Origin of the sequence: Denitromonas iodatirespirans, from assembly GCF_018524365.1 — a bacterium.
In the GTDB taxonomy this organism is placed as follows: domain Bacteria; phylum Pseudomonadota; class Gammaproteobacteria; order Burkholderiales; family Rhodocyclaceae; genus Nitrogeniibacter; species Nitrogeniibacter iodatirespirans.
Genome location: NZ_JAEKFT010000002.1, coordinates 57,672 through 113,884, shown reverse-complemented (window position 1 = coordinate 113,884; position 56,213 = coordinate 57,672). Strand labels below are relative to the sequence as shown.

The following is a 56,213-nucleotide window of genomic DNA, read 5'->3' as shown; positions in this document are numbered from 1 at the left end:
CCTTCGTCTTCGGCCACGGTGAGGCGCGGGTAGTCGGCCGCCGGCAGGGTCTGCAGCTGGAAACGGCTGCGACCGGCCTTGACGGTCATGCGGCTGTCGTCGAGCGAGAGGGCGATGTCGGTTTCGCCGGGCAGGGCGCGCAGGATGTCCTGCAGCTTGCGCGCGGCCACGGTGATGTTGAGGTCGTCCGGCCCGCCGGAGACGATGGCGGTGGTGCGGATCTGGATCTCGATGTCGGTGGCCAGCAGGGTGAGGCGGTCACCGTGCTTTTCGATCAGCACGTTGGACAGGATCGGCAAGGTGTGGCGCTTCTCCACAATGCCGGACACCGACTGGAGTGGGCCAAGCAGAGCGTCCCGGGTGGTGGTCAGCAGTTGCATCGTCGTTCAATCTCCGTGAATCGGGTTCTTTTGTATTGCATCGGCATTCTAGAGCCAGTGGCTGAATCGGGCGTTAACCGCGCAAGACCTGCGTGAGCACATGCAGGTCGTGGTTGAGCTGGGTGTCGTTGCGGCGCAGCTCGGCGATGGTGCGGCAAGCATGCAACACCGTGGTGTGGTCGCGCCCGCCGAAGGCGTCGCCGATGGCCGGCAGGCTCATCGGGGTGAGGTCCTTGGCCAGGGCCATGGCCACCTGGCGCGGCCGGGCGATGACCCGGGTGCGCTTCTTCGAGTGCATGTCGGCCACCTTGATCTTGAAGTAGTCGGCCACGGTCTTCTGGATGTGCTCGATGGTCAGCTGCCGGTTGTGGGCGTTGAGCAGGTCCTTGAGCGCTTCCTTGGCCACGTCGAGGGTGATCTCGCGGCTGTGGAAGCGGGCGAAGGCCACCACCTTGGTGAGCGCACCTTCGAGCTCGCGCACGTTGGCGCGCAGGTTCTTGGCGATCAGGAAGGCCACGTCGTCGCACAGCGCCACGGCGTGGCTCTCGGCCTTCTTTTTGAGAATGGCCACGCGCATTTCGAGCTCGGGCGGCTCGATCTGCACGGTGAGGCCCCAGTCGAAGCGCGAGATGAGCCGGTCTTCCAGGCCCTGGATATCCTTGGGGTAGGTGTCGCAGGTGATGATGATCTGCTTCTTGGCCTCGGTGAGGGCGTTGAAGGCATGGAAGAACTCTTCCTGCGTCCGGTTCTTGTTGTTGAAGAACTGGATGTCGTCGATCATCAGCACGTCGAGCGAGCGGTAGTAGCGCTTGAAGACGTCGAAGCTCTTCTGCTGATAGGCGCGCACCACGTCGGCGTAGTAGTCCTCGGCGTGCACATAGCGGATCACCGCCTTGGGATTGCGCCGGAACACCTCGTTGCCGAGGGCGTGGATCAGGTGGGTCTTGCCGAGGCCGACGCCGCCATAGACGAACAGCGGGTTGTAGGACACGCCGGGGTTGTCGGCCACCTGCATGGCGGCGGCGCGGGCCAGGTCGTTGGCGCGGCCGGTGACCAGGGTGTCGAAGGTGAAGTCGGGGTTCAGCCGGGTCTTGTCGTAGGCGCTGGTCGCCGCGGCGGGCGCGGCACGCCGGGAGGCTTCCGCCTTGGGCGGCTCGGTCACCGGCGCTGGCGCCACGGCCGCGCTGACGGCGGCCACCGGCGCGGGTTTTGACGTCGGCGTCGGCATCGGGCTGGCGGCGCGCACCGGCCGGCGCACGGCTTCGCCATTGACCGGCAGCGTCAACGCCACCTCGGTGGGTGCACCGAAGAATTCTTCGCCCAGCTCGCCGATGCGGCGCACATAGCGCTCGCGCACCCATTGCAGCACGAAGCGGTTCGGCGCCACCAGACGCACGGCCGGCGACGCGGCATCGGCGTCGTCGTGGTCATCGGTGCGCAGGGCCTTGATCCAGGTGGTGAATTGCTGAGGCGGCAACTCGCCCTGAAGGCGGGTCAGGCAGAAGGTCCAGAAATCTTGCGTCACGAGCTTTGGCGGGTCACATCGAAGTGGAAGCAGGGTGGCGATCAGGCACCGGCAATGCCGCGTGGCCACGACCGCTCTCTGTCTCACGGAAATGCCGCCTCCGGTTTCTCATGAACCGGTCGCGCTGAAGGCTCGGCGGGCAAAGGGGGATTCTACCCCGCCATGCCCGACTTATCCACAAGCCCGTCTAAAAAGAATCGTTGACAAAACAAGGTGATTAGGTTGAAATCCCCGGTTTGACTTAACACTTGGCTAGTCAACATGAAACGTACCTACCAACCCTCCGTTATCAAGCGCAAGCGCACCCATGGTTTTCTCGTCCGCATGCGTTCCCGCGGTGGTCGCGCCGTGATCCGTGCCCGTCGGGCCAAAGGCCGTCACCGCCTCGCCGTCTGAGGTGGACGACCGGTCGCCGGATGCCGATCAGCCCGATCTGCATTTCCGCGACGCTTACCGATTGCGAAAAACGGATGAGTACTCATCCGTTTTTGCATTTAAGCGGGCGATAAAAGGGCGCTACCTGATCGTGCATTTTCGCCCCAACGGCAGCGATACCGCCCGCCTGGGGGTCGTGGTCGCGAAGAAGCTGGCGCGTCGCGCCGTCGAGCGCAATCGCATCAAACGCGTCGTCCGCGAAGGTTTTCGGCTGCAACGTGGCACACTACCGGCGCTGGACATGATCGTCCGGCTACATCGGCCACTGACAGGGGCCACGCGCACCAGCCTGCGTGAGGACTTGTCGGGCCTGCTGAGGCGACTACCGGGATGAAATCACTCTTGCTTGCCCTGCTCAAGGTCTATCGCTACGCGATCAGCCCGATGCTGGGCAGCAATTGCCGGTTCGTCCCCAGTTGCTCGGAATACGCGGTCGAAGCCATTCACCGTTACGGCGCGCTGCGCGGTAGCTGGCTGGCGACCAAGCGGGTTTCTCGCTGTCACCCCTGGTGTGACGGCGGCCACGACCCGGTTCCCTAACCTGCTAACTACGGTCTCGTTTCGATGGACAATCGTCGCCTCATCCTGCTTACGATCTTCGCCTTTTCCATCTTCATGCTGTGGGAGGGCTGGGGCAAATACACCAACCCGCCGGTCGCCGAAGTGGCCCGCAGCGCAACCGCGACAACCCCCGGTAGCGACACCAGCATTCCGCAGGCGAGTACTCAGCTCGGCGGCGATGCCAGCGTGCCGACCGAAACCACCGCCGCAGCCGACTCGGCGCCGACCCTGACGGTACGCACCGATTCCGTGGTTGCGCTGATTTCGGCCGACGGCGGCGACATCATCCGCCTCGAACTGACGCACCATAAAGCCACGGCCGACAAGAGCAAGAACTATGTGTTGCTCGACAACGGTACGCGACACATCTATGCCGCGCAGTCCGGCCTGACCGGCCCCGGGCTGCCCAACCACAAGACACGCTTCACTCTGCCCGAAGGCGAGCAGGTCCTGGCCGATGGCGCCGACAGCCTGACCGTCCGCCTCAGCGCCCCGGCGGCCAACGGCGTTGCGGTCGACAAACTGCTGACCTTCCATCGCGACAGCTATGTCATCGACGTGGCCTACGAGATCCGCAACGGCAGCGACACACCGGTGCGCACCGACGCCTACTTCCAGTTCCTGCGCGACGGCGAGGCTGCCGAGACGACCGAGGCGATGGGCGTGAGCACCTTCACCGGCCCGGCCTTCTACACCGATGCCAACAAGTTCCAGAAGGTGAGCTTCGACGACATCGCCGACGGTAGTGCCAAGTTCGTCAAAAAGGACGACAACGGCTGGGTGGCGATGGTGCAACACTATTTCGTGAGCGCCTACCTGCCCGAACAGGGCGTGCAGCGCGAGTACTTCGCCCGCAAGATCAACGACAAGTTCTATACGGCCGGCACCATCCTGCCGGTCGACGAGATCGCCCCGGGCGCCACCGCAAGCGTCGGTGCCCGCCTCTATTCGGGCCCCCAGGAGCAAGAGCACCTCGAAGCCATCGCCCCGGGCCTCGATCTGGTGGTCGACTACGGCTGGCTGACGGTCATCGCCGCACCGCTGTTCTGGGTGCTGCAGTGGTTCCACAACCTCACCGGCAACTGGGGCTGGGCCATCATCTTGGTCACCATCTGCCTGAAGATCATCTTCTTCCCGCTGTCTGCCGCCTCGTACAAGTCGATGGCCAAGATGCGCACCCTCGGCCCGCGCCTGCAACGCATGAAAGAGCAGTACGGCGACGACAAGGCGCGCATGCAGAAGGAGATGATGGAGATCTACAAGAAGGAGAAGATCAACCCGCTCGGCGGCTGCCTGCCGATCCTGGTGCAGATCCCGGTCTTCATCGCCTTGTACTGGGTGCTGCTGGGCAGCGTCGAGATGCGCCAGGCGCCGTGGCTGGGCTGGATCACCGATCTGTCGGTCAAGGATCCGTACTTCATCCTGCCGATCATCATGGGCGCCACCATGCTGATCCAGATGCGCCTCAACCCGACGCCGCCGGACCCGATGCAGGCCAAGGTGATGATGGCCATGCCGATCGTGTTCACCTTCATGTTCCTGTTCTTCCCCGCCGGTCTGGTGCTGTACTGGGTGGTCAACAACACCCTGTCGATCGCCCAGCAGTGGCAGATCACCAAGATGATCGAGAGCGGTGGGAAGAAGACCTGATCTCATCACGGCCATCGCCACCGCGCCCGGGCGCGGTGGCGTTGGCATCGTGCGCCTGTCGGGGACCGACCTTGGCGCACTGGCCGCCACCCTCGGCAACGGCCACCCACCGACCCCGCGTCACGCCAGCTTCTGCGCCTTCCATGATGGCGACGGGCGGCTCATCGACGAAGGGCTGTTGCTGTATTTTCCGGCCCCCCACTCTTTCACCGGCGAAGACGTCATCGAACTGCATGGCCATGGCGGCCCGGTCGTCATGCAATTGCTGCTCGACCGCGCCCTGTCCCTCGGCGCCCGCCTTGCCGAGCCGGGCGAGTTCACCCGCCGCGCCTTTCTCAACAACAAGCTCGACCTGGCCCAGGCCGAGGCCGTCGCCGACCTGATCGAGGCCTCGACCGTTGCCGCCGCCCGCTCGGCCGTGCGCTCGCTCAGCGGCGCCTTCTCCGACGCGATCGGCCGGGTGCGCGATCAGCTCATCGACTTGCGCATGCTGGTCGAGGCGACGCTCGATTTCCCCGAGGAGGAAATCGACTTCCTGGCCGCTGCGCGCGCCGTCGAGCGCATGCAGGGCATCGAACGCGCACTCGCCGATGTGCTCGATCGCGCCGAGCAGGGCGCGCTGCTGCGTCAGGGGCTGCATGTGGTACTGGTCGGCCAGCCCAACGTCGGCAAGTCGAGCCTGCTCAACCAGCTCGCAGGCCACGAACGGGCGATCGTCACCGACATTGCCGGCACCACGCGCGACGCGCTCAAAGAGACCATCCAGCTGGCCGGCATCCCCCTGCACGTCATCGACACCGCAGGCCTGCGCGACACCGGCGACACCGTCGAAAAGATCGGTATCGAGCGCACCTGGCGCGAGATCGACAATGCCGATGTCATCGTTCGGCTGGTCGATGCACGCAGCGGCTTGACGGCTGAGGACCGCGCGATCGATGCCCGCCTGCCGCCCGGCGTACCGCGCATCACGGTCGAGAACAAGTGCGATCTCGCCGATCTGCCCCCCCAGCGCACCGACACCGATGGCGCCACCCGCATCCGCCTGTCGGCCAAGACCGGCAATGGTGTTGCGCTGTTGCGTGAGCATCTCCTGAAACTGGCTGGCTGGCACCCGCATGGCGAAGACGTGTTTCTCGCCCGCAAGCGCCATCTGACGGCGCTCGCTAACGCCTTGGCCCATGTGCGCGAGGCGCAGGCACGAACGACGGCACTTGAACTGATGGCCGAAGAGTTGCGGCTCGGCCATGAAGCCTTGAGCGAGATCACCGGCGAATTCACCCCCGACGACCTATTGGGTGAGATCTTCTCCCGCTTCTGCATCGGCAAGTAGATGCCCAGCCCTCACCCGGCGAGTTCCAACCTTTCGCACCACGACCTGGATCGGGTCGCGGTGTTTCACGTGAAACTAGAACATGACTGACGCGCTTTGGATTCTGTTGGGAATCGGTGCCTTCTTCGCCGGCTTCGTCGATGCTGTCGTCGGCGGCGGCGGCCTGATCCAGATCCCCTTGCTCTTTTCCAGCCTGCCGCAACATGCACCGGCCACGCTCTTCGGCACCAACAAGATCGCCAGCATCATCGGCACCGCCAGCGCGGCAGTTCAGTACGCGCGACGGGTGCGCATCGATTGGCGCATCGTCATCCCCGGCGCCGCGGCAGCATTGGTCGGTGCCTGGCTCGGCGCCAAATCCGTGGCCTACCTGGACCCGGAGTTCGTCCGCCCGGTGGTCCTCACCCTGCTAATTCTCGTCGCCGTCTATACCTTCCTGCGGCCGGACTTCGGCACCGAGGCCGGCACCCCGCTGGAACTCTCCGTCACCCGCCGGCGCATCGTGATCATCGGCGCAGGCATCGGTTTCTACGATGGCTTCTTCGGACCGGGCACCGGCAGCTTTTTCATCTTCCTGTTCATCCGCGCGCTGCACATGGACTTCTTGCATGCCTCGGCCAGCGCAAAGGTGCTGAATTTTTCCACCAACCTGGCAGCCATCAGTTTCTTCGCCGGCACCGGTGCCATCCTGTGGAAGATCGGCCTGATGATGGCCGCCTGCAATCTCGCCGGCGCACTGACCGGTAGCACGCTTGCGCTCAAACATGGCACGCGCTTCGTCCGTAAATTCTTCCTCATCGTGGTCACTGCCCTTATCGCCAAGATGGCCTGGGACATCGTCGCCTAACCACGAGCGCCTCCGGTGTTCCACGTGGAACAGGCACCTCCCGTCGGATGGTAAAATCGACCGTTTTTCAATCCTTTGGATGGGGATGCCATGCAAGGTCTTCATCTCATTGCCGATCTTTATCGTTGCGACTGTGATCCCGCCGTCCTGCTTGATCGGAATGTGCTCGAATCGCGCTGCGTCGACTTCTGCAAAGACGCGGGCCTGACGCCACTCGGCGCGTACTTCTATCAATTCTGCTACGACGATGGCGACCCGGCCGGCGTCACCGGTACCGTCGTGCTCGCCGAGTCCCATGTCGCCATTCACACCTGGCCCGAGACCCGCGCGGTCACGCTCGATGTTTATGTCTGCAACTTTTCCCGCGACAACAGCGATCGCGCCCGCCATGTCTACGCGCAGCTGCAACAGCTCCTGAAGCCGGAAGAAGTAATCGAGAAGGACATCATCCGCGGCGAACTGCCCGAAAGCGCGTGAGGCGATCATGAGCGACAGCGTCGAATCCGGCCCCCGACTCACCGAAGCCCTCAATGCGCACGCCGGCCACTACCTGTCGGCCGGCCGCCTGATCGAGAAGGGCGAAACGCCGTATCAGTCCTACGAGGTCTGGGACACGCCCCAGTTCGGCCGCCTCTTCCGGCTGGACGGCTACTTCATGACCTCCGAAGGCGACGAGTTTTTCTACCACGAGAACCTCATTCACGTGCCGTGCATCACCCAGGATGCCCCGGCCCGTGCGCTGATCATCGGCGGCGGAGACGGCGGCTCGGCCGACGAATTGTTCAAGCATCCGAGCATGACGCGAGTCGCGCTGGTCGAACTCGACGAGAAAGTCGTCGACATCGCCCGCCAACATCTACCCGCGGTCCATAACGGCGCGCTCGACGACCCCCGCCTCGATCTGCACATTGCCGATGGGCTGCGCTATGTGCGCGAGACCGCCCCGGCTGCCGGTGAGCGCTTCGACCTCATCGTGCTCGATCTCACCGACCCCATCGGCCCGGCCGAAGCCTTGTATACCGAGGCCTTCTTCACGGATTGCAAACGCCTGCTGAGCCACCAGGGTGCGCTCTCACTCCATCTAGGCGCCCCGATTTTCCAGCCCGAGCGCGTCGCCGATCTGATGGATCGCCTGCTCGCCGTATTCACGATCGTCCGCCCGCACTTCCATTACATCCCGCTCTACGGCAGCCTGTGGGGCATGGCCTGCGCGTCCGACCATATCGATCCGCTCGCCCTCAGTGCCGACGAAATCGAGCGCCGCATTGCCGAGCGTCAGCTCCGCCAGTTGCAGTACTACAACGGCGACACCCATCGGGCCGCCTTTGCCCAGCCCAACTACCTCCGTCAATGCCTCAACCCCCAACGATGACCGACCACCCTCGCCGCCGTGCCCGCGTCCAGCCGACCCCCCGCTTGCCGGCCGACAGCCTGGCCTACACCATCGACCGCGCCGCGGCATTGGTCGAAGCGGTCGTCGGTGGCAAGGCGCTCACCGAAATGATCCATCTCGAGCGCATCACAGAGTTGCCAGCGCCGGTGCGCGGCGCGGTGCTCGATCTGACCTACGGCAGCTTGCGCGATTACGCCCGCGGCGATCGCGTCCTCGCGCACTGTCTCAGCAAGCCGCTGCCGCTGCATCTTCACGCCATCCTGCTGGTCGCCTTGCACCGCCTGGAGGCTCGACCCGACACCGCCCACACCATCGTCGACCAGGCGGTGACCGCGGTCGGCGCCCATGCCCCCGGTCTCAAAGCCGTCGCCAACGGTGTATTGCGCAAGGTCGGCCGGGAACGCGCCATGTTCGAGCAGATGCTGGAGAAGGATGCGCAAAGCCACCACCGCCATCCGAACTGGTGGATCCGCTTGCTGGAAACGGCCCAGCCCGAGCACTGGCAGGCCGTTCTCGCCGCCGGCAACCAGCACCCGCCGATGGCCTTGCGCGCCAACCTCCGGCAGCTGTCGCTGGCCGACGCCTCGGCGCAACTCACCGAGGCCGGGCTGAGCCATCGCATTCTCGACAACGGCGCACTCCTGCTCGACACCCCGGTGCCGGTCGACCGCATTCCCGGCTTCGCCGAAGGCCGCTTCTCGGTCCAGGACGCCGGCGCCCAATGGGCTGCCCAGTGGCTCGCACCGCGCACCGGCGAGCGGGTGCTCGACGCCTGCGCGGCGCCCGGCGGCAAGAGCGCGCACCTGCTCGAGAGCGCCGACATCGCGCTCACCGCCCTCGAACTCGACCCGACACGCGCCCGACGCATCGGCGACACCCTGGCACGCCTCGGCCTGAGCGCCGACGTGCGCATCGGCGACGCCCGCCATCCGGAACACTGGTGGGACGGACAGCCCTTCGACCGAATCCTGGCCGACGTACCCTGCTCCGCCTCCGGCGTGGCGCGGCGCCATCCCGACATCAAGTGGCTACGCCGCGCCACCGACATCGCCGGCTTCGCCGCCCAGCAATCCGCCATCCTGGATGCCCTGTGGCACACCCTGGCGCCCGGTGGCACAATGCTCTACGTGACCTGTTCGGTCTTCGATGCCGAAAACCGCGACCAGATCGCCCACTTCTGCGCCCGTCACGCCGACGCCCGACGGATCGCCATCCAAGGCCGAATGGAGCACCAGCTGCTGCCCGATGCTGAACACGACGGCTTTTACTACGCGCTGCTCGAAAAAACGCGCTGACCTGCCGTGGCGCCTGCTGCGCGCCCTCGCCATGCTCATCGCGCTGGTGGCGCTGCCGGCCGCCGCCGACCCGGCACGCGTCCGCTACGGTGAGATCCAGCTCGACGGCAACGACTACGTCATCAACGCCGACGTCGACATCGAGCTCAACCCGCGCGTCGAAGACGCCATCCGCCATGGCATCGCCGTCTATTTCGTACTCGACGCCACGATCGAATCGCCCCGCTGGTACTGGATCGACGAAACCCTCGTCGACGAGTCGCTCAGCTACCGCCTCAGCTATCACGCCCTGACCCGCAGCTACCGGCTGGCCATCGGCACCTTTCATCAGAACTTCGACACCCTGGACGCAGCAGTCCGCACCATGTCGCGCATCCGCCACTGGCGTGTCGCCGACGCCGACACCCTTCAAGGCGGCCAGTCCTACAACGTGGCCCTGCGCTTTCGCCTCGACACCGACTTGCTGCCGCGCCCCTTCAAGGTCTCCGCCCTCGGCAGCCGCGACTGGTCGATCGACACCGGCTGGATGAGCTGGACCTTCCTCGCGGGCAGGAACCCCGCCCAATGAAGCGCATCGCCTTCATCGTCGCCGCGGCGGCGGCCGCGATCTCGCTGTTCCTGCTGGCCAGCGCCACCTCGAACGCCGACATGTTCGCCGACAGCTACCCCTACCTGCTGGCGCTCAACGGCTTCATCGCGGTGGCGCTCGCCGGGGTGGTCGGCGTCCAGGTGCGCCGCCTGTTGTCCGACCGTCGCCGCAAGGTGTTCGGCTCGCGGCTCAAGTTCCGCCTGCTCACCTTCTTCGCTCTGATGGCCATCGTGCCCGGCGTGCTCATCTACACCGTGTCGCTGCAGTTCGTCGTGCGCAGCATCGAGACCTGGTTCGACGTGCGGGTCGACGCTGCCCTCGAAGGCGGTATCGCCCTCGGCCAGACCTCGCTCGACTACCTCGGCCGCCAGCTGCAGGACCACGCCGACGACATGGCCCTGAGCCTGTCCGAATCTCCGGCGCTGGCCGCCTCGCGCCTGAACCGGCTGCGAGAGCAAGCCGGTGTCGACAGCGCCACCCTGTTCTCCGCCGGCGGCCGCATCCATGCCACGGCCTCCAACTCGGTCAGCAGCTTCCTGCCCAATCTGCCGAGCAACGATCAGCTCCGCCAGGCGCGCAATGGCCAGCGCAGCCTGTTCATCGATGCCGATCCGGACGGGCGCATCGAGTTGCGCGTCATCGTCCCGGTGCCGCATCGCAGCATCGCCGACGAGGCGACCTACCTGCAGCTGATCCAGCCGGTGCCCGAATCGATGAGCCGCCATGCCAACGCGGTGCAGTCCGCCTACCGCGACTACCAGCAGCTGTCGCTCGGGCGTGACGGCCTCAAGCGCATCTACAGCCTGACCCTGACCCTCTCCCTGCTGCTCGCCTTGCTGGCGGCCACCGCGGTCGCCTTCGTGCTGGCGCGCAAGCTGACCAAACCGCTGATCATCCTGGCGCAGGGTACCGAAGCGGTCGCCCAGGGCGACTTCAGCCCGCGCCGCGCGCTGCCCGCGCATGACGAACTCGGTGTGCTGACCCAGTCCTTCAACCAGATGACACGCCAGCTCGACGAGGCCCGCGCACTGGCCGAGCGCAACCGCGCCGCCGTCGAGGCCGCGCGCAGCTACCTCGAGAGCGTGCTGGCCAACCTGTCGGCCGGCGTGCTCGCCTTCTCGGCCGACGGCACCCTGCGCGCCGCCAACCGCGGCGCCACCGAAATCCTTGACGACCCGCTCGACGGCTATGAAGACATCACCCTGGCCGACTGGCCGGCCCACCCCGACCTGCGCGACGCGCTGGTGGCCGCGCTGGCCGACAACCAGTCCGACTGGCATCAACAGGTCGAAGTGCGCTCGCCCGACGGCGGCGAGCAGACCCTGCTGATCCATGGCGCGACGCTGCCGCAGGCGGCCGGCGGCGGCACGGTGGTGGTGTTCGACGACATCTCCCACCTGATCGCCGCCGAGCGCACCGCCGCCTGGGCCGAAGTGGCGCGCCGCCTGGCCCATGAAATCAAGAACCCGCTGACGCCCATCCAGCTGTCGGCCGAACGCCTGGCGATGAAGCTCGCCCCGCGCCTGGACGACGACGGGCGCGCCATGCTCGAACGCGCCACCGGCACCATCGTGACCCAGGTCGAAGCCATGAAGAACCTGGTCAACGCCTTCCGCGACTACGCCCGGCTGCCCGCGCCGGTGCTCGCGCCGCTCGACCTCAACCACCTGGTGCACGAGGTGCTCGGCCTCTACGACGGCGCCCGCGTGCGCATCGACTGCGAGCTCGCCCCCGCGCTGCCGAGGGTACTCGGCGATGCCGCCCAGCTGCGCCAGGTGATCCACAATCTGCTGCAAAATGCCGAAGACGCGCTGGCCGATCAGGCCGACGGGCGCATCCTCATCGCCACCACCGAGCGTGACAAGGACCGCATCCGGCTGAGCGTGCGCGATAATGGTCATGGTTTCCCCGCCGACATGCTCGGCCGCGCCTTCGAACCCTATTTCACCACCAAGGCCCGCGGCACCGGCCTGGGTCTGGCCATCGTCAAGAAGATCATCGACGAACACGGCGGCGAGATCCGCCTGATCAACCACGAAGACGGCGGCGCCGACGTGCGCATCCACCTGCGCGCCGCCCGTACGGAAGCAAGCTGACACCATGCCATCCCTCCTGATCGTCGACGACGAAGTCGGCATTCGCGAACTGCTCTCGGAAATCCTCGGCGACGAGGGCTACACCATCCGCCTGGCCGAAAACGCCGCGGCCGCACGCGCCGCACGCCATGCCGCGCGGCCGGATCTGGTGCTGCTGGACATCTGGATGCCGGATGCCGACGGCATATCCTTGCTCAAGGAATGGTCGGCCAACGGGCAGCTCAACATGCCGGTGATCATGATGTCCGGCCACGGCACCATCGACACCGCCGTCGAAGCCACCCGCATCGGCGCCATCGACTACCTCGAAAAGCCGATCGGCCTCCAAAAGCTGCTGGCCGCCGTCAAGCGCGCCCTCACCGCTCAACCCGACGGCAACGCCAAGACCGCCGCCGCCCCGACGCTCGACGCCTTTCCCCGCTCCGTGCCCCTGCGCGACCTGCGCAAACAGCTCGAACAGATCTGTGCCCGCTCGCGCCACCTGCTGCTGCGCGTCGGCACCGGCTCGCTGGCCGAGCTGGCCGCGCGCAGCCTGCCCGGCCGGCGCCAGGGCGCTTGGCTCGACCTGAGCACCATCAGCGGCCCGCTGGATGTCGACTTGCTGCAAAAGCAGCACGGCGGCACGGTGTATGTGCCCGAACTGGCGCGCCTGTCCAAGCCCCAGCAGAAGAACCTGATCTTTGCGCTCGACCGCCTGGAGCGCTACGACCTGCGCCTGGCCGCCGTCACCGACCAGACCCCCGAAACGCTCGAGGCCCAGGGCTGGGATCCGGCCCAGCTCCACCGCCTGTTCGAGATCAGCCTGCCGGTGCCCTCCGTCGCAGACGTGCGCGACGACATCCCCGAACTCGCCCGCCAGTTGCTGCTGCATCTGGTCGAAGCCGGCGAGGTGCCCAACCGCAAGCTGAGCACCGCCGCGCTCAACATCCTGCGCACCCATCCCTGGCCGGGCGGCTACGGCGAGTTGCGCGCCGCCGTGCGCTCGCTGGCCCTGGGCACGCTGGAGGAGGAGATCGACCACCAGGACGCCCACCGCCTGCTCGAACCTCAGCCGGCCGCGCACGGGCTGCATCTCGACCAGCCGCTGCGCGAAGCGCGCGAGGCTTTCGAGCGTGTCTACTTCGACTACCACCTGCGCCTCGAGAACGGCAACATGACGCGGCTTGCCGAAAAGACCGGGCTGGAGCGCACCCACCTCTACCGCAAGCTCAAGCAACTCGGCATCCCGACCGGGCGGCGAGGCGAGGGGGCATGAGCCGAGGCGGGTTGTGCGCTGCACAAAACGCTGGCACGCTGTCCGGAAACGGGCGTAGAATCGCCCCCACTTTCACACCGGTTCGAGTACTCGACACGTGAAAATCATCCTTCTCGGCGCCGGCCAGGTCGGCGCTTCGGTCGCCGAAAACCTGGTCTCCGAAGCCAACGACATCACCATGGTCGACACCGACGCCGACCACCTGGCCACCCTGCGCGACCGGCTCGATCTGCGAACCGTCTGCGGCAACGCCGCCTCGCCCTCTGTGCTCAAGGAGGCCGGCGCCGAAGACGCCGACCTGCTGATCGCCGTGACCCAGTCCGACCAGACCAATCTGTGCGCCTGCCGCATCGCGCGCACGCTGTTCAACCTGCCCACCCGCATCGCCCGTCTGCGCTCCTCCGACTTCGTCGACCACCCCGAGCTGCTCGACCTGGACAACTTCGCGGTCGACTTCTCGATCTGCCCCGAGCAGATCGTCACCGACTACATCCGCCGCCTGATCGAATTCCCCGAGGCGCTGCAGGTGGTCGATTTCGCCGACGGCGCGCTGAGCCTGATCGCCGTGCGCGCCTTCGAGGGCGGCCCGCTGGTCGGCCACCCGATCAAGGCGCTGCGCTATCACATGCCCAACGTCGAGGTGCGCGTCTCGGCCATCTACCGCCAGGGCGAGCCGATCATCCCCGAGGGCGACACCTTCATCCAGCCCGGCGACGAGGTGTTCTGCCTGGCCGCCTCGGTGCATATCCGCCGCGTGATGCGCGAGCTGACCCGTATCGACCGCCCGATGCGCCGCATCATGATCGCCGGCGGCGGCAACATCGGCCTGCGCCTGGCCCGCTCGATCGAGAAGGACTACGAGGTCAAGATCCTCGAATTCGACAAGCGCCGGGCCGAGACCATCGCCGTCGAACTGCACCGCACCCTGGTGCTGCGCGGCGACTCGACCGACGAGAACCTGCTCGAGAACGAGAACATCGACGAGATGGACATGTTCGTCGCGCTGACCAACGACGAAGAAGACAACATCATGTCCGCCTCGCTGGCCAAGCGCATGGGCGCGCGCCGCACGCTGGCACTGATCAACCGCAAGTCCTATGTCGACCTGGTGCAGGGCGGCCATATCGATATCGCCATCTCGCCGGCACAGACCTCGATCGGCTCACTGCTGGCGCATGTGCGCCGCGGTGACGTGGTGGCGGTGCACAGCCTGCGCCGTGGGGCGGCCGAGGCGCTGGAGATCATCGCCCACGGCGACGAAAAGAACTCCAAGGTGGTCGGCCGCGCGATCGAAGACATCCGCCTGCCGCGCGGCGCCACCATCGGTGCTCTGGTGCGCATGGAAGGGGTCACCGAGGACTCGCCAGGCCGCCCCAACGTGCTGATGGCCCACCACGACACGGTGATCGAGCCCGATGACCACCTGATCGTCTTCTGTACTTCGAAAAAACTGGTGCGGCAGGTCGAGAAGCTGTTCCAGGTGGATTTTTCCTTCTTCTGAGCGCCATGCGCCCTGCCAAGGCATCGACCATGATCGCGACCCGGCCCTCGACCCGCCCGATCGTCACCGTTGCGAGCCTCCGCCGTCCGGTGACCGGCCGCTGACATGCAGCGCTACTTTCCGGTCCTCAACCCGCTCGGGTTGATCATCCTTATCTTCGGCCTGCTGATGGGCATTCCGCTGGCAGTGTCATGGTGGCATGCCGACAACGCCATCACCGCCTACGACGAATCGATCGTCATCACCTTCGCCGCCGGCCTGCTGCTGTGGATCAGCACCCGCAGCCACAAGCGCGACCTGCGCGTGCGCGACGGCTTCCTGCTGGTGGTGCTGACCTGGGTCATGCTGCCGCTCTTCGCCGCGCTGCCGCTGTGGCGCTATCTGCCGGACATGTCCTTCACCGATGCCTATTTCGAGGCCACCTCGGGGCTCACCGCCACGGGCGCCACGGTCATGTCGGGCCTCGACAGCCTGCCCATCTCGATCAACTTCTGGCGCACCTTCCTGCACTGGATCGGCGGCATGGGCGTGATCGTGTTGGCCGTGGCGATTCTGCCGCTGCTGGGCATCGGCGGCCGGCAGATGTTCAAGGCTGAAACACCGACCCCGATGAAGGAGTCCAGCCTCACGCCGCGCATCGCCGAGACGGCCAAGGGGCTGTGGGTGGTGTATCTGCTGCTCACCATCGCCTGCACCACCAGCCTCTACGCTGTCGGCATGGAGTTCTGGGACGCCCTGATGCACGCCTTCTCGATCATGGGCCTGGGCGGTTTTTCGACGAAGGACGCCAGCCTCGGCCATTTCAACAGCGTGCCGATCGAGCTGGTGGCGATGGGCTTCGCCCTGCTCTCTGGCATCAACTTCGCCACCCATTTCATGGCCCTGCGCCAGCGCTCGCCCAAGGCCTATCTCAAGGACCCGGAGCTGCCCTTCTACTTCGGCGTGCTCACCGTCAGCATCCTCGCGCTGAGCCTGTACCTGAGCGCGTTCAATGTGTACGACAGCTTCGTCAATACCCTGCGCTACGTCGCCTTCCACAGCATTTCGCTGGCCACCTCGCTGGGTTTCGCCACCTCCGACTACACCTTCTGGCCGATGTTCGGACAGCTGTGGATCCTCTTCCTCGGCAGCTTCATCGCCTGCTCGGGTTCGACCGGCGGCGGCATCAAGCTGATGCGCGCGATCATCCTCTACAAGCAGGTGTTCCGCGAAGTGGTGCGCGCCATCCATCCCAACGCCATCAAGCCGGTACGCCTGGGCCACACTCAGGTCACGGACAAGATCCTGCATGCCGTACTGGCCTTCAGCTTCATCTACATGGTCACCATCGTCAGCCTGACGCTGCTGCTGTCGGCCACCGGTCTGGAGCTGATCACCGCTTTCTCGGCGGTCATCGCCTGCCTCAACAACACCGGTCCGGGCCTCAACGCGGTCGGCCCCGCCAGCAACTATTCGGTCCTCAACGACTTCCAGACCTGGGTATGCGCCTTCGCCATGCTGCTCGGCCGCCTTGAGCTGTTCACCCTGATCGTCGTGCTCACCCCCACCTTCTGGCGCAAGTGATCGCCGGCCGGTTTTCATGAACACCCGCAGCTACGCCCCGGTCATCGGCGCCTTCGGCCTGATCACCATGATCTTCGGCCTGCTCATGGGCTTCCCGCTGGCGGTCTCCTTCTTCCTGCACGACGGCGCCACCGCTGCCTACGACGAAGCGATTCTCATCACCTTCGGCGCCGGCATGGCGCTGTGGTATGCCGCCCGCAATACCCGCCACGATCTGCGCATCCGCGACGGTTTTCTGCTGGTGTCGGCCACCTGGCTGATCCTGCCGGTGTTCGCCATGCTGCCGCTGATCCTCTATCTGCCCGACATGTCCTTCACCGACGGCTACTTCGAAGCCGCCTCGGGCCTCACCACCACCGGTGCCACGGTGCTCGCCGGTCTCGACCGCCTGCCGGTCTCGATCAACCTGTGGCGCTGCTTCCTGCACTGGATCGGCGGCATGGGGGTGATCGTGCTGGTGGTCGCCATTCTGCCGCTGTTGGGCATCGGCGGCCGGCAGATGTTCAGCGCCGAGGCACCGGGGCCAATGAAGGAATCGAGCCTCACCCCACGCATCACCGAGACCGCCAAGGCCTTGTGGGTCACCTACCTGCTGCTCACCATCGCCTGCGCCATCGCCCTGTGGCTGGCCGGCATGCCCGGCTGGGAGTCGCTGATCCACGCCTTGTCGGTGATGGGCCTGGGCGGCTTCTCGTCCTGGGACAACTCCATCGCCCACTACGACAGCCCGCTCATCGAGGGCGTCATCATCGCCTTCGCCTGCGCCGCCGGGATGAACTTTGCCACCCACTACCGCGCGCTGCACACCCGTACCCTGAGGCCCTACCGCAGCGACACCGAGGTCGGCTTCTTCGCCCTGGTGCTGATCGCCAGCATCGCCATGCTCACCGCCTTCCTGATGGCCCAGCCAGACCCGATGACGCTGCCCACCACGCTGCGCCATGTCGCCTTCCAGGTGGTATCGCTGTCCACCTCGCTCGGGCTGGCCAGCACCGACTACGGCGTGTGGCCGATGTTCAGCCAGCTGTGGCTGCTGTTCCTGTGCAGCTTCGTCTCCTGCTCCGGCTCGACCGGCGGCGGCATCAAGATGGTGCGCGCCATCATTCTCTACAAGCAGGTCTTCCGCGAGATCACCCTGGCCCTGCATCCGGCGGCCGTGCGGCCGGTCAAGTTCGGCCGCGCGGTGGTGCCCAACCCCATCCTGCATGCGGTGCTCGCATTCGGCTTCATCTACATGGTCAGCATCATCATCCTGACCCTGCTGCTCGGCGGCAGCGGGCTGGAGATGGTCACCGCCTTTTCGGCGGTCATCGCCTGCATCAACAACACCGGCCCCGGCCTCAACAGCCTCGGGCCGGCCGGCAACTATGCCGGCCTCACCGACTTCCAGACCTGGGTGTGTTCCTTCGCCATGATCATCGGCCGGCTCGAAGTGTTCACCCTGCTGGTGGTCCTCACCCCGGCCTTCTGGCGCAAGTAATCCACACGAATTTGACGCGATCGGTGTCGGTCGCGTGCCAAAAGCCGGATAATCGCCCCTTGACCGAATCAAGACGAACAAGGACACCTTCGTGAGCCCCTTGCGCAACGACACCTTCCTGCGCGCCCTGCTGCGCCAGCCCACCGACTACACCCCGCTCTGGCTGATGCGCCAGGCCGGCCGCTACCTGCCCGAGTACTGCGAAACGCGCAAGCGCGCCGGCAGCTTCCTGCAGCTGTGCAAGAGCCCGGCCATGGCCTGCGAAGTCACCCTGCAGCCGCTCGAGCGCTATCCGCTCGACGCCGCCATCCTGTTCTCCGACATCCTCACCGTGCCCGACGCCATGGGCCTCGGCCTGTACTTCGCCGAAGGCGAAGGCCCGCGCTTCGAGCGCCCGCTGCGCGACGAAGCGGCGATCCGCGCGCTGCAGGTGCCCGATCCGCACGCCGAGCTGCGCTACGTGGTCGACGCCGTGGCCGAGATCCGCCGTGCCCTCGACGGCCGGGTGCCGCTGATCGGCTTCTCCGGCAGCCCCTGGACGCTCGCCTGCTACATGGTCGAAGGCGGCTCCTCCAGCGACTACCGCCAGATCAAGACCCTGGCCTACAGCCGCCCCGATCTGCTGCACCACATCCTCGACGTCACCACCGAGGCGGTCATCGCCTACCTCAACGCCCAGATCGCCGCCGGCGCCCAGGCCGTGATGGTGTTCGACTCCTGGGGCGGGGTACTGTCGCATGCCGCCTACCGCGAGTTCTCGCTGCAATACATGGAACGCATCGTCGCCGGCCTGACCAAGGAAGCCGACGGCCGCCGCGTGCCCAACATCGTGTTCACCAAGGGCGGCGGGCTGTGGCTCGAATCCATCGCTGCCATCGGCTGCGACGGCGTCGGCCTGGACTGGACCATCGACATCGGCGAGGCGCGCGCGCGCGTCGGCGACAAGGTGGCGCTGCAGGGCAACCTCGATCCGTCGATCCTCTTCGGCACCCCCGACACCATCGCCGCCGAGGCCCGCCGCGTACTCGACGCCTTCGGCCCGCATGCCGGCCATGTGTTCAACCTCGGCCACGGCATCTCGCAGTTCACCCCGCCCGACAACGTCACCGTGCTGGTCGACACCGTGCACCAGCACAGCCGCGCTTTGCGCGCCTCGGCCTGACACCCGCCCCCACCCGATCCGGACGGGGTCGGGTGGGGCGCAGAACGGGCCGGAAAAAACACGGGGCGTCAACAAGAATAATCGTGTTTTCCGGGTTGACTTATGCACAAGAACCAAAACACGCCGGTTTCCGGGCCATGTTCGTAGATGGCATTTGCATTACAACGCAACCCGTTGTTTAAAAAGAATTTTTATCAAAAATACGCGAAATCCTGTGTGCCGGCCGTCCGCCAGAACCGTCGATCCGCCCAGGGTATTCCCGCTTGCCCACAAAGTTATCCACAGAATTTGTGGACAAAACTTGAATGCGGTTTCACGGCAACGAGTTAGTCGAATTTCCGAGAGTTTCTCTTCAATAAGTTGGCTAACTTATTGTTTTTAATAATATAGTTTCAAACGGATGCCGCATCAGATGAGCATCGTTCGCGTTGCGATCCCTGTCCCGATACCGCAACTCTTTGATTACACAAGTGATCATGCCGTCGCGACAGACCTCGGTCGCTGCGTGCGCGTACGCTTCGGTAGCCGTATCGAGACCGGCGTCATCGTCGATCTGCCGGCCAGCAGCGACATCGCCGACAGCCGCCTGCGGCCGGTCGAGCAAATCCTGCGCGACACCCCGGCCATGAGCGCCGACTGGCTGGATCTGACCCGCTTCGTCGCCCGCTACTACCACGCCCCCATCGGCGAAGTGATGGCCCTCGCCCTGCCGCCCGAACTGCGCCGCGCCACCACCGTCGACATCCGCGACGACGACCCGCTGCTGGCCCTCACGCCGGCCGGCCACACCGCCCTGGCCGAAGCCGGCCGCCCCTCGCGCGCACGCCGCCAGCTGGCCGCGCTGGCCGAGGCCGGCCCGACGCGCAAGTCGGTGGCCCGCCAGTGGCCCGACGGCAGCGCCACCGCCGATCTGCTGCGCCGCCGCTGGGTCTATCCCGCCGCACCGAGCAACCCCGCCCTGACGCCGACCCCGCTGCCAACGCTCACCGACGAACAGGCCGTCGTGCTCGAGGCCATCGACAGCGCCGACGCCGGTTTCCTGCCGGTGCTGCTGCAAGGCGTCACCGGCGCCGGCAAGACCGAGGTCTATCTGCGCCTGGCCGAGCGCGCCCTGGCCGCCGGCCGCACGGTGCTGCTGCTGGTGCCCGAGATCGCGCTCACCCCGCAGCTGGAAACCCGCGTCACCGAGCGTTTTCCCCACGCCCGCATCGTCGCGCTGCACTCCGGCGCCGGCGACATGGCGCGCTCGCGCGGCTTTTTGCGCGCCCTCGAAGGCGACGCCGACATCGTGCTCGGCACCCGGCTGGCGGTGTTCACCCCGCTGCCGCGGCTCGGCCTGATCATCGTCGATGAAGAACACGACCCCTCCTACAAACAGCAGGAAGGCGTGCGCTACTCGGCGCGCGATGTCGCCGTGTGGCGCGCCCACCACCAGGGCGTACCGATCGTGCTCGGTACCGCCACACCCTCGCTGGAGAGCTGGCGCCATGCCGCCGAGGGTCGCTACCGCCACCTGCGCCTGACCCGCCGCGCGGTGGCCACCGCGCTGCCCACCGTGCGCCTCATCGACACCCGCCGCGCGCGGCTCGACAACGGCCTGTCCAAGCCCTTGGTCGAGGCCATCGCCCAGCGCCTGGCGCGCCGCGAACAGAGCCTGATCTTCCTCAACCGACGCGGTTTCGCCCCGGTGCTGGCCTGCCCCTCCTGCGACTGGGTCAGCGCCTGCCCGCATTGCGCGGCCAACCGTGTGGTGCATCTGACCGACCGGCGGCTGCGCTGCCATCACTGCGGCTTCGACAGCCCGATTCCCATCGCCTGCCCGGAATGCGGCGAGCAAGACCTGCAGCCGCTCGGCCGTGGCACGCAGAAGCTCGAAACCCATCTGGCCGAGCGCTTTCCCGAGGCCCGGGTGCTGCGGGTCGACCGTGACGTGGCCCGCTCGCGCAGCGACTGGCTGGCGCTACTGGCAAAGATCCATGCTGGCGAAGCCGACATCCTGGTGGGCACGCAGATGATGGCCAAGGGGCACGACTTCGAACGCCTGACCCTGGTCGGCGTGGTCGGTGCCGACGCGGCGCTGTATGCCTCTGATTTTCGCGCCCCCGAGCGCCTGTTCCAGCAGCTGATGCAGGTCGGCGGGCGCGCCGGGCGCAGCCATCTGCCCGGCGAGGTGCTGATCCAGACCGAGTTCGCCGACCATCCGCTGTTCCAGTGCCTCAAGCGCCAGGACGCCGACGGCTACGCCCGCCTGGCCCTCGACGAGCGCCGTCAGGCGGGCTTTCCGCCCTTCACCTTCCAAGCCATGCTGGGGGCCGACGCGCCGCAGCTTGAAGAGGCCATCGCCTTTTTGCAGCGCGCCCGCGACGATGCGCTCAGCGATCTGCCCGCCGCGCTGATGCTCTATGACGCGGTGCCGATGCGCATGCACCGCCTGGCCCGGCGCGAGCGCGCCCAGCTGCTGATCGAATCGACCGAACGCGCCGCGCTGCAACAGTTTCTCGGCCGCTGGATGCCGCGCCTGTATCGCCTGCCGGCCGGCCGCGAGTTGCGCTGGCGCATCGACGTGGACCCGCTCGACGTCTAGTCGGACTCGCCGTCGACCAGCTCGTAGCTGCGCGCGAAGATGTCGGCATCGCAGGGATACATCTCGCCGTCGATGCCGGTGATCAGCCAGTCGCCGGCCTTGCCCTGCATCCGGCCCTCCATGGTCTCGACGACGAAGGCCTCGGGCATGCGCCGCACCTTGAGCGGAATCGGCTTCTTGACCGCCTCCACCGGTGCCGGCAGCTCCGAGGCGCATTGATGGCTGCCATCGGGCAGGCGTTTGATCTCGATCATTCGGACCTCCGTTCGTCCCCATGCCGTTCGAGCCAGTCGGCGCGCTGGCCCAGCTTCTTCGCCCAACCTGCCGACAAACCTTCCGCACGCGACAAGCGCCGCACTTCATCCACCGCCGGCCGATGCGCGGTTTCCACCGCCCACAACCGTGCGATCGAGACCTCGGGATTGGGCCGCTCGATCAGCTGCATCCGGGTTTCCGGGGCGATCAAGCCCTCGGCCAACACCCGGAAATACCAGCCGGTGATGCCCGCGTCGGCAACATGACGCGAGGCGCCGCCGACGCCCAGACGATGGTCGATCTTCCAGCAGGGGCGGCGCGGCTGAGTGATCTGCAGCCGGCACTCGCCCAGCGCAAAGACATCGCCCAGGCACACCATGGCCTCGTCCACGCCGGCCACCGACAGGTTCTCGCCCAGCGTGCCCGGCCCAATCTCGCCGGCCAGCGCCGGAAAGGCCGCAACCAGCCGCGCGTAGTGATCGGCCGGGTACAGATGCACCGCCTTGTCCGGCCCGCCGTGGTAGCGCCGGTCGCCCTGGGCATCGCCGGCCAGCCCCTCGCGGCTCACCCTCACGGGTGCCGCCTGCCGCGTCTTGAACATGCCGGTCATCTGCCCCTCGGGCGGCAGCGGCCGCAAGCCACCGGCAAATAGCGTCACCGGCCCGCCCAGCGCTTCGTTCATTCACTGCCCTCCAAAGGCCACAACCAGGCCGCGCCGCGTACGCCGGAACTGTCACCGTGCATGGGCGGGACGAGCCGGGTGGCGATGGTGTCGGAAAAGACATGCGCCGCCCACCGTCGAGGCACATTCTCATACAAGCGGCTCAGTTTCGACAGGCCGCCACCGAGCACGATCACGTCCGGATCGACGATGTTGATGACGGTGGCCAGCGCGCGGCCCAGCCTTGCCTCGTAGCGCTGCAGTGTGGCCTCGCAGGCCGCGTCGCCGGCCTCGGCGCGTGCTGCGATGGTGGCCGCATCGAGCGCCGCGCCGCCGTGTCGCACATGGTCGGCCGCCATGCCCGGGCCGGATAGCCAGGTTTCGACGCAGCCGACGCGGCCGCAGTAGCAGGGGATGCCAGGGGCCGCATCGGCGAGCGGATTGTGGCCCCATTCGCCGGCAATGGCATTGGCGCCGGCGAGCGGCCGGCCGTCGACCACGACCCCGCCCCCCACGCCGGTGCCGAGGATCACGCCGAAAACCACGCGCGCGCCGCGTGCCGCGCCGTCGGTGGCTTCGGACACGGCAAAGCAGTTGGCATCATTGGCCAGCCGGACCGGCCGCCCCAGCGCCGCCTCGAGATCCGCGTGCAGCGGCTGGCCGTTGAGGCAGGTGGAATTGGCGTTCTTCATGCGGCCATCCACCGCCGACGGCGCCCCCGGCGTGCCGATGCCGACACGGGCACGGCAACCGAGGCCCTGCTCGATACGCTCGACCAGCGCGCCGATGGCCATCACCGTGGCCCGGTAGTCGTTCTGCGGCGTAGCGATACGCTCGCGTGCCAGCACCCGGCCGCTAGCGTCGAGTGCGACCGCTTCGATCTTGGTGCCGCCCAGATCGATGCCGATGCGTACCATCTCAGCCCTGCCACACCCCGAGCGCCACCAGCTGGCGCGTGGCCGCCTCGCTCCAGCCGCGGTTGGCCGCCGGGCTGGCCGGGCTGGGGTGCAAGACCCGGCCGATCTTCACCGGCAGGCCGGCGGCGACGGTGGCGGCGCGCTGCTCGGCCCAGGCGCCGACACCGATCACCCACTCGGGCGCCAGGGCTTCGATCAGGCGGCGCAGATGCGCGTCGCAGGCAGCCAGCAGCGGCGCGGCTTCGGCCACCGGCAGCTTGTCCGGCGTGAGGTTGCGCCCGCCGTCGAAGAAGGCCAGTGGGCAGTAATTGGCGACGAAGTGATCGGCAAAGAAGGCCTCGGCCGTACCGAAGCGTTCCTGGAACAGGCCCCACAGGCGCCGGCCGCTGACTTCCGAGCGGGCGCAGTCAAAACCCTCGACCGGCCGCTTGGGGTTCTCCTGCGCCGGCCGGCCGACTGCACCGGTCAGGCCCATCCAATCGCGCACCACGGCAATCTCGCCGAAGGGCACGCCGGTCTGCACCATGCCGAAGGGGCCGGGGTTCATGCCCACCAGCACCACCTGCTTGCGGCCGCTGCCGAAGCGGCGCAGATAGGCCTCGTGCACCGGCCAGGCGTAGTCGAGCGGGTTGTACACATGCGATACCGGCGCCGAGAAGCGCAAGCCCGCCAGATCCGCCGACAATGTCCGCGCCGCGTCGATCAGCCGTTCAGCCGTCATGCCTTCCTCCTCAGGTTTCGGCCTCGCCGTTTCCATTGTTCAATTCGGTATAGCGCGCGGCCAGCCACACCAGCACCAGCACCGGCACCCCCATCACCGCGGTCAGCGTGAAGAAGCCCTCATAGCCCAGGCGGTCCACCAGCACGCCGGAGAAACCGCCGAGAAATTTCGGCATCAGCAGCATCACCGAACTGAACAGGGCGTACTGGGTCGCCGAATACTGCACATTGGTGAGCGCCGACAGATAGGCGACGAAGGCCGCCGAGGCCAGGCCGCCGGACAGGTTGTCCATCGCCACCACCCCGATCAGCAGCGGCAGGGACGCGCCGCTGGCGGCCAATACCGCGAACAGCAGGTTGGTCGCCGCCGCCAACAGCGCACCGGCAAACAGGATGCGCATCACGCCCAGCCGGTTGACCAGCACACCGCCGACCACGGCCCCCACCAGCGTCATCACCACGCCGAAGACCTTGGTCACGTTCGCCACCTCGGTCTTGGTGAAGCCCATGTCGACATAGAACACGTTGGCGATCACGCCGAGCACGATGTCCGAGACACGGTAGCTGGCGATCAGCGCCAGCACCAGAAAGGCCAGCCAGCGGTAGCGGCCGAAGAAATCGATGAAGGGGCTGAGCACCGCCGACCACAGCCAGTGCGCCAGCGGCCGCAAGGCGCCGGGCAGACGGGCGATGGCGGCCGGCTCGCGGGTGCTGTCGGCGGGCGGGCGGGCGGGCGGGCTCGGTTCGCTGACGAAGAGCGTGGTGAGGATGCCCACCGACATCAGGCCGGCCATCACCAGATAAGCGAACTGCCAGGGGCCGTGCTGATAGCTGGCCTCGTCCGGATCCACCCAGGCCGCCAGCCACAGGACGCCGGCGCCGGCGGTGATCATCGCCAGCCGGTAGCCGATCATGTAGGTGGCCGCCATCGCGGCCTGCAGCCGCGCACCGCCACTCTCGATGCGGAAGGCATCGACGACGATGTCCTGGGTCGCCGAGGCGAAGGCGACCAGCACCGCCAGCCACACCAGCCGCTCCAGCCCGAGCGCCGGGTCGGTGACCGCCATGCCCGCCAGGCCGCCGGCCACTGCCAGCTGCGCGGCCAGCAACCAGCCGCGCCGTCGCCCCAGCCAGCGCGACAGGCCGGGCACCGGCACGCGATCGACGACGGGCGCCCACACCCACTTGAAGCCGTAGGCCAGCGCCACCCAGCTGACGAAGCCGATGGTCGAACGCTCGACGCCGGCCTCACGCAGCCAGAACGACAGGGTGCCGAACACCAGCAGCAAGGGCAGCCCGGAGGAAAAACCGAACAGCAGCAGGATCAGCGGCCGGGGATGAAGATAGATTGCCAGGGACTGGCGCCAGCCCACCGGCGCCTCGACATCCGCCCCGCGCTGCGCCACTGCCTGTTCGGTCATTTCGCCGATTCCGGCGGCTGGGGCTCTTCGCGGATCGCCTCGACCACGTCCTTGCCGGCTTCCTTGACCTTGGCTGCCGCCTTGCGGGTCGCGTCGAGAATGCGCGCCGCCGCTTCTGCCGTGGCGGCGCCGGAATCACGGATCTCGCTCTCGGGTGCATCGTCGGCCGGGTCGATCGGCACCAGCTGCCGCTCTTCGACCGGGGCTTCGGGCGCCTCGCTTGCGGGGGTATCGGGCATCACTTCCTGCGCCTTGCCGGTGGCCGCCTCACCGAGCTTCTTCAGGGCATCGCCGGCCTTTTCGAGGGCTTCGCGCGCGGCCACGCCGGCATCGCGCAGGTTCTCCTCGGGGGTTTCCTTCGGCACATCGACCGACTCCGGCGCCGGATCGGGTTCGCACCCGGCCAACATCCCACTCACCAGCAACACCGACCACAGGGGCACACGGCCCATCACACGCCTCCAGCGAAATGATTTGAGTCACAGGAATCCACACCGGATTGTCCCATAGCTCGCCGTCCGGCGACCGGCAACAGCGCCCGCCCGACACCGATTGCCACGACCGGCGCCCGAAAACGACACGAGGCCCTGTCGGGCCTCGTGTCGCTATGCCAAAAACCGCTTACTTGACGCGGTTCTTGTATTCGTCGGTACGGGTGTCGATCTCGATCTTGTCGCCGATCTCGACGAAGGCCGGCACCATCAGCTCGAAGCCGGTGGCGATCTTGGCCGGCTTGAGCACCTTGCCGGAAGTATCGCCCTTGACGGCCGGCTCGGTGTAGGTCACTTCGCGCACCACCGAGTTGGGCAACTCGACCGAGATTGCCTTGCCGTTGTAGAACACCACTTCGCAGGCCAGGCCGTCTTCGAGGTACTTGAGCGCGTCGGTCATGTTGTCGGCTTCGACTTCGTACTGCTCGTAGTCGGCGTCCATGAACACGTACATCGGGTCGGCGAAGTAGGAGTAGGTCACTTCCTTGCGCTCGAGCTGCACGACTTCGAACTTGTCGTCGGCCTTGTACACCGACTCCGACGGCGCGGCCGTCAGCAGGTTCTTGAGTTTCATCTTGACGACCGCAGCGTTGCGGCCGGACTTGTTGTATTCGGTCTTCTGCACGACGAGCGCGTTGTCGCCCACCATGATCACGTTACCGGAGCGCAGTTCCTGAGCTGTTTTCATCGGATATACCTGAGGGTCTGTCGGACAGCAGCGGCGCTGCTCGTCATTTAAAAACCGGTTATTTTACTTCGTGTTCGCTACTTTTCACCAGCCTCTCCACCAGACCGTCCGTCGCCGAAAGACGGTCGCACCAGCGACGGGCATGGCGCTCCAGCGCCGGCAGGGCGGCGTGGAAGTCGGCCCAGGGCACGGCATGCGTCGCCGCCCCGTTCCAGTCGGCCCACAGCCGCCGCAGCGCACCGGCCGCCTCGCTGTCCAAGCCCTTGCAGTAGCGCGCCAGAAAGGCCTCCAGCTTGACCAGGTGCGCCCCCTCGGCCTGCGGATAGGCCTGCCACACGAAGGGCCGCGCCGCCCACTGGGCGCGCACGAAGGAATCCTCGCCGCGCACGAAGTTAACCTCGCACACCGCCAGCAGACGGTCGTACTCGTCCATCGACAGAAAGGGCAGCGCGCACACCGTCAGCGCACCAGCCCGACGCGACTGCCCCACCGCCAGCGGCGCACCGCCCAGCCAGGCCGAAACGCTGCGCAGGGCGCGGCCCTCGGGCACCCATAGCGCCACCGGCGACGCCCCCTCGGACCAGTCCGCCAGCCGGCGCGGCAGCGCGGGATTGTCATAGGCGAACAGCGATATCCACCGTGCCGCCAGGACATCGTCCGGCATCGGATGGTCGGCCAGCCAGGCCGTTCGCCCGTGCGGCGCTTGTGCCGCGTCGCGGCGCGCCAGCACCTGCGGTTCGCGGATCAGACCGCCGGTGCGCGCCGTGAAGCCGGGGAAGAAAAAAAACTTGGCCAGACCGGTGGCCGGATCGGGCGAGGGCAGGCCGTGGCAGTCTTCGATCCAGTCCTCGGCGCTCAGGTACTCGAGATTGATCCAGCGCGGCGGCGGTGCAGCCGAGCGCATGGCAGCCAGGTAGGCCGGCGGCAGATGACAGCCGAAGGCTTCGATCACCACCTCGGCCACTTGCGGCGCACACTCGGCCTGCGACCAGGGCAACACCGTCACGCCCGATGCCGACCACGGCACGGCCGCTGTCGGCGCCATCGGCAGCAGGCGACGCAGCGCGTCCCAATCGTCCACGAACAAGCGCACCTGCTGCCTGTGATCGACCGCCAGCGAACGGGCCAGACGCCACGACACGCCGATATCCCCAAAGTTATCCACAACTCGGCAGAAAATATCCCACGTCATCGCTCACCTCACCCGCCAGGACGAAAAATGTAAACAACTGCCCGGCTTTCCTTGGGGCGAATTGTGGACAAGCGCCCGAAATCGACCGGGCTCAAAAACCATCGACAATCCGTCCACACCTCAGGGGACGGCTTACCACCAGACTTATCATTGAGACAAACCATTGAAATACAACACGAAAAACAGCCTTTCCACAGAAAACGCCGGAGCGTAAACATTATTGTTATTTATATAAATAAAACAGTTAACACCCCTGTAGACAAACCAGAGTGCCCGCAAAACACGCTTCATCGAGCACCAACCGATCCCTGCGATTTCACGGTCTCCGACGACAGCAGGCACGACACGAGAAGCCCAACAGGCTCCCCAAGAAGCGGAATGATTCACAGCACGGTGCCTGCATCGATGCCGTGTGCCGGCGGATACAGGGGATGACTTGCAGGATGAACAGGGGGGATCGAAGCGACGTGCCCGGGCGGGTCGATCGTCGCTTCAGGAAAGCGGGTCGGGAAGGACAATGCCCCGGTCGGGCTGACCGGGGGCGCGGCAGATCAATCGGCGCTGGGGAAATCGGCCAGGGCGGCCACATGGGTCTCGGTGAGCCAGGCCCAATCGCCCGGTTCGAGCACCGCCGGCAGATTGAGGCCACCGATGCGGTCGCGGTGCAGCGCCTCGACCCGATTCCCCGCCGCGGCGACCATGCGCTTGACCTGGTGGTACTTGCCCTGGGTGATGGTCATCCAGATCGTGTGAGTATCGATCAGCTCGACCGACATCGCCGCGACCAGCTCGCCGGGTTCGTCGACCAGCTCCACCCCGGCACGCAGGGCAGCGAGCATCTCCGGGGTGTGGCCATGCTTGAGCGTGACCCGGTAGCGCTTGGGCGTCTGCTTCTTGCCGGAGCTCCACACATGGATGAACTGACCGTCGTCGGACAGCAGGATCAGTCCGGTGGTGTCATGGTCGAGCCGGCCGATGGTCTGCACGCCGCGCTCGCCCAGCTGCGGCGGCAGCAGGTTGAACACCGAGGGGTGGTGCTTGGGGGCCCGGCTGCACTCGAAGCCTTCGGGCTTGTAGAGCATCAGGTAGGCTTTCTCGTGGTAGGCCCATTCTTCGCCCTCCACGGTGAATACCAGGCCGGCCGGATCGACCTCGGCGGTGGGATTGTCGATGACCGAACCATGGACGGTGACCAGGCCGGCGCTGACCAGCAGCCGGCAGTCCTTGCGACTGCCGAAACCCTGGCTTTGGAGGAGGCGAGCGATTTGCATGGGCACAGTTTACCGAAAGGCCTGGCGCTTTACGCTACACTCCCGCCTCAACCGACTGGAGCTGGTGTCTTGGAGTTCGAACATCTGGTCGAGGTCAATGACCTCGACGATCCTGCCGTGCCGGATCTGACCCGTGACGAAGTGTGGTTCGGCCTGCTGTGCCGGGCCGAAGATCCGCGCCCCTTTCTGCCGGGGCTGGATCGCTGCGAGATCCTCACCCGTAGCGAAACCGCCGTGACGCGTCGGCTCAGCTTCGGCAAGGTGCAGATCCATGACGCGGTGCGCTGGCAGGCGATGGACTGGATCTGTTTCGAATCCGCGGCCACGGCCGATCACCCCGGCGGCCGGCTGACCATCACGATCGAGCAGCCCGAACCCGAAGGGGCGGCGCTGTTCCTGCGCTTCGCCTATCGCACCACCCTGTCGGAAACCGTCGGCGAGGATGCCAAATACGCCGACTATGTGCGCTCCGCCTATCACCAGTCCGACGTGGACACGGTCCGGGTGGTGCGCATGATCGCCGAATCGACCCGTACCGAATAGTTTCAGAAGAGAGTTTTCCCCCATGTGGTTTCGTAACCTGCAGTTGTATCGCCTGCCGGTGCGCTGGGATATGCGCATCGACCAACTCGAAGACCAGCTCGCGCGCCGCCGCTTCATGCCCTGCGGCACGCAGGATCCGGAGTCCCGTGGCTGGCTGCCGCCCGTGGCCGATGGCCCGCTGGTGCATGCCGTCGGCGGCCAGTGGCTGATCGCGCTGGGCATCGAGAACCGCCTGCTGCCCTCCTCGGTGGTCAAGCAGGAGGCCGAGGAGCGCGCCGCGCGCATCGAGCTGGAACAAGGCTTCAAGCCCGGGCGCAAGCAGATGAAGGACCTGCGCGATGAAGTCACCCGCGAGTTCATGCCGCGCGCCTTCACGCGTCGGCGCAAGGTGTATGCCTGGATCGACCCGCAGGACGGCTGGCTGGCGGTCGACGTGGCCAGCGTGAGCCGTGCCGAGGACATCCTCGAAGCGCTGCGCCAGAGCCTCGACAGCTTCCCGCTGACCCTGGTGCGCACCGAGACCTCGCCGGTCGCCGCGATGAGCGACTGGCTGGCCGGTGGCGACGTGCCGGGCAACTTCACCATCGACATGGACTGCGAGCTCAAGTCGGTGACCGAAGAGAAGGCCGCGGTGCGCTATGTGCGCCACAGCCTCGACGGCGACGAGATCAAGACCCATCTGCAGGAAGGCAAGCTGCCTACCAAGCTGGCGCTCACCTGGAACGACCGCGTGTCCTTCCTGCTCACCGACAAGGGCGAGATCAAGCGCCTGCAGTTCCTCGACGTGGTACAGGAAGAGGCCAGCGCCGGCAGCGACGATGCGGCCGAGCTGTTCGATGCGCATTTCGCGCTGATGACCGGCGAGCTGCGCCAGCTGATTCCGGCCGTGGTCGGCATCCTCGGCGGCGAGCTGGCCACCCCGGCCGTCTGATCGCCCCGACCATGCTTCCGGCCGCCGCACGTGCTGCCTTCGGGGCCGCCCTGGCGGCGGTGCTGGTGCTGTCCTTGCTGCCGGTGCCGGCCGGGCTGCAGGTGTTCAGCTGGCAGGACAAGCTCGAGCATGCCACGGCCTTCCTGGCCCTCGGACTGCTCGGGCAATTCGCCTGGGCGCGGCACGGCCGATGGGTGGCGATCGGCCTGCTCGCCTATGGGGCGCTGATCGAAGTCGCTCAGTCCTTCACCGCCTGGCGCACCGGGGACGCGGCCGACTGGCTGGCCGACGCCCTGGGCGTCGGTCTGGCGCTGCTGATCGTTCGGGCGCGACGCGTGCGGCGGTGATTGTTCCCGCCCCGGGCGGCGACTATGCTGTGGCCTTCGATCCTTGCCGAGGAACCCCCCCGCGTGTCTCTGATCGGGCTCATACGGCGAAGCCATGCCGCGTCGCGGGCAAAGCGGCCGCATGCCGCACGCAGTCGCCAACTCGATCGCATCCTGCGGCGCATCATGGCGGCCGGGCTGGTATTGCTGTCGATGGTGCTGATCGGCACCCTGGGGTTTCTCGCCATCGGCGGCGAGGCCACCACCTGGTCCGACGCGCTCTACATGACCCTGATCACGCTATCGACCGTCGGCTACGCCGAGGTGGTGCCGATCGTCGGCGTGTGGGACCGCCTGTTCACCGGTGTGATCTCCCTGGTCGGCTTCGGTGCGGTCACCTTCATGTTCACTACCTTGTCGGTCTTCTTCCTCGAAGGCGACCTTGACGACACCTTGCGGAGACGACGCATGGAGAAGCACATCGGCAAGCTCCGGGGCCACTACCTGATCTGCGGTTTCGGCCGGGTCGGGCGCAACATCGCCGAGGAGCTCGACGCCACGCATCGCCCCTACGTGGCCATCGACACCGACGAGGAGCGCCTCGCCGCCGCGCGTGAGCGCCAGCCTGATCTGCTCTATCTGGCCGGCGATGCCAGCGACGACGACCTGATGCTGGCGGCCAACATCACCGACGCTGCCGGCGTGTTCGCGGTGACCGATGACGACAGCCGCAACATGATGATCGCCCTCACCGCCAAGCAGCTGAACCGCGCCACGCGGGTGGTGGCGCGCTGCATGGAGGTACGCAACAGTCCCAAGCTGCGCAAGGCCGGAGCCGACGTGGTGATCTCACCGGATTTCACCGGCGGGCTGCGCATTGCCGCCGCCATGTTGCGCCCGGGCGTGCTCAGTTTCATGGACGACATGGTGCGCTCGGAGACGGCCCACCGCCTGGAGGAGATTCCGCTGCCGGGCGGCTTCGACGCCCGGACGGTGGCGGCACTGGATCTGCCCGGCCATGACGTAGTCCTGCTCGGCGTGCGCGAAAACCGCCACTTCCATTTCAACCCCGCGCCGGACTTCTCGCTCGCAGCCGGTCACGTGCTGGTGGTGATGTGCGCACCCGACGCGCGCGAGGCGCTGGAGCGCGCCATTCTGGCTTAGGGGGCGCCGAGGCCGGCCATCAGGGTGTCGGCGTTGTGGCGCATCATCCCGACATAGGTGCTGGCCGGGCCGCGCTTGGCCAGTGCGTCGGCATACAGCACGCCGCCGCGCGTGGCGCCGGTGGCCTGCTGGATGCGCTTGATCAGGCGTTCGTCGGCGAAGGACTCGAGAAACACCACCGGCACTTTCAGGGTGCGCAACTGGGCGATCAGTGCGGCCAGGCTGGCGGCCGAGGGCGAGGCCTCGTTCGACAGGCCGGCCGGCGCCACGAAGGTCAGGTCATACGCGTGGGCGAAGTAGCCGAAGGCATCATGCGGCGTGACCACCGTGCGCCGGTTCGGCGGCAGGTGGGTAAAGGCCTGCTTCAGATCGGCGTCGAGGGTTTCGAGTTCGGCCAGATAGGCGCGGCTGCGCTCGGCATAGACCGCGCTGCCGGCCGGGTCGGCCGCCGTCAGGGCATCGGCGATGGCGCGCACGTAGTGGCGCGCATTTGCCACATCCAGCCAGGCGTGCGGATCGACCGCGTGGTCGTCATGGTGGTGGTCGTCGTCATGGGCTTCGTCGGCTTCGTGTGCCGCGTCAGCGGCCAGCGGCACGATGCCGTCCGAGGCCACCAGGCGGCGGCCGGTGTAGCGGGCCGAGGCCAGCATGCGATCGATCCACGGGTCGAAGCCCAGGCCGTTGGCGATCACCAGCGTCGCTTCGCGAATGCGGCGGATGTCGGAGGCGCGCGGATCGAAGCCGTGTGCGTCCTCATCGGGGCCGACCAGGCTGGTGACGAGCACCCGCTCGCCGCCGATCTGACGCGTGAAATCCGCCAATACGCTGAAGGTGGTGAGCACCTTCACGGCCGGTTCGGCGGCCTGGGCGGCCGTGGTCATCAGGCAGCACAGGCCTGCCAACAGAAAGTGACGGATCATACGGTAGCTTCGCCGGTCGAGAAGTGACGGTGAGGGCGGGCGGCCGTGATGGCCAGCACCAGGAGATAGAGGGTACCGAGCGACATTACCACCGCCGGCCCGGCCGGCACGTCGAGGTGATAGCTCAGCAGCAGGCCGCCGATGCTGCCCGCCAGCGCAAAGCTCACCGACAGCGCCAGCATGGTGTCGAGCCGGTCGGAGATCAGCCGGGCGCCGGCCGCCGGCAGCACCATGATGCCGACCGCCATCAGCGTGCCCAGCGCATGGAAGCCGGCCACCAGGTTGAGCACTGCCAGCAGCAGGAAGCCCATGTGCGCCAGACTGCCGGGGCCGCCCGCCTGGCGCAGGAAGGCCGGATCGGCGCATTCGATGACCAGCGGCCGGTACAGCACGGCCAGGCCGAACAGCGACACCGTGGCGATGCCGCCGATCAGCAGCAAGGTGTCCGGGTCGAGCGACAACACCGAGCCGAACAGCACATGCAGCAGGTCGACATTGCGGCTGCGTAGCGACACCAGCAGCACGCCGATGGCCAGCGAGATCAGGTAGAAGGCGGCCAGGCTGGCATCCTCGCGCAGCGCCGAGCGGCGTGCCACGGCGCCGGCGGCCAGTGCCACCGTCACACCGGCGGCAATGCCGCCCAGCGTCATGGCACCCAGCGACATGCCGGCCACCAGATAGCCGATGGCCGCGCCGGGGAGGATGGCATGCGAAATCGCATCGCCCATCAGGCTCATCCGCCGCAGCAGCATGAACACGCCGATCGGCGCCGCGCCCAGCGACAGCGCCACGCAGGCGGCCAGCGCACCGCGCATGAACTCGAACTCGAAGGGTTGGATCAGCCAGTTCATGCGCGCAGGGCGTTCCGCAGGAAATCGTGACGCGCAATGCTGCCGTCGGCCGGGGTCGGGCGCACGGTCAGCAGTTCGGCGGTGGGGGTGAGCTGGGCATGGCCGTCGTCGACCGTCAGGCACAGCTCGAAGCGTTGGCGTACCAGCTCTAGGTCGTGCAGCACCACCAAGGTGGTGCGGCGCTGGGCATGCCAGCCGTCGATCAGCTGCATCAGCGCATCGCGGGTGGGGCGGTCGACGCCGGCGAAGGGCTCGTCGAGCAGCAGCATGGCCGCGTCCTGCAAGATCAGGCGGGCAAAGCGGGCGCGTTGCAGCTGGCCGCCGGAGAGGGTGGCGATCGGTCGGCGCGATACCGCGGTGAGACCAGTGCGCGCCAGCGCCGAGTCGATCGACTGGCGCACCGCCGGGCTCAGGCGGCGGAACACGCCCATGCGCTGCCAGGCACCCATGGCGACGAATTCGTACACGCTGATCGGAAAGCGCCGATCCACCGTCGCCGTCTGCGGCAGATAACCCATGCGCGCGCAGGTCTCGCAACGGCGCATCTCGCCCGCCAGCAACGGCAGTTCGCCGGCAATGGTGCGCAACAGGGTCGACTTGCCGGCGCCGTTGGCACCGATCACCGCCACGCGCGCGCCGGCCGGAACGGCCAGCGAGACATCAGCGACCGTGATGTGGCCGCCGTAACCGGCGCTGACGTCGGTGAGGGTCAGGGCCGAGGCGCTCACAGCAGCGCCCAGCCCATGGCCGCCCACAGCACGGCGGCGGCCGCGGCTGCAATCGCCAGGCGGGCGCCGACACCGAAGGTCAGCAGGGAATGAAAGGGGCGGGAGTGCTCAGGCATGGATGCAACTGTTTCCATCAAAACGGGGTTTATAGTGCAACATTGTTGCGTTTAAAGCAAGCCATGTCGGCGGATTGAAATCCGCCCTACGCGCCTTTGCCGCAGGTCGGACAGGCGCCGTGCAACACCAACTCGGCGCGGTCGAGCTGGTAGCCGCCGGGCAGGTTCACCGCCACCGCCGGCTGCAGGCCTTCCAGGCACACCACCTTGCCGCAGCGGTCGCAATGGAAGTGTGCATGCTCATGCGGCCCACTGGCCGCCACGCCGAAGCGGCGTGCCCGGTCGTCGCCGGCCATCTTGTGTGCCACGCCGGACTCGACCAGCCAGTCGAGCGTGCGATAGAGCGTCACGCGGTCGTGCTTGATCCCCTTGTCGTCGAGCGCGGCGCCGATCTCGTCATGGGTCAGCGACTGCTCGGCCGCCAGCAGCACCTCGAGCACGGCCACCCGGGTGCGGGTGATGCGCCCGCCCTGGGCGGCGATCAATGATTCGGCGGGGGTGGCAGGATGGGTTTGGGGCATGACGGTGCAAGTCGGTTGCAGATGATTGTGCAACATAGTAGCATTTTCGCCATTCTTTGCCACCCCAAAACCTTCCGGATTCAGGAGATTTTCCGTGATGAAACAAGGATATATCGCTGCACTGTGGCTGGCCATGTGGCTGCCGGCCGCGGCGCCGGCGCAAGGCGGCGCCCATGTCCACGGCGCCGCGCATCTGAGTTTGGTGCAGGAGGGCGGCGCGGTCACGGTGGCGCTCGACAGCCCGCTCGAAGCCATCGTCGGTTTCGAACATGCCCCGAAAACCGCGGAGCAGAAAGCTGCGCTCACCGAGGCCGCCGCAGCCCTGAAAGGCCCCGACGCCTTGGTGCAGTTGCCGGCCGCGGCTGCTTGCCGTCTGACCGACTCGGACATCGATCTGCCGTTCATGGCAGCCGACGTAGACCATGGCCATGCGCATGCCGGCCACGACGATCACGACGGCCATGCCGACGTGACGGCCAGCTACACCTTTGCCTGCGCCCAGCCGGACAAGCTGGACCGCGTGACGGTCAAGGCCTTCGCCCGCTTCCCGCGCCTGCACCATATCGACGCCGAAGCGGCGACCGCCGCCGGGCAGGGCAAGGCGGTGCTCGACGCGGCGCACCCGGTGTGGTCCTTGCCGGCCAAACGATGACATCGTCGGCCGTTACCCTGTCGGCGCTGCGTTTCGCTTGGCCGGGTGCGGCGCAGCCTTGTCTCGAGGTGCCGGATTTCCGTCTGGCGGCCGGCGAACGCCTGTTCCTGCACGGGCCGAGCGGCAGCGGCAAGACCACACTGCTGTCGCTGATCGCCGGCGTGCTGAGCCCGTCCGCGGGCCGGGTGCAGGTGCTCGACACCGACCTGGGCACGCTCTCCGGCCGGCGCCGGGACCGCTTCCGCGCCGAGCATATCGGCATCGTCTTCCAGCAGTTCAACCTGATTCCCTACCTGTCGGCGGCCGACAACATCGCGCTGCCCTGTCGCTTTTCGCCGGCGCGGGCGCAACGGGCCGGCGATGTGGCGGCGGCGGTGCGGCGCCTGGCCGGGCATCTGGATCTCTCAAGCGAGTTGCTGGCGCGGCCGGCGGCCGAACTCAGCGTCGGCCAGCAGCAGCGCGTGGCCGCCGCCCGGGCGCTGATCGGCGCACCGGCGCTGGTGATCGCCGACGAACCCACCTCCTCGCTCGATGCCGCCCGCCAGGACGCCTTCCTGGCCTTGCTGCTGGCCGAATGCACCTCGGTCGGCGCCAGCCTGCTGTTCGTCAGTCATGACCTGCGCCTGGCCGGGCGCTTCGACCGCTGTGCCGAGTTGGCCGAGCTAAATCGTGCCGCCGAGGTGACGGCATGAGGCTGCCGCTGTGGCACCTGACCCTCGCCAGCATCCGCAACCGCGGCCTGGCCACCGTGCTGACGGTGATCGCCATCGCGCTGAGCGTGGCGCTGCTGCTCGGCGTCGAGCGCCTGCGCAATGATGCGCGCGCCAGCTTTGCTAACAGCGTGTCGGGCACCGACCTGATCGTCGGCGCGCGCGGCGGGCCGGTCTCGCTGCTGCTGTATTCGGTCTTCCACATTGGCGATGCGACCCAGGACGTGAGCGCCGCGCGCATCGAGGCGCTGCGCACGCACAAGGACGTGGCCTGGCTGGTGCCGCTGTCGCTGGGCGACTCGCACCGCGGCTACCGCGTGGTGGGCACCACCGCCGATTTCTTCGCCCATGTGCAGACCGGCGATCGGCAGCCGCTGCGCTTTACCGCCGGCCGGGCCTTCGACGGCGTGTTCGAGGCGGTGATCGGCGCCGAGGTGGCCGACGCGCTGGGCTACGCGCCGGGTGCGAAGATCGTGCTCAGCCATGGCGCTGGCGACTTCGCCGCCGCCGAGCATGCCGACAAGCCCTTCACCGTGACCGGCGTGCTGGCGCGCACCGGCACGCCGATCGACCGCTCGGTGCTGGTCAGCCTGGCCGCGATCGAGGCAATCCATCTCGACTGGCAGGGTGGCAGCCGCATTCCGGGTGTCGAGATTCCGCCGCAGTTCGTGCAGAAGTTCGACCTCAGCCCCAAGCGTGTCACCGCCGCGCTGATCGGCCTGGAGCGGCGCTCGGCGGTGTTCCGCCTGCAGCGCGAGATCAATACCTCGCCCGGCGAGCCGCTGATGGCGATCCTGCCCGGCGTCACACTGGACGAGCTGTGGCGCATCGTCGGTGGCGTCGAACGCGCGCTGCTGGCGGTATCGGCCTTCGTCGTGGCGGTGGGGCTGGCCGGGCTGGTGGCGACGGTGGTCAGCAGCCTGTCGGCACGGCGGCGCGAGCTGGCCATCCTGCGCGCGCTGGGCGCCGGGCCGGGTGACGTGTTCATGCTGCTGCTGCTCGAGAGCGTGTTGCTGGCGCTGGCCGGCAGCGGCCTCGGCGTGCTCGTGCTGTGGGCGCTCAGCGCCGGCCTGTCGCCCTGGCTGATGGCGCAGCATGGCGTGCAACTTGTGCCGCGCCTCATCACGCCAAATGAACTGATGTGGCTGGCCGCGGTGCTCGGTGCCGCCGTGCTGGCCAGCCTGGTGCCCGCGCTGCGGGCGTATCGCTATTCCCTGGCGGACGGCATGACCGTGCGCCTGTGAGACCGTCATGAAGAAACGCCTGTTGCTGATTCCCGCTCTTGCCGCGTTGTTGGCCGTGCCCGCGCTGCAGGGCATCCGACCGGTCGAGGCCCAGGGCACGGCCAAGTCCGGCTACGAGGTTGGCGACCGCCTGGCCAAGCCGGCGGCCCCCCAGGCCGGCGGCTTTCGCACCATCACCTTCGATGACCTGATGCCGCTCGACTGGGACCCCAACGCGGTGTTCAAGCAGCTCGACATGGCGAGCCTGAAGGACAACGATCCGCGCGCCATGGAGATCATGGCCAAGATCAAGCAGGCCTGGGAGCAGGCGCCGGTGGTGCCGGCGCTGAACGGCCAGAAGATCCGCATGGCCGGCTTCCTGGTGCGCCTCGAAGGCGACGACAAGCACATCCGCGAGTTCCTGCTGGTGCCTTACTTCGGCGCCTGTATCCATGTGCCGCCGCCGCCGTCCAACCAGGTGGTGCATGTGATCCCCGACAAACCGGTGCCGGTCGGCCCCGACATGGGCGCGGTGTGGGTCAGCGGCACGCTCAGTCTGGCCGCGTCCAAGACCGACCTGGGCGACGCCGGCTACCGCCTCGCGGCGGTCAAGGTCGAGCCCTATACCGGCGACTGAACGCTCGCCGATGCGCCGCATCCGCCGCCTTTCGCCGGCCTTCGCCGCCCTGCTGGCGTTGTGCCTGTGCCTGGCCCTGTTCGAGGGCCGGGTGCACCCGCTCAGCCATCTCGCGGTCCATGCCGCGTCCACCGGCATCGGCGACGCCGTCGAGGACGGACCGCAGCATGCCGAAGATCTGCTTTGTCTCGACTGTGTCGCCGCCGCTGCGACGGCCGATGTGTTGTCCACCCCGGCCGCCGGCCTGCCCGTGGCGGCCGGCGGCGGCACCCTGGCCGGCCGCCTGTGGCGCAATGCTGCGCGCCGCACGCGCGAACGCCAGCGCAACCGCTCCCCGCCCCGTTTCTGACCTCCCCCTCGCCGATGGCACCCCACTGCCCGGCGCGCACGAGCGCGTCGGGTGATTCGCCGTGCGCCCGCAAACCGGCACACGGTATCCCGATTGGAGTCAGATCCCGATGGTTTTCAAACGCCTACCGAGCGCCCCCGTGGCGCTCGCACTTGCCCTTGCCGCCTCGCCCGCCTTCTCGGCCAGCGACGCTGAACTCGACGAACTGCGCGCCCAGGTGCGCGCCCTGCGCGACAGCTACGAAGCACGCCTGGCCGAGCTCGAAAGCCGGCTCGCGCGCCAGACGGCCCCGGCCCCAGCCGCGGCAGCGGCTGCGGCGCCTGTCGCTGACGGCCCGCGCGGCTTCAACCCCGAGGTCTCGCTGACCCTGCAAGGCCAGTATCGCCGCATGAAGGACATCGACGAGCGCCACATCAGCGGCTTCGTCGGCCCCGCCGAGCATGACGATCACGACCACGACCACGGCGGCGAGCGCGGCTTCTCGCTCGACCACACCGAACTGGTGCTGGCCGCCAACATCGACAGCCACTACCGTGGTCTGGTGAACTTCGGCATCGCCGACGGCGAGGTCGAGGTGGAGGAAGCCTGGTTCCAGACCACCGGCCTCGGCCACGGCCTGACGCTGCGCGGCGGCCGCTTCCTGTCCAGCATCGGCTACCTCAACGCCCAGCATGCCCATGCCTGGGACTTCGCCGACGCGCCGCTGATGTACACCGCGCTGTTCGGCGAGCATGGCAACTACGGCAACGACGGCCTGCAGCTCAAGTGGGTGCTGCCCACCGACCTGTTCGCCGAAGTCGGCGTCGAGATCGGCCGCGGCGCCAAGTTTCCCGGCACCGACCGCGATGTGAACGGCATCGGCAGCAGTGCCATCTTCGCCCACCTGGGCGGCGACGTCGGCACCAGCCACAGCTGGCGCGCCGGGCTCTCTTACCTGAATGCGCGCGCCGCCGACCGGCATGCGCACTTCGAGGATGTCGGCGACGAGGAGGTGACGGGCGAATTCACCGGCCGCAGCCGGCTGTGGATCGCAGACGCGGTGTGGAAATGGGCACCCGACGGCAATTCCGGCGTACGCGCGCTGACCCTGCAGGCCGAATTCTTCCAGCGCCGCGAAGACGGCGACCTGAGCTGCGAGGGCGAGGCCGGCAGCGCCTGCGCGGTGGCGGTCGACAGCGACTACCGCACCCGCCAGCGCGGCTGGTATGCCCAGGCGGTGTACAAATTCCATCCGCAATGGCGTGTCGGCCTGCGTCACGACCGGCTCGATCCGGGTACCCGCGACTATGGCGACAACAACGCCAACATCGCGCGCGAGGACCACACGCCCAAGCGCAACAGCGTGATGGTGGACTGGAGCCCGAGCGAGTTCTCCCGCCTGCGCCTGCAGCTGGCCCGCGACCAGTCGATGGCCGGCGAGACCGACAACCAGCTGTGGCTGCAATACGTGATGAGTCTGGGTGCGCATGGCGCACACAGCTTCTGAGGGGCCGACGATGATACGGACGCTTCTTCTCTCCCTGCTGTGCCTGGGCCTGGCCGGCCCGGCCCGCGCCGGGCTCAACGTCTTCGCCACGCTCCCCGAGTGGGGCGCGCTGGCGCGCGTCATCGGCGGCGACGCGGTGACGGTGTTCGTCGCCACCCATGCGCGGCAGGACCCGCACCACATCGAGGCCCGGCCCTCGCTGATCGCCCGCGCGCGGCAGGCCGACCTGGTGGTGGCCAACGGCGCCGAACTGGAGATCGGCTGGCTGCCGGCGGTGCTCTCGGCCGCCGGCAATCGCGCCATCCAGCCCGGCCTGCCGGGCTACTTCGAGGCAGCCACGCAGGTGGCGCTGCTCGAGGTGCCGGTGCGGGTGGACCGTGCCGACGGCGATGTGCACCCGGCCGGCAATCCGCATATCGGCCTCGACCCGCGCCTGTTGCTGACGGTCGGCGCGGCGCTGCAGGCGCGCATGGCGGCGCTCGATCCGGCGCAGGCGGCGGTGTATGACGCCAACTGGTCGGCCTTCCGCACGCGCTGGCAGGCGGCCATCGACCGCTGGCAGGCACGCGCCGCGCCGCTGCGCGGCCAGGCCATCGTGGTGCATCACACCGCCTATCCCTACTTCACCCATTGGCTGGGGTTGACCCGGGCCGGCACGCTGGAGCCCAAGCCCGGCGTGGCGCCGGGTTCGGCGCATCTGGCGGCGCTGCGCGATGCGCTCGCCGGCCAGCGGGTGCTGGCCATCGTGCGCCCGCCCTATGCGCCGGAGGGGCCGGGCCAGTGGCTGGCCGAGCACAGCAACATCCCGTTGCTGCGCCTGCCGGTCAGCGTCGAGCAGTCGGCGGACGAAGCCGGGCTGACCGCCTGGTTCGATGGCATGATCGACGCGCTGCTGGCGACCCAAGGATGATGCCGACCGGCACCGTGCTGCTGCGGGCGCAGGGCCTGAGCGTCGGCTATGACCGGCCACTGCTGCAGGGCCTGGACCTGCAGCTGGTGGCCGGCCGCGTGACCACGCTGCTCGGGCCCAACGGTGCCGGCAAGAGCACCGTGCTGCGCGCACTGACCGAGCCGCGGCTGCGCCTGGCCGGGCAGCTGTGGCAGGCGCCCGGCCTGCGCCTCGGCCATCTGGCGCAGGCCGCCGAGGGCCAGGCCGAGCTGCCGCTGTGCGGTCGCGAGCTGCTGGCGCTCACCGGCGCGTCCGCCGACGGCCTGCCGCCCTGGTTGGCCGACTGTCTGGACGCCCGGCTCGACCGCCTCTCGGGCGGTCAGCTGCAATACCTGCGCTTCTGGTCGATCGCCGCCGCGCCCTTCGATGTGCTGTGCCTCGACGAGCCCGGCAACAATCTCGACGCGCGCGGGCTGGCGGCGCTGCGCGCCTGGCTGCACACACCGCCGGCCGGACAGGCGGTGGTGCTGGTGACGCATGACGACAGCCTGGTCGACGCCGCGCGCCAGAGCGTGATCCGGATTCCCTCATGAATATCGATCTGATCTTCGACCCGCTGTTCCGCCTGCCCTTCCTCACCGGCCTGCTGCTGGCCGTCTGGCTGCCGGTGCTGGGTCTCTACCTGCGCCTGCGCGGCGAATGGCTGGCGGTACTCGGCATGGCGCAACTGGCCTCGGCCGGTGCACTCGGCGGGGCGGTGCTGGGCTTGCCGGCGGTGGTAGGCGGGGCGGGTGCCGGGCTGCTCGCGGCGCTGGCCAAGTGGGGCCTGAAGCGGCCGAGCGACAGCGCCTATGCGGCGATGCTGCTGCTCGGCTGGGCGGCTGCGGTGGCGGTGATGAGCAACCACCCGCTGGCCGAGCAAGCCGCCGGGGCGGTGTTCGACGGGCAACTGTATTTCACCGGCGGCGGGCATCTGGCCGCGTCGGCGGCGGTATTGGGCATCGGCGTGCTGGTGCTGGTGCGCGCTCATCGCGCGATGTTGCGCGCACGCGTGCATCCGGCGCTGGGGCCACCGGGTGCGGCCACCCGCCTGGCCTTCGACCTGGTGGCCGGCGCCAGCGTGGGGGTGGCGATCCTCTCGCTGGGGGTGATGGCCAGCTTCGCGCTGGCCTTCGTGCCGGCCTGGCGGGCGTTTGCTACGGCGCCGTCGTGGCGCTCGGCGCTGTGGCGGGCGATGGCGATGGGGCTGACGGCGTATGTGGTGGGGTTTGCGCTGGCGCTGGTGCTGGATCAACCCTTCGGGCCCGCAGGCGTGGCCGCGGTGCTGGCGGTGGCGGCACTGGCGCCGCCATGGCGGGGGCTTCGTGGTGGCGCCAGTAGAAGACGTTGAGAGTCTTGGTCTCGGCGTAGCGCAGCACGAAATAGTCGCCGTCGATGGCGTAGAAGCGCTCCGGCTGGCCGCTGCCGGGGGCGCGGTCGTCGCTCAGCTTGCGGCGCGACACGCTGGATAGCACCAGCCGGTCGGGCTGGCCTTCGGGGGTGAAGAAGTAGCTGTCGAGCCGGCCCATGTAGATGTAGGCCTCGGGGCCGATCTCGACCACTGCCGAGACGATCACCGCATCCGGCTCGGGGGCATCGTCGAGGCGGCAGGAAAACAGGTAGTACCAGGGCGCATCCATGCGCAGGCCGGCGTGGCGGCGATCGAGGTCGAAACGCTGGATCGCCTCGCGGGCCAGATAGCCGGCGAACCAGGCGAACACACACAGCGACATCAGATAGAAGAACGGCCCCTCGGGGGCCGCCACGGCGCGGGCGAACAGGGTGTCGGAGGGGCTGCGGGTGCCGGCCAGCAGCATCAGGAAGGCCTGCCAGTCGATCACATAGGCCGAGACTCGCCCGGCCAGCCACACCCACAGGGCGTTGAGCGGCAGGGCCAGCAACACGGAGGTGGCCAACACCCGGCCGAAGGGCGTGGCGTCGGGGGCGGTGCGTTCGGGGCGGGAGAACTGGCGTCGGAGCAGGTAGCCGGGCAGGGCGAGGAGGAAGAGGATGACCGCCGGCAGGGCAACGTTCACTCAGTGACCTTGTGCGTGGGGATCACCTGGAACTCGTAGCTGCGACCGTCTTCTTCGTTCTCGATGCGCACGGGTTGGAGGTCGGGCGAGGTCATCGAGCGGACGATGGCCTCGCGCACGAACTGCGCACTGCCCGGCTGGGCCAGCAGGCGACGCATCTTCTCGCTGGTGTGGGCTTTCATGGGGCCTCCGCAAAAAACGACTGGATTCAGGGTCTTATATAAGGAGGCGGCCATGAAAAGTCAATCTTGCCGGCCGCCGGGCGGGCGCACCGGGCTGGGCGAGGGTGGTGCACCTGAGAACTTTTCCGCCAATTGGGTATTCTCTTGAGGTTCACCCCGCCCACCGAGATCTCCATGCCCGACCCCGCCGCCACCGACACCATCCGCATCGTCGGTGCCACCCAGAACAACCTGAAAAACCTCGACCTGGAGATCCCGCTCGGGCAGCTCGTGGTGTTCACCGGGCCGTCGGGTTCGGGCAAGTCCTCGCTGGTCTTCGATACCTTGTATGCCGAGGGCCAGCGCCGCTATGTCGAGACTTTCTCGCCCTATGCGCGGCAGTTTCTCGACCGCATGGACAAGCCGCATGTGACGCGCATCGAAGGCGTGCCGCCGGCGATTGCCATCGACCAGACCAACCCGGTGCGCACCTCGCGCTCGACGGTCGGCACCATGACCGAGCTGACCGACCACTTCAAGCTGCTCTTCGCCCGCACCGCGCATCTGCATTGCCGCGGCTGTGGCGCGGCGGTGCAGCGCGACACCCCGCAGAGCATCGCCGCTGCGCTGGCCGAGCGCACGGCGGCGGCCGGCGATCCGCGCCTGCTGGTGACCTTTCCGGTCGAGGTACCGGCCAATTTCACCGAGGACGAGATCCGCGGCTATCTCGAGCAGCAGGGCTACACCCGTATCCACGGCCGCGAGGGCGATCGGCTGTGGGTGGTGCAGGACCGCTTCCGCTTCGGCAGCGCCGAGCCGGCGCGTGTCGGCGAGGCCATCGAGGCCGCGCTGCGCACCGGCCAGGGCCGGCTGGCGGTGCGGGCCGTCGATGACGAGGGTGCCGAGAGCGCGGTGTGGCGCTTCTCGGACGACTTCCACTGCGCCGACTGCGACATCCACTACGGCGAGCCGCTGCCCAGCCTGTTCTCCTTCAACTCGCCGCTCGGCGCCTGCGAAACCTGCCGCGGCTTCGGCCGCGTGATCGGCATCGACCACGGCCTGGTGGTGCCGGACGAGAGCAAGACACTGGCTCAGGGCGCGGTCAAGCCCTGGCAGACGGCGAGCTATTCCGAATGCCAGGACGACATGGAGAAGATGGCCGCCAAGGCCGGCATTCCGCTCGGCGTGCCCTGGCGCGATCTGACTGACGAACAGCGCCACTGGGTGCTCGAAGGCGAGCCGCAGTGGAAGAATTGGAGCCGCTCCTGGCCCGGCGTGTGGTACGGCGTGCGGCGCTTCTTCGACTGGCTGGAGAGCAAGGCCTACAAGATGCACATCCGCGTGCTGCTGTCGAAATACCGCAGCTACACGGAGTGCCCGGCGTGTCAGGGCTCGCGATTGAAGCCGGAGTCGCTGCTCTGGCGGGTCGGTGATGCCGCGGCCGCCGACGCGGTGATGCCGGCCCCGGCGCGCTTCCTGCCGCCCGGCCTGAATGGCGGGCGCGAGCGCGAGCGCCTCGCCACGCTGCCGGGCCTGACACTGCACGACCTGATGCAGCTGTCCATCGACCGGCTGGCCGGCTTCGTCGATCGCATCGAGGCCACCGGCACTTCCGCCGAGGACGAAGCCACGCGCATGGTCTGCGAGGAGATCCGTGCGCGGCTGCGCTACCTCACCGAGGTCGGCCTCGGCTATCTCACGCTGGACCGGCAGAGCCGAACGCTGTCGGGCGGCGAGGTGCAGCGCATCAACCTCACCACGGCGCTGGGCACCTCGCTGGTGAACACCTTGTTCGTGCTCGACGAGCCGTCCATCGGCCTGCATCCGCGCGACATGGACCGCATCGTGCAGGTCATGCGTCGGCTGCGCGACGCCGGCAATTCGCTGGTGGTGGTCGAGCATGACCCGGCGGTGATGCTGGCCGCCGACCACATCTTCGACATCGGCCCCGGCCCTGGCGAGCGCGGCGGGCAGATCGTCTTTTCCGGCACGCCGGCCGCGCTGCGCGCCGAAGGCACCACGCTGACCGCCGACTACCTGTCCGGCCGCAAGCATGTCGACCCGGGCACGGCGCAGCGCCCGGTCGACGCCGACACACCGCGCCTCACCATTCGCGAGGCGCGCGACCACAACCTGCAAGGCATCGACGTCGCGCTGCCGCTGAACCGCATGGTGGTGATCACCGGCGTGTCCGGCTCGGGCAAGTCGACCCTGGTGCAGGACGTGCTCTACCCGGCACTGCTTAAATCTTTCGGCCAGCCCACCGAGACCCCCGGCGCGCATGCCGGCATCGACGGCATCGAACACATCACGGATGTGGTGATGGTCGACCAGTCGCCCATCGGCAAGAGTTCGCGCTCGAATCCAGTGAGCTATGTCGGCGCCTGGGACGCCATCCGTGCCCGCTTCGCTGCCCTGCCCGCCGCCAAACAGCGCGGCTACACGCCGGGCACCTTCAGCTTCAACGCCGGCCAGGGCCGTTGCCCGACCTGCACCGGCTCGGGCTTCGAGCATGTCGAGATGCAGTTCCTGTCCGACGTCTATCTGCGCTGCCCGGACTGCGACGGCAAGCGTTATCGTCCCGAGGTGCTGGAGCTGGAGATCGACGGGCGCAATGTGGCCGACGTGCTGGAGATGACCGTCTCCGAAGCCCTGGCCTTTTTCGACGGCGACAAGGCCGTGGCTACCGCGCTGCAGCCGATCATCGATGTCGGCCTCGACTATGTACGCCTCGGCCAGCCGGTGCCCACCCTGTCCGGCGGCGAGGCGCAGCGCCTCAAGCTGGCCGGGCATCTGGCGCAGTTTGCCGCCAAGGCAGGCAAGCGCAAGAAATCGTCGGAGCCGAGCACGGCCGGTGGCACGCTGTTTTTGTTCGATGAGCCCACCACCGGCCTGCATTTCGACGACACCGCCCGCCTGCTCGGCGCCTTCCGCAAGCTGGTCGACGCCGGCCATTCGCTGCTGGTGATCGAGCACAACCTGGACGTGATCCGTGCCGCCGACTGGCTGGTCGATCTCGGCCCCGAGGGCGGCGAAGGCGGCGGCCAGCTGGTGGCCGAGGGTACGCCGGCGGACGTAGCGAAGCACAAGACCTCGCACACCGGCCGCGCCTTGGCCGAGTACGAAGCCGCGCTGTCGGCCCCGCCGGCGCGCCGCGCCGCCGAGCCGGCCGTGGTCTATCGGCCGCGCGGCGCCGGCAGCATCAGCATCCATCATGCGCGCGAGCACAACCTGAAGAATGTGGACGTGAAGATCCCGCGCAGCGGCTTTACCGTCATCACCGGGGTGTCCGGCTCGGGCAAGTCCACGCTGGCCTTCGACATCCTGTTCGGTGAGGGCCAGCGCCGCTATCTCGAATCGCTCAACGCCTATGCGCGCCAGTTCGTGCAGCCGGCGGCGCGGCCCGAGGTGGACGCCATCTACGGCATTCCGCCCACCGTCGCCATCGAGCAGCGCACCAGCCGCGGCGGGCGCAAGAGCACGGTGGCAACGCTCACCGAGCTGTATCACTTCCTGCGCCTGCTGTACGTGAAGCTGGGCACCCAGTACTGCCCGGACTGCCAGGTGCCGGTGGCGCCGCAAAGCTTCGAGGCCATCGTCGCGCGCATCAGCAGCGAGCATCGCGGCCAGTCGGTGGAGTTGCTGGCGCCGCTGGTGAACAACCGCAAGGGTTTGTACACCGATCTGGCCAAGTGGGCGCGCGGCAAGGGCTACGAGCAGTTGCGGGTCGATGGCGAGTATCTGCCGACGCGCAAGTGGCCGCGCCTCGACCGCTACAAGGAACACACGCTGGAGCTGCCGGTCGGCATGGTCAAGGTCGGCCCCGAGCATGAAGCCCTGCTGCGCGCGCAGGTGCGCGAGGCGTTGGAGGTGGGCAAGGGCGTGCTGCGGGTCTTGCGCCTGGGCACGCTGGGCGCGACGCCGGAGACCTTCTCCATCCACCGCGCCTGCTCCTGCTGCGGCAAGAGCTTTCCGGAGCTGGACCCGCGCCTGTTCTCCTTCAACAGCAAGCATGGCTGGTGCACCGCCTGCTACGGTACCGGGCTGGTGGTGGGCAAGGTCAAGGCCGAGGAGGTGCATGCGCTCGATTTCGCCAGCTTCGATGAAGAGCCGACCCTGCCCTGCCCGAGCTGCGAAGGCACGCGCCTGAACCCGATCGCGCGCAACGTGCGCTACCGCGAGCAGCCGATCTCGGCGCTGACCGCCGGTTCGGTGGATGCGGTCGCCGAGTTCTTCAGCGACCTGCCGCTGGCCGGCCGCGAGGCCGAGATCGCGCGCGACATCGTCGCCGAACTCGGCAGCCGGCTCGGTTTTCTGCAGCAGGTGGGTCTGGGCTATCTGGCGCTGGACCGCGCCGCACCGACGCTCTCCGGCGGCGAGGCGCAGCGCATCCGCCTGGCCGCGCAGCTCGGCTCCAGCCTGACCGGCGTGTGCTACATCCTCGACGAGCCGACCATCGGCCTGCATCCGCGCGACAACCAGGTGTTGCTCGACACCCTGGCGCGGCTGGAGGCCAAGGGCAACACGCTGGTGGTGGTCGAGCATGACGAAGACACGATTCGCCGCGCCGACCATGTCATCGACCTCGGCCCCGGCGCCGGCAGCCGCGGCGGGCGCATCGTCGCCGAGGGCAATGCCGCCGCGCTGATGGCCGCGCCCGAGTCGGTGACTGGCAAACACCTGCGCACGCCGCTGCAGCATCCGCTGGCGCCGCCGCGGGCGGTCAAGCCCGACTCCGACAGCCTGTGGCTGCGTGGGGCGAGTCTGCACAACCTGAAGGCGGTGGACGTGCGCGTGCCGTTGGCGCGCCTGAGCGTGATCACCGGCGTCTCCGGCTCCGGCAAATCCACGCTGGCGCGCGACGTGCTGCTCGACAGCCTCAAGCAGCTGGTGGCCGGCGGTGCGCCGGTGGGTTGCGAACGCATCGAGGGCTGGGAGCAGATCGGCCGCGTGCTGGAGGTGGACCAGACCCCCATCGGCAAGACGCCGCGTTCCTGCCCGGCCACCTATGTCGGCTTCTGGGACCTGATCCGCAAGTGCTTCGCCGACACCACCGAGGCGCGCATGCGCGGCTGGACGGCGGCGCGCTTTTCCTTCAACACCGGTGCTGGCCGCTGCCCGACCTGCGAGGGCCAGGGCCAGCAGCGCATCGAGATGAGCTTTTTGCCGGATGTGAAAGTGCCCTGCGAGACCTGCGGCGGGGCGCGCTTCAACCGCGAGACCCTGTCGGTGCGCTGGCGCGAGAAGAGCATCGGCGAGGTGCTGGCGATGAGCGTGGACGAGGCGGTGGACTTCTTCGCCGCCCATCCGCGCATCCATCACACGCTGGCGCTGCTGCAGGATGTCGGCCTCGGCTACCTCACGCTCGGCCAGGCCAGCCCGACGCTGTCCGGCGGCGAGGCGCAGCGCATCAAGCTGGTCACCGAGCTGGCCAAGGCACGCACGCCGACCCGGCCGGGGCGCGGCGGTGGCGGCGCCAACACGCTGTATGTGCTCGACGAGCCGACGGTCGGCCTGCACATGGCGGATGTGGAAAAGCTGATCCATGTGCTGCACCGCCTGGTCGAGGCCGGCAACACGGTGGTGGTGATCGAGCACGACCTGGACGTGATGGCCGAGGCCGACTGGCTGGTCGATCTGGGGCCCGAGGGCGGCGAGGGCGGCGGCACGATCGTCGGCTGCGGGCCGGTCGAGGCGGTGCTGGCGGCCGGCAAGGGACATACCGCGCGATTGCTCGGCAACTTCCTGCGCCAGCGCCGCATGCGCGCCGAGGTGCCGGCATGAGGGAGACGGACGCATGCGCCGACCGCTCTACCTGACCGCCGGCGCGGTGTCGCTGGTGCTGGGCTTCGCCGGCGTGTTTCTGCCGCTGCTGCCGACCACCCCCTTCGTGCTGCTGGCGGCGTTCTGCTTCGCCCGTGGCAACCCGGCCTGGGAAGCGCGGCTGCTGGATGACCCGCGTTTCGGCCCGTCGATCCTGGCCTGGCGCGAGCGCGGGGCGATCCCGGCCCATGGCAAGCGGCTGGCGGTGTTGATGATGCTGATCAGTTCGCTGGGCGGCTGGTATCTGCTGTCGCCGCCCTGGCATTGGGTGCCGGCGGGCTTTTGCAGCGTGGTCGGCGTCTGGGTGCTGACCCGGCCTTCCGCCTGAAGCGGCCGGGCGTTCAGAAGCGCATGTCGAGCCGCAGGTAGACCTGGCGCGAGACCCGGTTGGCCGGGGTATTGCCATGCTGCGCCTGGACCGCCCGGTCGGCCACTTCCTGGTGGCGCGGGCCGAGGTTGAGCGCGGCCAGTGTCAGGCGGGCGTTCTGGCCGGCCAGCGTCACCGGCCGCGACAGCGCCAGGTCGAGCGAGGTGTAGGCGCGCACCACGTAGGGGTCGCCGGCCAGGTAGCTGTCGCCGCTGGCCACCGGCCCGATGCGTGTGAGGTGCACCAGGCTGCTCCATTGCTGCGGCCACTGCTGCATCCACAGCAGGCTGGCGGTGTAGGGCGCAATGGCTGCCTCGATCTGCGAATCCGCCGCCCGGCGGTCGATCAGGCTCCAGGCCAGACGCAGCTCGCCGCCCTGCCAGGGATGCGACTCCAGCTGCAGTTCGATGCCGCGTACCGTCAGTTCGCCGTCATAGTTGGCGGCGCGGGTGGTGGGGATCTGCGCCGCCAGCAGCGGCACCGGCGGGGGCGAGGTGACGCGCTCGCGCACCACCAGATCGCGCAGGCGTTCCTGGAACAGGCGGACCTCGGCGGTGCTGCGCGCCCAGTGCATCTGGCGGATATAGCCCAGCTCGACGGTGTCGGCGCGGGTCTGGCGCAGGTCGGGGTTGGGGACGAAAGGCCGGGCCAGCAGCAGGCCGGTGGTCGGATCGAAAACGCGGGTGTCGCCATGCAACTCGAAGGGGCTGGTGCTGCGCCAGGCGCGGGCGACGCCGACACGCACGGTGTCGGCCGGGCTCAGGCGATGGTTGGCGAACAGGCGTGGGCTGATGCGCCAGCCGTCATGGCCCGAGCGCTCGGCGGCCAGGCCGAGGTTCACCTTGGTCTTCTCGGTCGGTTGCCATTCGGCGTTGCTGAACAGGCGATAGGTCTCTTCGCGCAGTGCCTCCGAGCTGTGGAAGCTGAAGGGCGAACGGGTCTGGGTCAGCGTGGCCTCGACGCCCCAGATGCCGCGCACCCGCTCGGCCCAGCGATCGTTCTTCTGGAACTCGATGCTGGTGCGCAGGTCGCGCCGGTCGCGCGACAGCGGGATGTCGGGGAAGGTGGGAGGGGCGCCGCCCAGCCAGGCATCCTGGTAGTCCAGCTGGTGATGGTAGGCGCTGAGCGACCACTCGCGGTCGATGTCGTCGATATGCTGCCAGCGCACATGGAACAGGTGGGCGGTGTCGGTGCCGTCGCGCAGGGCGTTGTTGCCGAAGGGCGAATCCGGGTAACCGCGGCCGGTCACCTCGCGGCTGCTGCCAAGGCGGAAGCTGAGGGTGTCTTGCGCACTCCACTGGGTGTCGCCGCGCAGGCTGAAGCGCTGCGTCATGCGGTGGTCGTGCAGGCCGCGAAAGCCATCGTCGGACTGTTCGCCGGCGGTCAGGCGCAGCGCCAGCGGTGCCGACGCACCGGACCAGCCGACTTCGACATCGCGTACCGATGGGTCGCCCAGCACCAGGCGGGCATGCGTGCCGGGGTCTTCGGCGGCGGGACGGGTGATCAGGTTGACTGCGCCGAGCAGCGCGCTGGCGCCGTAGCTGTTGCCGCTGGCGCCGCGCACCACTTCGATGCGTTCGATCTCGCTCAGGAAGACCGGCAGGCCGGTCCACGCGGCGGTGCCGAAGCTGACCGGCACGTAGGCCGCGGCGCCATCGATCAGCACCTGCAACTCGCCCGGGAAGGACTGCCCCAGGCCGTGGTAGCTCACCCAGCTGGCGTTGCCGCGCTCCTGGCCGACCTGCATGCCCGGCACCAGCCGCAGCAGCCGCGCCAGATCGCGGTAGCCGCTGCGTTCGATCAGCTTGCGGTCGATGACGGTGATCGCGCCCGGGGCGTCCTGCAGGGACTGTGGCAGCCGCGCGGCGGTGAGCACGATCGGCAGTTGTTCGAAATAGGCGCTCTCGATGTCGTCGGTCGGCGGCTCCGCGTGAGCGAGCGCGGGCAGGCCCAGGCACAGCACCGCGGTGCCGGCAAGGCGTTGCCGGATACGTGCTCCAGAGCGGAGAGACGTCGCAAGACCCATAGTAAGCGCAGGGAACGGACAAACCCCGAGACTATACCGTACGGGCGCTGAAAACACGTTTCGCCGTTGGGCGGAAACGGCCAGTGGGCGCCATTTTCGGACCAGCGGAGGGTTGCCGCCGGGCGTGGCGGCAACCCGCCGGCGCATTCCCGGAGACTGGGCAGAAAGCGCGCCGGCGCCAGGCGATCGCACAGCGTCGGCGCGTGGCGCTACTTGAGGCGCACCGCCAGGTAGATGCGCCCTTCACCGCGTTGGACCAGCAGTGCAAAGCGGTTGCCGGCAGCCTCCAGCAGCTTGCGGAAGCCGGCCACGTCGGTGACCGGGGTGTTGTTGAGGGCGAGGATCACGTCGCCTTTCTGGAGGCCGGCCCGCTGCGCCGGCCCGTCGACATCCTCGACCACCAGTCCGCCCGGCACACCGAGCCGTTCGGTCTCGGCGCTGGTCAGCGGCCGGGCCGACAGGCCGAGCTTGCCGCCGGCGCTCTGCTGACCGGCGCCGCGCGCCTGCAGACGTTCGTTGTCCTGCCCGCCGAGCGTGGCCTTGATGATGCGCTGCTTGCGATCGCGCCAGATCTCGAGCGTGATCTCGGTGCCCGGTCGCATCTCGCCGATGATGCGTGGCAGATCGGCCGAGTCCTCGACCGGGTTGCCGTTCACCCCAAGGATCACGTCGCCGGCCTGCAGCTTGGCCTTGGCGGCGCCGGAGTCCGGCTCGACACGGGAAATCAGGGCGCCCTTGGGCGTGTCGAGGCCGAAGGAGTCGGCCAGCTCCTTGTCCAGCCCCTGGATGACCACTCCCAGCCGGCCGCGCTGCACTACGCCATAGGCCTGCAACTGCTCCTTGACCTTCATCGCCACGTCGATCGGGATGGCGAAGGAGATGCCCATGAAGCCGCCGGAGCGCGAGTAGATCTGAGAGTTGATGCCGACCACTTCGCCGTCCAGGTTGAACAGCGGGCCGCCCGAGTTGCCGGGGTTGATGGCCACGTCGGTCTGGAGGAAGGGCACGTAGGTTTCGTCGGGCAGGCGACGCGCCTTGGCCGAGATGATGCCGGCGGTGACGGTGTTGTCGAAGCCGAAGGGCGAGCCGACGGCCACCACCCATTCGCCGACCCGGGTCGCTTCGGGATCGCCGATGCGCACCGTCGGCAGGCCTTTGGCGTCGATCTTGAGCAGGGCCACGTCGGTGCGCTTGTCGACGCCCTCGACCTTGGCCTTGAATTCGCGCTTGTCGGTCAGGCGCACGGTGACCTCGGTGGCGTCGTCGACCACATGGGCGTTGGTCAGCACATAGCCGTCGGCGCTGACGATGAAGCCCGAGCCCACGCCGCGGGCGATCTGCCGACCGCCATGGCCGGGCATGCCGGGCATCTCGGGGCTGCCCGGCATCCCCGGGATCGGGACGCCGAAGCGGCGCAGGAAGTCGTAGAACGGATCGTCGGCGCCGGCCATCGGGCCGCTGACTTGCTGTACGACGCTGATGTTGACCACGGCCGGGCCGACCCGTGTCACCAGTTCGGCGAAATCCGGCAAGGTCTGGCGGGTGGCGGGCAGGGCGGCGACCGGGGCGGCGGCCACGGCATGGGCGGAGCCCAGGCCGGCGGACAGGTTCAGCCCGGCGGCCAGGGCCAGCGCCAGCGCGGTGCCGGCCAGCGTCTTGAGGCGGGGAATGGGGCGTTTCATGCGTCCTCCTGAGTCGTCGGTCTCCACGCCGGCCGGGCGACGGCCGCGCGCGTGCAAGGGGTATCTTGGCATAGGTGTGGTTGCCGCCGGGGGGATTCAAGGGCACGGTGGTGCCGGAATCTTCTCTCCTGTCGGAACCCGGGCTGTGCGCTTGCGTCATAGCCTGTGATAATCATGTTGACGCTGACCATGAAAACGGCGGACTGTTCCTGACGAGGTGAGGCAATGACGCTGACGGATCTGAAATACATCGTGGCGCTGGCGCGCGAATGCCACTTCGGGCGGGCGGCGGAGCGCTGCCATGTGAGCCAGCCGACGCTGTCGGTGGCGATCAAGAAGGTCGAGGAGCAGCTCGGCGTGATGCTCTTCGAGCGCGGCACCAGCGACGTCAAAGTGACCCAGCTCGGCCAGCGCATCGTCGACCAGGCGCAGCGCGTGCTGGTCGAGGCCAGCCAGATCAAGGAGATCGCCCAGGCCGGCAAGGATCCGCTGGGCGGACCGCTGCGGGTCGGGGCGATCTACACCATCGGCCCCTACCTGCTGCCGCGGCTGATCCCGCAGGTCAAGGCGCTGGCGCCGCGCATGCCGCTGATCATCGAGGAGAATTTCACCACCCATCTGGCCGAGTCGCTCAAGCGCGGCGACCTCGACGTGGCCATATTGGCGCTGCCTTTCGAGCAGCCCGGCCTGGTGGTGCAGCCGATCTACCGCGAGCCCTTCCGGGTGCTCATGCCCAGCACGCATCCATGGGCCCGGCAGAAGACCGTCAGCGCCGGCCAGCTGGCCGACGACCAGTTGCTGCTGCTCGGCGCCGGCAACTGCTTCCGCGACCAGGTGCTCGAGGTGTGCCCCGAGTGCAATGGCGTCGGCGGTCTGCAGCGCACCTTGCAGGGCAGTTCGCTGGAGACCATCCGCCTGATGGTGGCCAGCGGCATCGGCGTCACCGTGCTGCCGGCCACCGCGGCCGACGCCCTGCCGGAACGTAATCCGCTGCTCGCCACCCGGCCCTTCGAGGCGCCGGAGCCCTCGCGCACCGTGGCCCTGGCCTGGCGCGTGACCTACCCGCGCAGCGGCGCCATCGACGTGATCCGCAAGGCGATCCTGGCCTGTGCCCTGCCCGGGATACTCCCGCTCGAGGCCGCCAGCCAGGACGTCACGGCATAGACGGGCCCAATGGGGTGGATACGGACAATCGATTGGATTCCACCCCGGCGCCGCTGTAGCCTTCAACCAAGATGCCGGCCGGCTGGCGCGGCGACGTTTTCAAGCACGAAGGAGAGTCACCATGGATATCGATATCGGCATCAGCAAGAAAGACCGCACGGCGATCGCGCAGGGCTTGTCGCGCCTGCTCGCCGACAGCTACACGCTGTATCTGACGACGCACAACTTCCACTGGAACGTCACCGGGCCGATGTTCAACACCCTGCACCAGATGTTCGAACTGCAGTACACCGAGCTGGCGCTGGCGGTCGACGCCATTGCCGAGCGGATCCGCGCACTGGGCGAGCCGGCGCCGGGCACCTACCGTGCCTTTGCCGAGCTGACCCGCCTCGAGGAGCCTCAGGGCGTGCCCGGCGCCGAGGAGATGATCCGCCAGCTGGTGAAGGGGCAGGAAGCGGTGGTGCGCACCGCGCGCGAGATCATGCCGCTGGCCGACGAGGCCGACGACGAGCCGACCTGCGACTTGCTGACCCAGCGCATGCAGGTGCATGAAAAGACCGCCTGGATGCTGCGCAGCCTGCTCGCCAGCTGATCGGGCGAGGCGCAACGAAAAACGGCCGGGGCGACCCGGCCGTTTTTACGTCTGCCCTAAAAGCCGGAACCGGGCGTGGCGAGAAAGGTGCGCTCGGCGTCGGTGTCCGCCCGCCCGAGGATCGCGTTGCGATGCGGAAAGCGGCCGAAGCGGGCGATCACCGCCTGGTGGCGCAGCGCGTAGTCGTAGGTGGTCTCGAAGCCGGGATGCGCGGCCTTGAGGGCGTCGAACAGCGCCACGGCGCGATCCTGCGCGGCGATGTCTTCGGCGTGCTCGAAGGGCAGGTAGGCGAAGATGCGCTCGACCGGCATGAGCGTGTTGTCGCCGCCGCGGGCGATCAGAGCGTCGGCCGCGGCCAGCGCCAAGGCATCGCCGGCGAAGGCGCGCGGCGTGTTGCGGAAGATGTTGCGGGTGAATTGGTCGAGCAACAGGATGCGGGCCAGGGCACCGTGCGCGCTGGCGTCCCAGTCGGCGAGGCCGCCGGCCAGCGCCTGTTCGACGACTGCCGCGAAGCGGCTGCGGATGGCGGCATCGGTGCTGTCACGTTTCTCGAACCACAGCGCCCGTTGCTGGCCATGCTCGGCGCTGCCGGGCGCGCCGAACCAGAAGTCGAGGATCTCGCGGGCGGTGTCGGGCAGGGGGGCCATCGGCCGGGGCCTATTCGTCGCCCTTGGCGGCCTTCTTGGCCGGTTTTTTGGCGGCCGGTTTCTTCGGTGCGCGCGGCTCGAACTCGAAGCCCACGCCGCCGTCCGGCTTGCGCACCAGGAAGGCCGAGAACTTGCGCTTGGTCTTGTTGGAGACGAAGGCCTTGAGCAGGTCGGTCTTGCCGTCGGTGAGCAGCTTGCTCATCTGCTCGCGCTCGATCGGCTGCTGCAGGATGATCTTGCCGGAGCGGAAGTCGCAGGACTTGTCGGGCCCGACCGATTTCTCGCAGACATAGGCCATGCCGTGTTCGTAGACATTGGCCTGGCACTTCGGGCAGGCGCCGAGCGGTGTCTGGTCGGAGAAGTCGACC

54 protein-coding genes (2 of these 54 cut by a window edge) are annotated in these 56,213 nt (G+C 68.0%); 34 read left to right on the top strand and 20 right to left on the bottom strand.

The features are described from left to right. Positions 1 to 380, bottom strand: partial view of a DNA polymerase III subunit beta gene (dnaN, locus tag I8J34_RS02175; RefSeq protein ID WP_214359731.1) — the start only. 727 nt of this gene lie to the left of the window's left edge; 380 of the gene's 1,107 nt are visible here — the first part of the coding sequence; the start codon lies at positions 378 to 380; its stop codon lies off the left edge, out of view. A 73-nt stretch (positions 381 to 453) separates the two neighbouring features. Continuing rightward, complete coding sequence (gene dnaA, locus I8J34_RS02170) at positions 454 to 1,905, bottom strand: chromosomal replication initiator protein DnaA (protein WP_214359730.1); 1,452 nt, start codon at positions 1,903 to 1,905, stop codon at positions 454 to 456. Positions 1,906 to 2,166: 261 nt separating this feature from the next. Here dnaA and rpmH point away from each other — a divergent pair, with 261 nt between their 5' ends. From rpmH to I8J34_RS02085, 17 genes are all read left to right on the top strand, one after another. Then, complete coding sequence (gene rpmH / locus I8J34_RS02165; RefSeq protein ID WP_214359729.1) at positions 2,167 to 2,301, top strand: 50S ribosomal protein L34; 135 nt, start codon at positions 2,167 to 2,169, stop codon at positions 2,299 to 2,301. After that, positions 2,261 to 2,674, top strand: a complete 414-nt coding sequence (gene rnpA, locus I8J34_RS02160; RefSeq protein ID WP_230411671.1) for a ribonuclease P protein component — start codon at positions 2,261 to 2,263, stop codon at positions 2,672 to 2,674. Before rpmH ends, rnpA begins: the two co-directional genes overlap by 41 nt. Next, entirely contained in the window at positions 2,671 to 2,880 is a 210-nt protein-coding gene (yidD, locus tag I8J34_RS02155) for a membrane protein insertion efficiency factor YidD (protein ID WP_214359728.1), read from the top strand. The genes rnpA and yidD overlap by 4 nt, the downstream gene beginning before the upstream one ends. 24 nt (positions 2,881 to 2,904) lie before the next feature. Next, complete coding sequence (gene yidC / locus I8J34_RS02150; RefSeq protein ID WP_214359727.1) at positions 2,905 to 4,551, top strand: membrane protein insertase YidC; 1,647 nt, start codon at positions 2,905 to 2,907, stop codon at positions 4,549 to 4,551. Beyond that, positions 4,535 to 5,881 carry a tRNA uridine-5-carboxymethylaminomethyl(34) synthesis GTPase MnmE gene (mnmE, locus tag I8J34_RS02145; protein WP_214359726.1) on the top strand — a complete coding sequence of 449 codons (1,347 nt, stop codon included), beginning with the start codon at positions 4,535 to 4,537 and terminating at the stop codon, positions 5,879 to 5,881. Before yidC ends, mnmE begins: the two co-directional genes overlap by 17 nt. A gap of 82 nt (positions 5,882 to 5,963) precedes the next feature. Next, positions 5,964 to 6,728 (top strand): sulfite exporter TauE/SafE family protein, encoded by a 765-nt coding sequence (locus I8J34_RS02140; protein ID WP_214359725.1) that lies wholly within the window; start codon positions 5,964 to 5,966, stop codon positions 6,726 to 6,728. 90 nt (positions 6,729 to 6,818) lie between these two features. After that, positions 6,819 to 7,205 (top strand): adenosylmethionine decarboxylase, encoded by a 387-nt coding sequence (gene speD, locus I8J34_RS02135; RefSeq protein ID WP_214359724.1) that lies wholly within the window; start codon positions 6,819 to 6,821, stop codon positions 7,203 to 7,205. Between the two features lie 7 nt (positions 7,206 to 7,212). Next, complete coding sequence (gene speE / locus I8J34_RS02130; protein ID WP_214359723.1) at positions 7,213 to 8,100, top strand: polyamine aminopropyltransferase; 888 nt, start codon at positions 7,213 to 7,215, stop codon at positions 8,098 to 8,100. Continuing rightward, positions 8,097 to 9,416, top strand: coding sequence for a 16S rRNA (cytosine(967)-C(5))-methyltransferase RsmB (gene rsmB, locus I8J34_RS02125; RefSeq protein WP_214359722.1), 1,320 nt, complete (start codon positions 8,097 to 8,099; stop codon positions 9,414 to 9,416). Before speE ends, rsmB begins: the two co-directional genes overlap by 4 nt. Beyond that, the gene (locus I8J34_RS02120; RefSeq protein ID WP_214359721.1) at positions 9,367 to 9,984 is read left to right on the top strand and encodes a DUF4390 domain-containing protein; all 618 of its coding nucleotides are present in this window, start codon (positions 9,367 to 9,369) and stop codon (positions 9,982 to 9,984) included. The genes rsmB and I8J34_RS02120 overlap by 50 nt, the downstream gene beginning before the upstream one ends. Next, positions 9,981 to 12,101, top strand: a complete 2,121-nt coding sequence (locus I8J34_RS02115) for a sensor histidine kinase (RefSeq protein ID WP_214359720.1) — start codon at positions 9,981 to 9,983, stop codon at positions 12,099 to 12,101. Before I8J34_RS02120 ends, I8J34_RS02115 begins: the two co-directional genes overlap by 4 nt. A 4-nt stretch (positions 12,102 to 12,105) precedes the next feature. Then, the gene (locus tag I8J34_RS02110; protein WP_214359719.1) at positions 12,106 to 13,356 is read left to right on the top strand and encodes a sigma-54-dependent transcriptional regulator; all 1,251 of its coding nucleotides are present in this window, start codon (positions 12,106 to 12,108) and stop codon (positions 13,354 to 13,356) included. A 97-nt stretch (positions 13,357 to 13,453) separates the two neighbouring features. Next, complete coding sequence (gene trkA, locus I8J34_RS02105; protein ID WP_214359718.1) at positions 13,454 to 14,857, top strand: Trk system potassium transporter TrkA; 1,404 nt, start codon at positions 13,454 to 13,456, stop codon at positions 14,855 to 14,857. Positions 14,858 to 14,962: 105 nt separating this feature from the next. Then, entirely contained in the window at positions 14,963 to 16,420 is a 1,458-nt protein-coding gene (locus tag I8J34_RS02100; RefSeq protein WP_214359717.1) for a TrkH family potassium uptake protein, read from the top strand. 16 nt (positions 16,421 to 16,436) lie between these two features. Then, positions 16,437 to 17,900 (top strand): TrkH family potassium uptake protein, encoded by a 1,464-nt coding sequence (locus tag I8J34_RS02095; RefSeq protein ID WP_214359716.1) that lies wholly within the window; start codon positions 16,437 to 16,439, stop codon positions 17,898 to 17,900. Positions 17,901 to 17,991: 91 nt separating this feature from the next. Next, positions 17,992 to 19,062 carry a uroporphyrinogen decarboxylase gene (hemE, locus tag I8J34_RS02090; RefSeq protein WP_214359715.1) on the top strand — a complete coding sequence of 357 codons (1,071 nt, stop codon included), beginning with the start codon at positions 17,992 to 17,994 and terminating at the stop codon, positions 19,060 to 19,062. Between the two features lie 412 nt (positions 19,063 to 19,474). Next, positions 19,475 to 21,646: a primosomal protein N' gene (locus I8J34_RS02085; RefSeq protein ID WP_214359714.1), complete on the top strand. Its 2,172-nt coding sequence runs from the start codon at positions 19,475 to 19,477 to the stop codon at positions 21,644 to 21,646. Here I8J34_RS02085 and I8J34_RS02080 read toward each other — a convergent pair. The 9 genes from I8J34_RS02080 to I8J34_RS02040 form a co-directional block, all read right to left on the bottom strand. Further along, positions 21,643 to 21,900 (bottom strand): PGDYG domain-containing protein, encoded by a 258-nt coding sequence (locus I8J34_RS02080; RefSeq protein ID WP_214359713.1) that lies wholly within the window; start codon positions 21,898 to 21,900, stop codon positions 21,643 to 21,645. The genes I8J34_RS02085 and I8J34_RS02080 overlap by 4 nt on opposite strands. After that, positions 21,897 to 22,583, bottom strand: a complete 687-nt coding sequence (locus I8J34_RS02075) for an MOSC domain-containing protein (RefSeq protein WP_214359712.1) — start codon at positions 22,581 to 22,583, stop codon at positions 21,897 to 21,899. Before I8J34_RS02075 ends, I8J34_RS02080 begins: the two co-directional genes overlap by 4 nt. Beyond that, on the bottom strand, positions 22,580 to 23,479 hold the full coding sequence (locus tag I8J34_RS02070) for an ROK family protein (RefSeq protein WP_214359711.1): 900 nt from the start codon (positions 23,477 to 23,479) through the stop codon (positions 22,580 to 22,582). The genes I8J34_RS02075 and I8J34_RS02070 overlap by 4 nt, the downstream gene beginning before the upstream one ends. A 1-nt stretch (position 23,480) precedes the next feature. Further along, positions 23,481 to 24,200, bottom strand: a complete 720-nt coding sequence (locus I8J34_RS02065) for a uracil-DNA glycosylase family protein (RefSeq protein ID WP_214359710.1) — start codon at positions 24,198 to 24,200, stop codon at positions 23,481 to 23,483. A 10-nt stretch (positions 24,201 to 24,210) separates the two neighbouring features. After that, positions 24,211 to 25,620, bottom strand: coding sequence for an AmpG family muropeptide MFS transporter (locus tag I8J34_RS02060; RefSeq protein WP_214359709.1), 1,410 nt, complete (start codon positions 25,618 to 25,620; stop codon positions 24,211 to 24,213). Beyond that, positions 25,617 to 26,072: a hypothetical protein gene (locus I8J34_RS02055; RefSeq protein WP_214359708.1), complete on the bottom strand. Its 456-nt coding sequence runs from the start codon at positions 26,070 to 26,072 to the stop codon at positions 25,617 to 25,619. Before I8J34_RS02055 ends, I8J34_RS02060 begins: the two co-directional genes overlap by 4 nt. A 169-nt stretch (positions 26,073 to 26,241) precedes the next feature. Further along, a complete protein-coding gene (gene efp, locus I8J34_RS02050; protein ID WP_214359707.1) occupies positions 26,242 to 26,799 on the bottom strand; it encodes an elongation factor P in 558 nt (185 codons plus the stop codon). A gap of 58 nt (positions 26,800 to 26,857) precedes the next feature. After that, complete coding sequence (gene earP, locus I8J34_RS02045; RefSeq protein WP_214359706.1) at positions 26,858 to 27,991, bottom strand: elongation factor P maturation arginine rhamnosyltransferase EarP; 1,134 nt, start codon at positions 27,989 to 27,991, stop codon at positions 26,858 to 26,860. Between the two features lie 551 nt (positions 27,992 to 28,542). Further along, positions 28,543 to 29,262 carry a pseudouridine synthase gene (locus I8J34_RS02040; protein ID WP_214359705.1) on the bottom strand — a complete coding sequence of 240 codons (720 nt, stop codon included), beginning with the start codon at positions 29,260 to 29,262 and terminating at the stop codon, positions 28,543 to 28,545. A 69-nt stretch (positions 29,263 to 29,331) separates the two neighbouring features. On the opposite strand from I8J34_RS02040, the gene I8J34_RS02035 reads away from it, so the two are divergent. The 4 genes from I8J34_RS02035 to I8J34_RS02020 all read left to right on the top strand — a co-directional run bounded on the left by I8J34_RS02035 (position 29,332) and on the right by I8J34_RS02020 (position 32,226). Next, positions 29,332 to 29,805, top strand: coding sequence for an SRPBCC family protein (locus tag I8J34_RS02035; RefSeq protein WP_214359704.1), 474 nt, complete (start codon positions 29,332 to 29,334; stop codon positions 29,803 to 29,805). Positions 29,806 to 29,827: 22 nt separating this feature from the next. Then, the gene (locus tag I8J34_RS02030) at positions 29,828 to 30,736 is read left to right on the top strand and encodes a recombination-associated protein RdgC (protein ID WP_214359703.1); all 909 of its coding nucleotides are present in this window, start codon (positions 29,828 to 29,830) and stop codon (positions 30,734 to 30,736) included. 11 nt (positions 30,737 to 30,747) lie between these two features. Beyond that, positions 30,748 to 31,083 carry a VanZ family protein gene (locus I8J34_RS02025; protein WP_214359702.1) on the top strand — a complete coding sequence of 112 codons (336 nt, stop codon included), beginning with the start codon at positions 30,748 to 30,750 and terminating at the stop codon, positions 31,081 to 31,083. Positions 31,084 to 31,146: 63 nt separating this feature from the next. Then, a complete protein-coding gene (locus I8J34_RS02020; protein ID WP_230411669.1) occupies positions 31,147 to 32,226 on the top strand; it encodes a potassium channel family protein in 1,080 nt (359 codons plus the stop codon). On the opposite strand, the gene I8J34_RS02015 is transcribed toward I8J34_RS02020, so the two are convergent. The 4 genes from I8J34_RS02015 to I8J34_RS02000 all read right to left on the bottom strand — a co-directional run bounded on the left by I8J34_RS02015 (position 32,223) and on the right by I8J34_RS02000 (position 35,362). Further along, positions 32,223 to 33,146: a metal ABC transporter solute-binding protein, Zn/Mn family gene (locus I8J34_RS02015; RefSeq protein ID WP_214359700.1), complete on the bottom strand. Its 924-nt coding sequence runs from the start codon at positions 33,144 to 33,146 to the stop codon at positions 32,223 to 32,225. The two genes, I8J34_RS02020 and I8J34_RS02015, sit on opposite strands and share 4 nt — an antisense overlap. After that, positions 33,143 to 33,997 (bottom strand): metal ABC transporter permease, encoded by an 855-nt coding sequence (locus I8J34_RS02010; protein ID WP_214359699.1) that lies wholly within the window; start codon positions 33,995 to 33,997, stop codon positions 33,143 to 33,145. Before I8J34_RS02010 ends, I8J34_RS02015 begins: the two co-directional genes overlap by 4 nt. After that, a complete protein-coding gene (locus I8J34_RS02005; protein WP_214359698.1) occupies positions 33,994 to 34,725 on the bottom strand; it encodes a metal ABC transporter ATP-binding protein in 732 nt (243 codons plus the stop codon). The genes I8J34_RS02010 and I8J34_RS02005 overlap by 4 nt, the downstream gene beginning before the upstream one ends. A gap of 202 nt (positions 34,726 to 34,927) precedes the next feature. Beyond that, positions 34,928 to 35,362, bottom strand: coding sequence for a Fur family transcriptional regulator (locus I8J34_RS02000; protein WP_214359697.1), 435 nt, complete (start codon positions 35,360 to 35,362; stop codon positions 34,928 to 34,930). A gap of 97 nt (positions 35,363 to 35,459) precedes the next feature. On the opposite strand from I8J34_RS02000, the gene I8J34_RS01995 reads away from it, so the two are divergent. The 9 genes from I8J34_RS01995 (at position 35,460) to I8J34_RS01955 (ending at position 42,698) form a co-directional block, all read left to right on the top strand. Beyond that, positions 35,460 to 36,014, top strand: coding sequence for a DUF2796 domain-containing protein (locus I8J34_RS01995; protein ID WP_214359696.1), 555 nt, complete (start codon positions 35,460 to 35,462; stop codon positions 36,012 to 36,014). After that, positions 36,011 to 36,706, top strand: coding sequence for an ABC transporter ATP-binding protein (locus I8J34_RS01990; protein ID WP_214359695.1), 696 nt, complete (start codon positions 36,011 to 36,013; stop codon positions 36,704 to 36,706). The genes I8J34_RS01995 and I8J34_RS01990 overlap by 4 nt, the downstream gene beginning before the upstream one ends. Then, positions 36,703 to 37,968: an ABC transporter permease gene (locus tag I8J34_RS01985; RefSeq protein WP_214359694.1), complete on the top strand. Its 1,266-nt coding sequence runs from the start codon at positions 36,703 to 36,705 to the stop codon at positions 37,966 to 37,968. The genes I8J34_RS01990 and I8J34_RS01985 overlap by 4 nt, the downstream gene beginning before the upstream one ends. A gap of 7 nt (positions 37,969 to 37,975) precedes the next feature. After that, positions 37,976 to 38,584 carry a DUF3299 domain-containing protein gene (locus I8J34_RS01980; RefSeq protein WP_214359693.1) on the top strand — a complete coding sequence of 203 codons (609 nt, stop codon included), beginning with the start codon at positions 37,976 to 37,978 and terminating at the stop codon, positions 38,582 to 38,584. A 10-nt stretch (positions 38,585 to 38,594) separates the two neighbouring features. Continuing rightward, a complete protein-coding gene (locus tag I8J34_RS01975; protein WP_214359692.1) occupies positions 38,595 to 38,933 on the top strand; it encodes a hypothetical protein in 339 nt (112 codons plus the stop codon). A 139-nt stretch (positions 38,934 to 39,072) separates the two neighbouring features. Further along, positions 39,073 to 40,419 carry a TonB-dependent receptor gene (locus I8J34_RS01970; RefSeq protein WP_230411668.1) on the top strand — a complete coding sequence of 449 codons (1,347 nt, stop codon included), beginning with the start codon at positions 39,073 to 39,075 and terminating at the stop codon, positions 40,417 to 40,419. Positions 40,420 to 40,429: 10 nt separating this feature from the next. Further along, positions 40,430 to 41,329 carry a metal ABC transporter substrate-binding protein gene (locus I8J34_RS01965; protein ID WP_214359690.1) on the top strand — a complete coding sequence of 300 codons (900 nt, stop codon included), beginning with the start codon at positions 40,430 to 40,432 and terminating at the stop codon, positions 41,327 to 41,329. Beyond that, the gene (locus I8J34_RS01960) at positions 41,326 to 41,901 is read left to right on the top strand and encodes an ATP-binding cassette domain-containing protein (RefSeq protein WP_230411667.1); all 576 of its coding nucleotides are present in this window, start codon (positions 41,326 to 41,328) and stop codon (positions 41,899 to 41,901) included. Before I8J34_RS01965 ends, I8J34_RS01960 begins: the two co-directional genes overlap by 4 nt. Continuing rightward, entirely contained in the window at positions 41,898 to 42,698 is an 801-nt protein-coding gene (locus tag I8J34_RS01955; protein ID WP_214359689.1) for a metal ABC transporter permease, read from the top strand. The genes I8J34_RS01960 and I8J34_RS01955 overlap by 4 nt, the downstream gene beginning before the upstream one ends. A gap of 681 nt (positions 42,699 to 43,379) precedes the next feature. On the opposite strand, the gene I8J34_RS01950 is transcribed toward I8J34_RS01955, so the two are convergent. Then, entirely contained in the window at positions 43,380 to 43,565 is a 186-nt protein-coding gene (locus I8J34_RS01950) for a hypothetical protein (protein ID WP_214359688.1), read from the bottom strand. 174 nt (positions 43,566 to 43,739) lie between these two features. Here I8J34_RS01950 and uvrA point away from each other — a divergent pair, with 174 nt between their 5' ends. Then, positions 43,740 to 49,328 carry an excinuclease ABC subunit UvrA gene (gene uvrA, locus I8J34_RS01945; protein ID WP_214359687.1) on the top strand — a complete coding sequence of 1,863 codons (5,589 nt, stop codon included), beginning with the start codon at positions 43,740 to 43,742 and terminating at the stop codon, positions 49,326 to 49,328. A 13-nt stretch (positions 49,329 to 49,341) separates the two neighbouring features. After that, entirely contained in the window at positions 49,342 to 49,695 is a 354-nt protein-coding gene (locus tag I8J34_RS01940; protein ID WP_214359686.1) for a YbaN family protein, read from the top strand. A gap of 13 nt (positions 49,696 to 49,708) precedes the next feature. On the opposite strand, the gene I8J34_RS01935 is transcribed toward I8J34_RS01940, so the two are convergent. Both I8J34_RS01935 and I8J34_RS01930 read right to left on the bottom strand, forming a co-directional pair. Further along, positions 49,709 to 51,697 (bottom strand): TonB-dependent receptor plug domain-containing protein, encoded by a 1,989-nt coding sequence (locus I8J34_RS01935; protein ID WP_214359685.1) that lies wholly within the window; start codon positions 51,695 to 51,697, stop codon positions 49,709 to 49,711. A gap of 272 nt (positions 51,698 to 51,969) precedes the next feature. Continuing rightward, entirely contained in the window at positions 51,970 to 53,442 is a 1,473-nt protein-coding gene (locus I8J34_RS01930; protein ID WP_214359684.1) for a DegQ family serine endoprotease, read from the bottom strand. Between the two features lie 225 nt (positions 53,443 to 53,667). Here I8J34_RS01930 and I8J34_RS01925 point away from each other — a divergent pair, with 225 nt between their 5' ends. Both I8J34_RS01925 and I8J34_RS01920 read left to right on the top strand, forming a co-directional pair. After that, positions 53,668 to 54,606 carry a hydrogen peroxide-inducible genes activator gene (locus tag I8J34_RS01925; RefSeq protein WP_214359683.1) on the top strand — a complete coding sequence of 313 codons (939 nt, stop codon included), beginning with the start codon at positions 53,668 to 53,670 and terminating at the stop codon, positions 54,604 to 54,606. 121 nt (positions 54,607 to 54,727) lie between these two features. Then, complete coding sequence (locus tag I8J34_RS01920) at positions 54,728 to 55,198, top strand: Dps family protein (protein ID WP_214359682.1); 471 nt, start codon at positions 54,728 to 54,730, stop codon at positions 55,196 to 55,198. A gap of 56 nt (positions 55,199 to 55,254) precedes the next feature. Here I8J34_RS01920 and I8J34_RS01915 read toward each other — a convergent pair whose 3' ends face one another. Together I8J34_RS01915 and I8J34_RS01910 are read right to left on the bottom strand one after the other, a co-directional pair. Next, positions 55,255 to 55,845, bottom strand: coding sequence for a DUF924 family protein (locus I8J34_RS01915; protein ID WP_214359681.1), 591 nt, complete (start codon positions 55,843 to 55,845; stop codon positions 55,255 to 55,257). 10 nt (positions 55,846 to 55,855) lie between these two features. Beyond that, positions 55,856 to 56,213, bottom strand: partial view of a DNA topoisomerase III gene (locus I8J34_RS01910; RefSeq protein WP_214359680.1) — the final stretch only. The gene runs 2,135 nt beyond the window's last position; only the last 358 of its 2,493 coding nucleotides appear in the window; the start codon falls outside the window, past its right edge; it ends in the stop codon at positions 55,856 to 55,858.

What these genes read in the sequence shown, in the direction of transcription:
- rpmH (WP_214359729.1), top strand. Translation starts at nt 2,167, where the DNA reads ATGAAACGTACCTACCAACCCTCCGTTATCAAGCGCAAGCGCACCCAT.
- yidD (WP_214359728.1), top strand. Translation starts at nt 2,671, where the DNA reads ATGAAATCACTCTTGCTTGCCCTGCTCAAGGTCTATCGCTACGCGATC.
- I8J34_RS01975 (WP_214359692.1), top strand. Translation starts at nt 38,595, where the DNA reads ATGCGCCGCATCCGCCGCCTTTCGCCGGCCTTCGCCGCCCTGCTGGCG.
- I8J34_RS02040 (WP_214359705.1), bottom strand. Translation starts at nt 29,262, where the DNA reads ATGCAAATCGCTCGCCTCCTCCAAAGCCAGGGTTTCGGCAGTCGCAAG.
- I8J34_RS01990 (WP_214359695.1), top strand. Translation starts at nt 36,011, where the DNA reads ATGACATCGTCGGCCGTTACCCTGTCGGCGCTGCGTTTCGCTTGGCCG.
- I8J34_RS02015 (WP_214359700.1), bottom strand. Translation starts at nt 33,146, where the DNA reads ATGATCCGTCACTTTCTGTTGGCAGGCCTGTGCTGCCTGATGACCACG.
- I8J34_RS02065 (WP_214359710.1), bottom strand. Translation starts at nt 24,200, where the DNA reads ATGACGGCTGAACGGCTGATCGACGCGGCGCGGACATTGTCGGCGGAT.
- rsmB (WP_214359722.1), top strand. Translation starts at nt 8,097, where the DNA reads ATGACCGACCACCCTCGCCGCCGTGCCCGCGTCCAGCCGACCCCCCGC.
- I8J34_RS01940 (WP_214359686.1), top strand. Translation starts at nt 49,342, where the DNA reads ATGCGCCGACCGCTCTACCTGACCGCCGGCGCGGTGTCGCTGGTGCTG.
- uvrA (WP_214359687.1), top strand. Translation starts at nt 43,740, where the DNA reads ATGCCCGACCCCGCCGCCACCGACACCATCCGCATCGTCGGTGCCACC.
- I8J34_RS01995 (WP_214359696.1), top strand. Translation starts at nt 35,460, where the DNA reads ATGAAACAAGGATATATCGCTGCACTGTGGCTGGCCATGTGGCTGCCG.
- I8J34_RS01980 (WP_214359693.1), top strand. Translation starts at nt 37,976, where the DNA reads ATGAAGAAACGCCTGTTGCTGATTCCCGCTCTTGCCGCGTTGTTGGCC.
- earP (WP_214359706.1), bottom strand. Translation starts at nt 27,991, where the DNA reads ATGACGTGGGATATTTTCTGCCGAGTTGTGGATAACTTTGGGGATATC.
- I8J34_RS01965 (WP_214359690.1), top strand. Translation starts at nt 40,430, where the DNA reads ATGATACGGACGCTTCTTCTCTCCCTGCTGTGCCTGGGCCTGGCCGGC.
- I8J34_RS01950 (WP_214359688.1), bottom strand. Translation starts at nt 43,565, where the DNA reads ATGAAAGCCCACACCAGCGAGAAGATGCGTCGCCTGCTGGCCCAGCCG.
- I8J34_RS02025 (WP_214359702.1), top strand. Translation starts at nt 30,748, where the DNA reads ATGCTTCCGGCCGCCGCACGTGCTGCCTTCGGGGCCGCCCTGGCGGCG.
- speD (WP_214359724.1), top strand. Translation starts at nt 6,819, where the DNA reads ATGCAAGGTCTTCATCTCATTGCCGATCTTTATCGTTGCGACTGTGAT.
- yidC (WP_214359727.1), top strand. Translation starts at nt 2,905, where the DNA reads ATGGACAATCGTCGCCTCATCCTGCTTACGATCTTCGCCTTTTCCATC.
- I8J34_RS01930 (WP_214359684.1), bottom strand. Translation starts at nt 53,442, where the DNA reads ATGAAACGCCCCATTCCCCGCCTCAAGACGCTGGCCGGCACCGCGCTG.
- I8J34_RS02095 (WP_214359716.1), top strand. Translation starts at nt 16,437, where the DNA reads ATGAACACCCGCAGCTACGCCCCGGTCATCGGCGCCTTCGGCCTGATC.
- efp (WP_214359707.1), bottom strand. Translation starts at nt 26,799, where the DNA reads ATGAAAACAGCTCAGGAACTGCGCTCCGGTAACGTGATCATGGTGGGC.
- I8J34_RS01925 (WP_214359683.1), top strand. Translation starts at nt 53,668, where the DNA reads ATGACGCTGACGGATCTGAAATACATCGTGGCGCTGGCGCGCGAATGC.
- I8J34_RS01985 (WP_214359694.1), top strand. Translation starts at nt 36,703, where the DNA reads ATGAGGCTGCCGCTGTGGCACCTGACCCTCGCCAGCATCCGCAACCGC.
- I8J34_RS02110 (WP_214359719.1), top strand. Translation starts at nt 12,106, where the DNA reads ATGCCATCCCTCCTGATCGTCGACGACGAAGTCGGCATTCGCGAACTG.
- I8J34_RS02030 (WP_214359703.1), top strand. Translation starts at nt 29,828, where the DNA reads ATGTGGTTTCGTAACCTGCAGTTGTATCGCCTGCCGGTGCGCTGGGAT.
- I8J34_RS02115 (WP_214359720.1), top strand. Translation starts at nt 9,981, where the DNA reads ATGAAGCGCATCGCCTTCATCGTCGCCGCGGCGGCGGCCGCGATCTCG.
- I8J34_RS02010 (WP_214359699.1), bottom strand. Translation starts at nt 33,997, where the DNA reads ATGAACTGGCTGATCCAACCCTTCGAGTTCGAGTTCATGCGCGGTGCG.
- I8J34_RS01920 (WP_214359682.1), top strand. Translation starts at nt 54,728, where the DNA reads ATGGATATCGATATCGGCATCAGCAAGAAAGACCGCACGGCGATCGCG.
- I8J34_RS02080 (WP_214359713.1), bottom strand. Translation starts at nt 21,900, where the DNA reads ATGATCGAGATCAAACGCCTGCCCGATGGCAGCCATCAATGCGCCTCG.
- I8J34_RS02120 (WP_214359721.1), top strand. Translation starts at nt 9,367, where the DNA reads ATGCTGAACACGACGGCTTTTACTACGCGCTGCTCGAAAAAACGCGCT.
- I8J34_RS01955 (WP_214359689.1), top strand. Translation starts at nt 41,898, where the DNA reads ATGAATATCGATCTGATCTTCGACCCGCTGTTCCGCCTGCCCTTCCTC.
- I8J34_RS02055 (WP_214359708.1), bottom strand. Translation starts at nt 26,072, where the DNA reads ATGGGCCGTGTGCCCCTGTGGTCGGTGTTGCTGGTGAGTGGGATGTTG.
- I8J34_RS02000 (WP_214359697.1), bottom strand. Translation starts at nt 35,362, where the DNA reads ATGCCCCAAACCCATCCTGCCACCCCCGCCGAATCATTGATCGCCGCC.
- I8J34_RS02060 (WP_214359709.1), bottom strand. Translation starts at nt 25,620, where the DNA reads ATGACCGAACAGGCAGTGGCGCAGCGCGGGGCGGATGTCGAGGCGCCG.
- I8J34_RS02140 (WP_214359725.1), top strand. Translation starts at nt 5,964, where the DNA reads ATGACTGACGCGCTTTGGATTCTGTTGGGAATCGGTGCCTTCTTCGCC.
- speE (WP_214359723.1), top strand. Translation starts at nt 7,213, where the DNA reads ATGAGCGACAGCGTCGAATCCGGCCCCCGACTCACCGAAGCCCTCAAT.
- I8J34_RS02075 (WP_214359712.1), bottom strand. Translation starts at nt 22,583, where the DNA reads ATGAACGAAGCGCTGGGCGGGCCGGTGACGCTATTTGCCGGTGGCTTG.
- I8J34_RS02100 (WP_214359717.1), top strand. Translation starts at nt 14,963, where the DNA reads ATGCAGCGCTACTTTCCGGTCCTCAACCCGCTCGGGTTGATCATCCTT.
- I8J34_RS01960 (WP_230411667.1), top strand. Translation starts at nt 41,326, where the DNA reads ATGATGCCGACCGGCACCGTGCTGCTGCGGGCGCAGGGCCTGAGCGTC.
- I8J34_RS02070 (WP_214359711.1), bottom strand. Translation starts at nt 23,479, where the DNA reads ATGGTACGCATCGGCATCGATCTGGGCGGCACCAAGATCGAAGCGGTC.
- I8J34_RS02085 (WP_214359714.1), top strand. Translation starts at nt 19,475, where the DNA reads ATGAGCATCGTTCGCGTTGCGATCCCTGTCCCGATACCGCAACTCTTT.
- I8J34_RS01915 (WP_214359681.1), bottom strand. Translation starts at nt 55,845, where the DNA reads ATGGCCCCCCTGCCCGACACCGCCCGCGAGATCCTCGACTTCTGGTTC.